Here is a 56093-nt window from a genome sequence, read left to right on the forward strand (position 1 = left end):
CAAAAAAAACACGAACCACCTCCCCCTCCCCCCCCCCCCCCCCCCCCCCCCCCCCCCCCCCCCCCCCCCCCACCCCCCCCCCCCCCCCCCCTGTGCCGGGAGTGTCAGGCGAGCTGCGCCGGAACGTACGGCGCGAGGTCGGCCGCGAGTTCCTCGTGCACCCGGACCTTGAGCAGGGTGCCCTCCGCGGTGTGCTCCTCGGAGATCACCTCGCCCTCGGTGTGGGCGCGGGCGACGAGCTTGCCGTGCGTGTACGGCACGACCGCCTCGATCTCGACCGACGGCCGCGGCAGGTCGCTGTCGATCAGCGCGAGCAGCTCCTCGAGGCCCTGGCCGGTGCGGGCCGAGACCGCGATGGAGCGCTTCTCGATCCGCATCAGCCGCTGGAGCACCAGCGGGTCGGCCGCGTCCGCCTTGTTGATCACGACGATCTCGGGTACGTCGGTGGCGCCGACGTCCCGGATCACCTCGCGCACGGCGGCGAGCTGCTCCTCCGGTGCCGGGTGCGAGCCGTCCACCACGTGCAGGATCAGGTCGGAGTCGCCGACCTCCTCCATGGTGGAGCGGAACGCCTCGACCAGGTGGTGCGGCAGGTGCCGGACGAAGCCGACGGTGTCGGCCAGGGTGTACAGGCGGCCGCTCGGGGTCTCCGCGCGGCGCACGGTCGGGTCCAGGGTCGCGAACAGGGCGTTCTCGACCAGGACGCCCGCGCCGGTGAGGCGGTTGAGCAGGGAGGACTTGCCGGCGTTGGTGTAGCCCGCGATGGCGACGGACGGCACCTTGTGACGCCGGCGCTCCTGGCGCTTGATCTCGCGGCCGGTCTTCATCTCCGCGATCTCCCGGCGCATCTTCGCCATCTTCTCGCGGATCCGTCGCCGGTCCGTCTCGATCTTGGTCTCACCGGGGCCGCGGGTGGCGAGGCCGCCGCGACCGCCACCCATCTGGCGGGACAGCGACTGACCCCAGCCTCGGAGCCTCGGCAGCATGTACTGCATCTGCGCGAGCGCGACCTGCGCCTTGCCCTCTCGGGACTTGGCGTGCTGGGCGAAGATGTCGAGGATCAGGGCCGTACGGTCGATGACCTTGACCTTGACGACGTCCTCGAGCTGGATCAGCTGGCCCGGGCTCAGCTCACCGTCGCAGATGACGGTGTCGGCGCCCGTCTCGAGGACGACGTCGCGCAGCTCCAGCGCCTTGCCGGAGCCGATGTAGGTGGCCGCGTCGGGCTTGTCGCGGCGCTGGATCACGCCGTCGAGCACGAGCGCGCCCGCGGTCTCGGCGAGAGCGGCCAGCTCCGCGAGGGAGTTGTCCGCGTCCTGCGCCGTGCCCGTGGTCCACACCCCGACGAGCACGACCCGCTCCAGGCGGAGCTGTCGGTACTCGACCTCGGTGACGTCCTCGAGCTCGGTGGAGAGGCCCGCCACACGGCGCAGCGCCGCGCGTTCGGAGCGGTCGAACTGGTCGCCGTCCCGCTCGCCGTCGATCTCGTGGCTCCAGGCGACGTCCTCTTCCATCAGGGCATCGGCCCGGAGACCTTCGGGATAGTCGTGCGCGAGGCGCTTGGTGTCCTGGGAAGGGGAAGAAGAGGAGGTCATTGGATCCTTACGTCGATGCGAATGCCGAATCGGGGGACATTGTCTCAACGCGTGGGCACCCCGGGAGATTCCCGTGTCCGTACCGCGCCGACCTGAAGATGGTCGCACGGTACGGGCCGTCTCGTCACCGCCTTATTTCCGGGCCGGGCCCATGGCACGCCTGGCGTCTTCGGTGTTCTTGGCGTCCCTGCCCGGCTTCATGGTCTTCCAGTCCGGGTGGCCGGGCATCGGCGGGGTCTTCTCGCCGTACAGCCAGTCCTCGAGGAACCCGCTCAGGTCGCGGCCGGCGACGGCGGAGGCGAGGCGGACGTAGTCGGCGGTGGTGGCGGTGGAGTCCCGGTGCTGCTTGACCCACAGCTTCTCCAGGCGCTCGAAGGCCCGTGTGCCGATCTCCTGGCGCAGGGCATAGAGGGCCAGCGCGGCGCCGTCGTAGATGTTGGGCCGGAAGATGCCGATCTTCTGGCCGGGCGCGGGCGGCTTGGGCCGGGCGGGCGGGCCGCCGGAGGCGCGCCAGCTGTCGGAGGCGGTGTACGCGGCCTTCATCCGGTCCTCCATGGGCTTGTGCGCCTTCTCCTCCGAGTAGAGGGACTCGTACCAGGTGGCGTGGCCCTCGTTCAGCCAGACGTCGGACCAGGTGCGGGGGCTGACGCTGTCGCCGAACCACTGGTGGGACAGTTCGTGCACCATGATCGACTCGAGGTACCACTTGGGGTAGTCGGGCTGCGTGAACAGGCGCTTCTCGAAGAGCGAGAGAGTCTGTGTCTCCAGTTCGAATCCGGTGGAGGCCTGTGCCATGAGCACGCCGTACGTCTCGAACGGGAACTTGCCGACCTTGCTCTCCATCCAGGCGATCTGGTCGGGCGTCTTCGCGAGCCAGGGTTCGAGTTCCTTGCGGTCGGCGCTGGGCACGACGTCCCGGACGGGCAGCCCGTGCGGCCCCTCGCGGTGCAGGACGGCGGAGCGGCCGATGGACACCTGGGCGAGTTCTGTGGCCATGGGGTGCTCGGTGCGGTAGGTCCAGGTGGTGCCGGTGCCGACCCGGTTCGCTCCGGCGGGTACGCCGTTGGCGACGACGGTGTAACCGTTCGGGGCGGTGACGTGGATGGTGAACATCGCCTTGTCGGACGGGTGGTCGTTGCACGGGAAGACCAGGTGGGCGGCGTCGGCCTGGTTGGCCATGGCGAGGCCGTCGGAGGTGCGCACCCAGCCGCCGTCCTCGTCCTTGCCGGCGACGGGATCGCTGGTGTGCTTCACGACGATCCGGGTCCAGTGGCCCTTGTGCAGGGATCGCACCGGCGTGACGACCAGGTCCTGGCCGGCACTCGTGAAGTCGGCGCGGCGGCCGTCGACCTCGACGGACTCGACCTTGCCGTGCGCGAAGTCGAGGTTGACGCGGTCCAGGTCGGCGGTCGTCCGGGCGTCGATCGTCGTGACGGCCCGGAGCGGCTTGTCGTTGGAGCCGGTGTAGGTGAAGGACAGGTCGTACGACGCCACGTCGTATCCGGGGTTGCCCAGGTACGGGTAGAGGCGGTCGCCGACGCCCAGCGGCTGGGCGGGGGCGGCGGCGGCGAGGAGGCAGACGGAGACGGCGGACGCGAGCAGGGCAGCCGTCCGGCGGCGCAGGGGCCGGTGGTTCGCGCGCGGGCGGGAGGTGAGCGGCATGCAACACCGCTACCAGCGCGCGCGTGCGCCACGGCGGCGACGCGCGCCCGGCCCACCCGAACGGGTTCGTCCGGAGCGCCTTTCTCAGGAAGCCCGACGGCTCTTCTCGCGGGACGCCCGGCGTCGTCTTCTCGGGGAACGCCCGGCGTCGTTTCAGGAAGCAGGCGCCTGGTGCTGGGCCCTGCTCACGTCGTACACCCCGGCCACGTCGCGCATCGCGCGCATGAGGGCCGGGAGGTGGGCCGCGTCGGGCAGCTCCAGGGTGTAGGTGTGGCGGACCCGCTGCTGGGTCGGGGGTTCCACGGTCGCGGAGACGATCTCGGCGCCCTGCAGGGCGATCGCCTCGGTGAGGTCGGCGAGCAGATGGGGGCGGCCGAACGATTCAGCGACCAGGGTGACCCGGCACGCGGTGGTGTCTCCCCAGCGCACACCGATCTCCGCGCGCCCCCGGCTCTTCATGTGCGCCACCCCCGCGCACCCCACGCGGTGCACGGTCACCACTCCCCCGCGCACGGCGAAGCCGGTGATCTCGTCGGGCGGTACGGGCGTACAGCACCCGGCGAGGCGTACGACGGCCCCGGGGCGGTCCGCCAGGACGTCGGCGCCGCGCGGGCGGCCCGCGGGGGCGCCGTCGGCTCCGGCGGAGCGGGCGGCCGTACCGCTCGCCGTGGCCGCGCCGCCTCCCGTGCCCACGGTGCTGCCGCCGGCTCTCGCGGACTCGCCCTCCGCACCGCTCGCCGCGGCCGCGACGGTCCCGCCGTCCGCCCCCTCGGTCCCGCCCCCCGCGTCCCCGGCCGGGTGCGTGGCCAGCCACCGCTGGATGGCGATGCGGGCGGCCGGGGTGTGTGCGTGCTCCAGCCACTCGCGGGAGGGCTCGGAGGCCGGATCCTGGCCCATCAGGAGCTGGACCGTGTCGCCGTCCCTCAGGACCGTGCTGAGGGTCGCCAGGCGGCCGTTGACCCGGGCGCCGATGCAGGCGTGGGCGTCCTCGCCGTACTGCGCGTAGGCAGCGTCCACGCAGGTCGCGCCCTCGGGCAGGCCCAGGGTGCCGCCGTCGGGGCGGAAGACGGTGATCTCGCGGTCCTGGGCGAGGTCTTCGCGCAGGGTGGACCAGAAGGTGTCCGGGTCGGGCGCGGCCTGCTGCCAGTCGAGGAGGCGGGAGAGCCAGCCGGGGCGGGTGGGGTCGGCGCGCTCGCCGTCGGCCGGGTCGTCGGAGCCGGGTGCGTACGGGTTGCCGAGGGCGACCACACCGGCTTCGGCCACCTTGTGCATCTGGTGGGTGCGGATGAGGACTTCGGCGACCTGGCCGTCCGCGCGGGCGACCGCCGTGTGCAGGGACTGGTAGAGGTTGAACTTCGGTACGGCGATGAAGTCCTTGAACTCCGAGACGACCGGCGTCATGCAGGTGTGCAGTTCACCGAGGACGCCGTAACAGTCCGCGTCCTCGTTCACGAGCACCAGGAGACGGCCGAAGTCGGCGCCGCGCAGTTCTCCGCGTTTTCGGGCCACGCGGTGGACGGATACGAAGTGGCGGGGGCGGATGAGGACTTCGGCCGGGATGTCGGCCTCGCGCAGCACTCCACGGGCCTCCTCCGCGATCTCCGAGAGGGGATCGTCGGAGCGGGCCGCGTTCGCGGCGATCAGCTCCCTGGTGTGTTCGTACTCCTCGGGATGGAGGATGGCGAAGACGAGGTCCTCCAGTTCGGTCTTCAGGGCCTGCACGCCGAGGCGTTCGGCGAGCGGGATGAGGACGTCGCGGGTGACCTTGGCGATCCGCTCCTGTTTCTCGGGGCGCATCACGCCGAGCGTGCGCATGTTGTGCAGGCGGTCGGCGAGCTTGATCGACATCACGCGCACGTCGCTGCCCGTGGCGACGAGCATCTTGCGGAAGGTCTCGGGCTCGGCGGCCGCTCCGTAGTCGACCTTCTCCAGCTTCGTGACGCCGTCGACCAGGTAACGCACCTCCTCGCCGAACTGCTCGCGCACCTGGTCCAGCGTCACATCGGTGTCCTCGACGGTGTCGTGGAGCAGAGAGGCCGTCAAAGTGGTGGTCTCGGCGCCGAGTTCGGCGAGGATCAGGGTCACGGCCAGCGGGTGCGTGATGTACGGCTCGCCGCTCTTGCGCATCTGGCCGCGGTGCGAGGACTCGGCCAGGACGTAGGCGCGGCGCAGGGGTTCGAGGTCCGCGTCGGGGTGGTGGGCGCGGTGCGCCTCCACGACGTGGCCGATCGCGTCGGGCAGCCTGCCGCGAACGGCGGGGCCGAGCAGCGCGGCCCGGCCGAGCCTGCGCAGGTCGATCCGGGCCCGGGACTTCCTGCGGGCCACCGTGGGCGCCGTGGGCGCTACCGGGCCAGGGGTCGCAGGGTTCGTGGCCTCCGCACTCATGGGCACCTCCGGCTCGTCGACCGGCGGACGGAGCCCAGGGCATGCGCGGCTCAGGGATGGCAACGTTCCCCCGTCCGTGCCGGTGCTTGATGCTACCGAGCCCACCACGTGCGACTGACCGCCTCTCGCCGAGCGTGAAACGGATCACCCAATCGAGCGACGACGAGGAGGTTTAGAGTTTGCGCCACCTGCCCTGCACTCGGCCGGGGTTTCGAACGGTCCCGGCCGCCGGAAATCACCGAAACCGGCGTCCGGAGTCGCTCGTTGCACGGTTTCCCCAGGTCAGCGGAGCGCGTTTTCCAGCCACTCGGAGTCGATCTCGCCCTCGGCGACGATCACGGCGGGTCCGGTCATCTCGATCTCGCCGTCCGGCCGTTCGGTGATGACCAGGCGCCCGCCGGGCACGTCCACGGTGTACGTCGCCGGCGCACCGGTGGCGGCGGGGTCGGCGCCGTCGCGCCGGGCGGTGGCCACGGCGACCGCGCACGCGCCGGTGCCGCAGGAGCGGGTCTCGCCGGAGCCGCGCTCGTGCACGCGCATCGCGACGTGCCGGGGGCCGCGGTCGACGACGAACTCGACGTTGACCCCGTCCGGGTAGGCGGCCGCCGGGCTGACGGGCGGCGCGGCGTACAGGTTGCCGGCGTGCGCGAGGTCCTCGACGAAGGCGACGGCGTGCGGATTGCCCATGTTCACGTTGCGCGCGGGCCAGCTGCGCTCGCCGACGCTCACGGAGACCTCGCCCTCGGGCAGGCGGGCCCTGCCCATGCCGATGGTGACGTCACCGTCCTTCGCGATGTGCACGCTCTTCACGCCCGCGCGCGTGGCGATCGCGAGGTCGCCCTCGCCCACGAGTCCGGCGTGCTGGAGGTAGCGGGCGAACACCCGGGTACCGTTGCCGCACATCTCCGCGATCGAGCCGTCGCCGTTGCGGTAGTCCATGAACCACTCCGCCTCGGCGGCCATCTCCCGGGCCTCCGGGTGCGCGGCGGACCGGACGACGTGCAGCACCCCGTCGCCGCCGATGCCGGCGCGGCGGTCGCACAGGGCGGCGACGGCCGCCGGCGTGAGGTCGAGGGTGTTCTCGGGGTCCGGGACGATCACGAAGTCGTTCTCGGTGCCGTGGCCCTTGAGGAAGGGGATCCGCGTGCGCGTGCTCATTCCTCGATCGTAAGGGAAGCGCGTCGTCACGCTGCGGGACCCGCACCCCTTGCGGGACGCCTCAGCGGAGCCTTGCCACGCGCCAGACGGCAAGAGTGACCACGACGGCAACCAACAGGACGTACCCGAGCACCACCCGCCAGTCCGGGCGGCGGCCCGAGCCGCGGGCCGGGAGACCCGGCCAGGTGTAGCCCACCCGGCGGGCGGCCATCATGCCCCACCCCGCCGCGCAGGAGCAGATCAGGAGGCCCAGCATGGCGATCACGGCGCCGCTGTCGCCGAAGTCGAAGGCGAGCGGGAAGGCGAACATCAGGGAGCCGCCCGCGGCCAGGGCCACGATGGGCGCGAGCTGCCAGATGCGCAGTCGCCGCTGCGGGCGCAGCTCGACCTCGACCTCCGGACCGCTCGCGTACATCTCCTCGGGCGCAGGCCCGTCGGCGGTGACAACGCCCGGGGTCTCGTCCGGACCGTCGTCGGTCAGGTCTGCCAGCTCGGTCAGAGAGTCCTCGCGCCGGTCCGGCTCGTCACCGTCCGTGGTGACGTGCTCGGTACTGTGTGCAGTGTCGCGAGGGCCGGCCTCCATCGCCACGCGCCCTCCCAACTAGGACTCCACTTGGTCGATCGAAGCACGATGATGGCACGGCGCCGCGCGCCCCGTTGACCGGCGGCGCATCCCGATGCCATGACGTGATCAGGCTGTGACCGGTCGTTCGACCAACGCCAGGGCCTGCCGCGGAAGTTCCCCGCGGTCCGCCGCGGCCCCACTCAGCCAGTGCACCCGCGGATCGCGCCTGAACCATGAATCCTGACGGCGCGCGAAGCGCTTGGTGGCGCGCACGGTCTCGGCCCGCGCTTCCGCTTCGGTGCAGTCCCCGGCCAGCGCGGCGAGTACCTGCTGGTAGCCCAGCGCGCGCGAGGCCGTGACGCCCTCGCGCAGCCCCTGCGCCTCCAGGGCGCGCACCTCGTCGACGAGACCCGCCTCCCACATCCGGTCGACACGGAGCGCGATGCGCTCGTCGAGTTCGGGGCGCGCGACGTCGACGCCGATCTGGACGGTGTCGTAGACGGAGTCGTGGCCGGGAAGATTGGCTGTGAAGGGCTGCCCGGTGATCTCGATCACTTCCAGGGCGCGGACGATGCGGCGGCCGTTGCTGGGCAGGATCGCGCGGGCCGCCTCGGGGTCGGCGGCGGCCAGGCGCGCGTGCAGGGCGCCGGGGCCGCGCAGCGCCAGCTCCTCCTCCAGGCGGGCTCTGACCACGGGGTCGGTGCCGGGGAACTCCAGGTTGTCGACGGCTCCGCGGACGTAGAGGCCGGAGCCGCCCACCAGGATCGGCCAGCGGCCCTCGGCGAGCAGGGCGTCGATCCGCTCGCGGGCCAGCTTCTGGTACTCGGCGACGGAGGCGGTGACCGTCACGTCCCAGATGTCCAGCAGGTGGTGCGGGATGCCGCCGCGCTCCTCGCGCGTCAGCTTGGCGGTGCCGATGTCCATCCCTCGGTAGAGCTGCATGGAGTCGGCGTTGACGACCTCGCCGTCGAGTCGTTGGGCCAGGAAAACGCCCAGATCGGACTTTCCGGCCGCTGTGGGTCCGACGACGGCGATGACGCGAGGGGCGGGAGATGTACTGCTCACCGCACCAGTCTCGCAAACCTCACGACCACGCCTCGAACGAGTTACGTGACGGTACGCATCGCACTTCGTTGCACCGAGGTGCCCACCGGTCGCCGGACATGGTGACCCGGGTGGTGCAAACGGACGCACCGTGTGACGCGGGATTTCGCCCGCACGAGTAACGTAAGGAGTGGATATGGGCGTTTTTGCACGGCTCCTCGGCAGGTCGAAGGCGACGCAGGAGGCGGCGCCCGACGAGGTGCAGACCGGCACCGAGTCGGGAGCGGCCGAGGTGGTGGCGGAAGCGGACCGGGCAGCGGAGGCGAAGGGGTCGACCGAGGACGGACGCGAAGGCGAGGCGGCGGAGGCGAAGGCCGCCGAGTCCGGCGCGGCCGAGAGCGCGGAGATCCCCAAGCAGCAGTCGGCGGACGAGGCCGCCGACAGCGAGGCCGGTGAGAGCGCCCGCACATGACTGTCCCCGTGAGGGAAGGTGGACCATGGGTCTGATGGACAACGTGAAGGCCAAGCTCGCTCCGGCCAGGGACAAGGTGTCGGACCTCGCCCAGAAGCACGGGGACAAGGTCCAGCACAGCATCGACAAGGCCGCCAAGGCCGTGGACGAGCGGACCAAGGGCAAGTACAGCGACAAGATCAATGTCGGTACGGACAAGGCGAAGGGGGCGATGGACCGCCTGGCGCACAAGGAGGGTCCGGAGACCGGCGACGCCGCGACCCCGACCCGGCCGGAGGGCCCGCCACCGGCTTCCTGAACGACACGCGGATCGGCGGACGGCCGTGGAGCGCCAGTGCTCCCGGCCGTCCGCCGTTTCGTCTCCGCGGCGGGGCGCCGCCCGGGGCTTGTCCACGGCGGGGCGCCGCCCGGGGCTTGTCCGCGGCAGGGCGCCGCCCGGGGCTTGTCCGCCGCCGGGGGCGCCTAGGACCAGGTGGCGACCAGGTACCCGACGCCGTACGGGGCGTCGTCGTAGAACAGTGCCCCGCTCAGGCCCGCGCCCTCGGCCGCTCCGGCGAGGACCTGCCAGGGCGCGCGGCCGGAGGCCTTCAGCTCGTACGCCAGCCCGGCGTCCAGCGCCTCGACGGCCGCCACGTCCGCCGCTCCCAGCGCACGCGCGACCTCGGCGTCGAAGGGCGCCGCCCGCTCGTCCAGGTAGCCCGGTGCCTTGAGCGTGCGGCACGCGCTGGCGTCGCCCATCACCAGCAGCGCCACCCGCCCGGCCCGGGCGGCGATGTCCCGTCCGGCCTCGACGCACCGCTCGGTCGCGAGCGGTTCCCCGACACCGAGCCCCTCGATCGGGGCGTCCGCCCAGCCGGTGCGCTCCAGCAGCCAGGCGCCGACCGCCAGCGACGTGGGCAGCTCACCCCCGGCGGCCGCGTCCGGGGCCGGACCGAGGCGCACGTCCACGTCGACACCGAACCCCCGGAAGGAGCCCGGGGTGCCCTGCGGGTGCCGGCCGCGCCCGCTCCGCTCGGCGGGCCCGACGACCACCAGCAGGTCGGGGCGGGCGGCGGCGAGCACGCCGAGCGCGTCGGTGCACGCCGCGCGCGCGGCGTCCAGTTCGGGCGCGGCACCCGCGGCGACCTCGGGCACGAGCAGCGGCGGGCAGGGGCAGACGGCTGCGGCGACAAGCATGATCGGGAGCCTACTGCCAGGGGGGTGGCACCGGGTCGGAGCTCCACACCAGCTCGGCAAGCCGGTAGATCACGCGGAACGTGGAGACCATCCCCTCGATGTTCGCGTAGTAGGCGTCCCCGTCCCCGATCCGGTAGACGTCACGGCGCTTCTGGCGCAGCCCGGGGCGGGGGCGATGGGTGCAGGCGAGCTCGTAGAGGCGGGCGCGGGCCTCCTCCAGGGTGCCTTCGAAGCGCGCCGCCTCCTCGCTGCGGTACTCGTCCCCGTGACCGAACTGCGCGAGAACCGTCCAGTGCGCCATGTTCCGCCCCCCCTGCCCCTGGCTTCCGGATGTGATCAGTCCAGCGCGCAGCCGCTCGTGGCGGCCGGCAGCGGCGCCGGCACCCCGATCGTCGGCAGCCCCAGCATGACGCCCGCCGGCTTGGCGGCCTGGGCGGCGTTGCGCTTCTCCCACGCGTCGCCCGCGCGCGTGCGGCGCACGGCGAGGACGGAACCCTCGGCGAGGAGGTGGTGCGGGGCGGCGTACGTGATCTCGACGGTGACCACGTCGCCCGGGCGGACGTCCTGCTCCGGCTTGGTGAAGTGGACCAGCCGGTTGTCGGGGGCGCGGCCGGACAGGCGGTGGGTGGCGCCGTCCTTGCGGCCCTCGCCCTCGGCGACCATCAGCTCCAGGGTGCGGCCGACCTGCTTCTTGTTCTCCTCCCAGGAGATCTCCTCCTGGAGGGCGACGAGCCGCTCGTAGCGCGCCTGGACGACCTCCTTGGGGATCTGGCCGTCCATGGTGGCGGCGGGGGTGCCGGGCCGCTTGGAGTACTGGAAGGTGAACGCCTGCGTGAAGCGCGCCTCGCGGACGGCGTGGAGGGTCTGCTCGAAGTCCTCCTCCGTCTCCCCCGGGAAGCCCACGATGATGTCGGTGGTGATCGCGGCGTGCGGGATGGCGGCCCGCACCTTCTCGATGATCCCGAGGTAGCGGTCCTGCCGGTAGGAGCGGCGCATCGCCTTGAGGACGGTGTCCGAGCCGGACTGGAGCGGCATGTGCAGCTGCGGCATGACGTTCGGCGTCTCGGCCATGGCGGCGATGACGTCGTCGGTGAAGTCGCGCGGGTGCGGGGAGGTGAAGCGGACCCGCTCCAGGCCCTCGATCCTGCCGCAGGCGCGCAGCAGCTTGCTGAAGGCCTCGCGGTCGCCGATGTCGGAGCCGTACGCGTTGACGTTCTGCCCGAGCAGCGTGATCTCGGAGACGCCCTCGGCGACCAGCGCCTCGACCTCGGCGAGGATGTCGCCGGGACGGCGGTCCTTCTCCTTGCCGCGCAGGGCCGGGACGATGCAGAAGGTGCAGGTGTTGTTGCAGCCGACGGAGATCGAGACCCAGGCCGCGTAGGCGCTCTCGCGCCGGGTCGGCAGTGTGGAGGGGAACGCCTCCAGGGACTCGGCGATCTCGACCTGCGCCTCTTCCTGGACGCGGGCGCGCTCCAGCAGGACGGGCAGCTTGCCGATGTTGTGCGTGCCGAAGACGACGTCCACCCAGGGCGCCTTCTGCACGATGGTGTCGCGGTCCTTCTGCGCGAGACAGCCGCCGACCGCGATCTGCATACCGGGGTGGCCCGCCTTCTTGGACGCGAGGCGGCCGAGGTTGCCGTAGAGCCGGTTGTCGGCGTTCTCGCGCACCGCGCACGTGTTGAAGACCACGACGTCCGCGTCGCCGTCCGAGCCCTCGGGGGCGCGCACGTACCCGGCGTCTTCGAGCAGCCCGGACAATCGCTCGGAATCGTGGACGTTCATCTGGCACCCGTAGGTACGGACTTCGTAGGTCTTGGGTGCTGCTACGTCCACTGCGGGGCTCCGGTCGCTGCTGATGGTCATGGGTCAAGGGTAGGCGGTCCCGGAGACCCGGTGCCTCGGTGCTCCCGTCCGCCGGGGTGCACGCGTTCGGAGCGCCTTGCGCGGGTCCGCGGCCTGGGTGTCTTGCGCCAGGCCACGCCTCGGTGCTCCAGCCGCATGGCCAGTGTCAGGCCGACCGGCCCCGCGCCCACCACCGGCACGGGCACGGTCTCCACCGTCCCGGCTCCGGTGCCGGGACGGGGGTGTCGGCTCGCTCAGCTCGTGGCCCTCTCCTCGTGCGACGACGTCACCCGGCAGGGCACGGCGAAGTCGGCCGCCCTGCGCTCCACTTCGGCCGTCGTGGCCGCCGTCGCCCGGACGCGCAGTGTCACGGTGACCTGCACCGTCCCGGAGTCGGCGGCGGCACGGATCTCCTCGACGTCGTCGATGCCGCGAAGGACGTCGGTCAGCACGCGGCGGGTGGCGTCGGCGCGCAGCGGGAGCTTGGACGGCTTGCCGACCGCGGTGACCGGGAGCGCGTCGAGAATGCGGACGGCCCTGGGCGCGGCGGCTGCCTCGCTCACGTGGGCCGCGGCCCAGGCGCGCAGGTCGTCCGCGGTGACCGTGGCGTCGGCGAGGGTCACGTACGCCACCGGGACCTCGCCCGCCCGCCGGTCCGGCTGTCCGACGGCCTGGGCGCCGGTCACCGCGGGGTGCGAGAGCAGCGCGTCCTCGACGACCCGGGGGTCGATGTTGTGGCCTCCGCGGATGATGAGGTCCTTCGCGCGTCCGGTGAGGTAGAGGAAGCCGTCCTCGTCGAGGTGGCCGAGGTCGCCGGTGTCGAGCCAGCCGTCGGCCACCCTGCCTTGGCAGCTGATCCGGTGGCCGTCGGCGTCGCGGCCCTCGACGTAGCCGGGGAAGACCGTGGGGCCGCTGATGAGCACGGAGCCGACCGTGCCCGGGGGCAGGTCCCGCTCACCGTCGGCGATCCTGATGTTCTGGTACGGCAGCCGCTGCCCGACCGAGCCGGGCCGGCGGACCTCCAGGAACCCGCGCGCGCTGGCGCAGGTCGCCTCGGTGAGTCCGTACCCTTCGAGCAGCGGAATCCCGGTCGCCTTCTCGAAGCCGGCGCGTACCCCCTCGGGGAGCGCGGACGCGCCGACCATGGCGCAGCGCATCGAGCTGATGTCCGCCCCGTCGACCGGGCAGGCGGCGAGCACCGCGTACACGGTCGGTACGGCGCTCATCGTGGCGATGCCGTAGTGCTCGACGATGCGCCAGAAGTCCCCGTAGAGCGCGGGGTCGCGATAGCCCAGCGGGCCGGCCCACACGACCTGCCGGCCGCGCAGCAGCGGCGCGAGCAGGGTCACGACCAGCGCGTTGACGTGGAAGAGGGGCAACGCGGCGAAGACGACCGAGTCCTGGTCCAGTACGGAGTTCGCGGCGATCATCCAGGCGTCGGTGATCTCGTTCGCGTGTGTGTGGGCCGCGAGTTTCGGGGCTCCGGTGGTGCCGCCGGTGTGGAAGAAGGAGGCCAGGTCGGTGCTGGTGGGCGGTTCGCCCAGGAAGCGGTCGTCCGGACAGTCGGCCACGGCTGCGCTCCGGCCCGCGGCACCGGTGGGCCGCAGCACCAGCACATGCTCCACCAGTCCCTGCTCGGCCAGCTCGGCTCCGGTTCCGTACGCCTCGGGGTCCAGTTCCTCGGAGGCGGTGATGATCACGCGGGCGCCGGCCCGGCGGACCAGCTCGGTGACATGGTCCCGGGCGAGCGCCGGGTTGACGGGTGTCACGATGCCGGCGAGCTGGGCGGCCAGGAGTGCGGTGATCAGCTCGTCGCAGTTCGGCGAGAGCAGGGCGACGGTGTCGTGGCGGCGGACGCCGAGCCGGTGGAGGGCGTTGGCGGTCCGGTGCACGTCGGCGAGCAGCTCCGCATAGGTGCGGGACCTGGGCGAGCGCCAGGACGCAGCGTCCGGCAGGACGGTGAGCGCGGTCCGCTCGGGCCACTGCTCGGCCGCGCGCCGCAGCAGCTCGTACGAGGTGGCGGGCAGCCCGCGCTCGGCCAGCAGGATGGCCTCGATGCCGGCCAGGTCGTCGGGGTGGTCGTAGCGCGGCCACCCCGCACGCGGGTCGGTGCTCACGCGTACCTCACCTTGTTCTGCTGTGTGCCGAGGTCGACGGCACCGTCGGGGGTGCGGATGGACAGCTCGAGGACGTCGCCGTCGTGGAGGTACTTCTCGTTCCTCTCCTGGGAGTTGAAGAACGCCTTCCACTTCACGGCCGGCGGCAGGAGCGCGGCGATCAGCGCCACGGCCCTGGGCGGGGCCTTGAGGGCCGTGCCGCCAGGGGTGCCGGTCAGGACGAGGTCGCCGGGGGCGAGGGCCTGGAAGCGGGAGAGCTCCCGAAGGGCCTGCAGCGGGGTGTAGATCATGTCGGTCAGGTCGCTGTTCTGGCGGATCTCGCCGTTGACCCTGAGGACCAGCCCGAGGTCGGCGAGGCGGTCCAGCTCGTCGGCGTCGAGGAGCACCAGGGCGGGGCCGACCGGGGTGAAGGTCGGATAGGACTTCGCCTCGTAGAACTGGGTCTTGGGGAGCTGTACGTCGCGTGCGGAGACGTCGTTGGTGATGACGAGCCCTGCGATGTGGTCCTTCCAGTTCGCCTCCGTCACGCGCGTGCCGACGGGCAGGGGACGGCCGACGACCAGGCCCAGCTCGATCTCGTAGTCGAGGAAGCGGACGTGGCCGGGTTTGACGATCTCGTCGTACGGCCCGGTGATCGAGCCGGACGTCTTGCGGAAGAAGGTCAGCGGGACGGTGGCCGGGTCCATCCCGGAGTCGCGCACGTGGGAGACGAAGTTGGTCATCTGCGCGACCACCCGGCACGGCGCGGTGACCGGGGAGACCAGCGGGAGTCCGGCGATGGCGCGGGGTTCGTCCGCCGCCGTGCGGGCCGCGTGGACCGCGGGTAGGTCGGCGAGCAGCTCGGCGGTCGTGGTCGCGGTGGTCTCGACCTTGACGGCGCGGTGCTCGTCGAGCGCGACCCACCACGCTCCCCGGGCCGTACGGAAAACGGAGATGCTCATGAGGTTGCCACTTTCAGCAGGCCGCGCAGGCGTTCGAGGTCGAACTCGTTGTCGTCGGATCGGAGGGCGGTGAGGACCGAGCGCAGCTCGGCCAGCGCATCGCGGCCGGGGGCCATGCCCAGGAAGTCCTTGGTGACCGGCGGGCCCCACTGCGCGAGGCCCGAGGCCGTCATGGGCGCCCAGCCGGGCTCCAGGGTGGCGTCGAACATGTCGCTGTCGGCGAAGTGCTCGACCAGGAAGCCGTCGGGGTCGCGCCAGTAGTCGAAGATCTGGCTGCCGAGGACGTGCCGGCCGATGCCCCAGGAGCGGCGGTAGCCCTCGTCGAGCAGGTGTTCGCCGCCGGCGGCCATCGCGTCGAGGTCGGTCACCTCGTACGCCGAGTGCACGTACCGGTCCGAGGGCCCGAGCGTCAGGGCCAGGGTGTGGTGGTCGGCCGGTGTCCGGCCGCGGTCGCAGCGGACGAAGCTCATGGTCGGGCCCCGCTCGCGCCGGCCCTCGTAGAAGAGGAAGTCGCTGACGATCAGGCCGAGGTGCTCCAGGTACCAGTCCAGGGTGCGCAGGTAGGTGGTGCTCTGGAGGACCACGTGTCCCAGGCGCCGTACGCCGGCCGGCTCCCGGGGCGGTCGCTGGGTGTCGTTGGCCCGGTCGAGGCCGCCGCCGACGTTGAGCCGCTGCGGCCGCTGTCCCGGCAGGGCGGGCAGTTCGTCCACGTCGGCGACGACGCGGACCCGCAGCCCGCCCGGGTCGGTCAGGTCGACGACGGACCCGCCGAGGGTCTGGGGCAGCGGGTGCACCCGGGTGCCGCCGGTGTCGGCCAGTCGCAGCAGGTCACGGGTGTCGGCGGCCCGGAAGGCCGGGCCGAGGAACCGTGACCTGCGGCCCCTGCGGATGATCACGCAGGGCGCTCCGGGCTGCGTTCCCCGCAGGTGCAGCTCGCGGATGTCGCGGTACGACGTGACGAAGCCGAACGCCCGGGCGAAGGCCTCGGCGCGAGCCAGGTCGGGCTTGAGGAACTCCAGCCACGCGATGTCGTGGACCTTGATCACCGGGTTCGCGGCCCGGCCCGGATGTTCTCCGGGGCGTGCGCCCTGCTCGGAGTGCAGGTCGTTGTGCGTCCCGTGCACAGCCACGGTCACCACCTCCTGAAGAAAGCTTCACTTTCGAAGCTGACGTCAGTCAATAGAACTGAAGAAATATTCAAGAAAGAGGGAACAGCGACTAGAGTGCGGGGGAAGCCAGTACGGGCGGGACGCGGAGGATGCGATGGCCGAGAAGACCGCACAGCGGCGCGTCGACCGGCGGAAGGCGCGGACGCGCACCGCGCTGGTGTGCGCGGCACAGCGGTTGCTGGCCGAGAGGCGGACCGACGTCCCCATCCTCGAGATCACCGAACTCGCCGACATCGGGGTCGGATCGTTCTACAACCACTTCGACAGCAAGGAGGACTTGTTCCGGGTCGCGGTCGAGGAGGCGCTGGAGTGGTGGGGCTCGGTGATGGACCGCCTCACCGCGGACGTCGACGACCCCGCGGTGGCGTTCGCCCAGAGTTTCCGCATGACCGGCCGGTTGCACCGCCGGCACCCGGAGCTGAGCCGGATCCTGCTGCACCACGGACTCGAACTGGCTCGGTCCGAGAGCGGATTGGCGCCCCGAGCCGTCCACGACATCCGTGCCGCGGTGGACGCGGGCCGCTTCGAGGTGGAGGACCTGGACCTCGCGCTGGCGATGACGGCGGGCGCCGCGCTGGCACTGGGAGCGCTGCTGCACTCGCAGCCCGACCGCGACGACGCGAGGTCCGCGGACCTGGTCGCCCGCGGCCTCCTGCGGCAGTTCGGCATGCACGCCGAGGAGGCCGAGCGGATCTGCTCGCTCGACCTGCCGGACATCGAGGTCGCCGACACCCTGGCGCGGTGAGCCCGCCCCAACTCCCCGCCGGGCCGCTCGGCGGCGGGGCGGCGGACGTGGCGAGAGCGATCCCGCGGCACCGCCGTGCCGCCACAGGCAGCCGAAGCGGGGTTCGTGCGCTCAGCCCCCAAGGCTGCAGAAGCACTCAGGGCGAGCGGGTTCCCCCCTCGCGCCCGCTCGCCCGACCCGCGCGCCCCTCATACGGAGCGGGGGTCTTCCCCCATTCCATCGGGGCCGCCGGGCGGCCGTCGGTCGTACGGTGGGCGGATCCCGGCGGGTATGCGCTCCACGAGCGCCGCCGCCTCGGGCGTCCGCACCAGGAAGTGGACGTCCCAGTCGGCCCCTCTGGCCAACTCCGCCTCGACGGCGGCCCATAAGGCGGCCAGGCTGACGTCGTACGCCAGCCCGCCCCGGCCCGAGCCGAGCAGCGGGAAGCACACCGAGCGCAGCGGCGGGTCGAAGCGGTCGCGTTCCTCCGCCAGGAGCGCGAGCGCCCGGGAGGCGGCCCGGGTGATGTCGGACGGCAGCACGTCGTAGTCGTTGGTCCCGGCCCGGGGAACGGCTACCGCGGCGTGGTAGATCCGTCGTACGCCCTGAGCGGCCAGGGACCCCGTACCGGTGGCGGCCACGGTGCCGGGCAGCACGGCACGCCCCGAAGTGCCGTTCCGGCACGCCCACTTGTTCAGCTCGGCGTGGACCGGATCGTCCAGGACGTCACCGGTCACGCCGCGCACCGAGGACACCCGGCGCAGCGAGGCGGCGACCGACGACTTGTACGGCTGGGGCAGCGCGAAGTGGACGTTGGACGGGGAGACGACCACGTCCACGTCGCGCAGCAGGTCCACCGGGTGCACATGGAGGGTGAGCGTCACCGGCCGCTCGCCGACCCGGGCCCGCACGGTCCGGTGCGTGCCGGTCCCCGCCTCCGCCACGGCGGTTCCGGGTGCCCCGGCCGGCTCCGCCGCCAGCCGCAGCACATGCTCGGCGACCTGCCCGAGGACCATCACCTCGTGGTCCTTGCGGAACCGCTCGACGCTCACCCCGTACACCGAGGCCGCCCGGGCCCGGCGGGAGGACGCGGGCCAGTCCCGGGTGCCCTGGGCCAGCCCCAGGGTGTACTCGGCGGCGGTGCGCAGGGTCCCGGCGTCCAGGCGCGACACGGCGAGCCGCAGCAGCGCCTCCACGGCCGCACCGGCAGGCCGGGCGCCGGTCGCGGGCACCGCCTGCGCCGCCGACTCCAGGCCGGGCAGCGCACGCCCGCGCAGCCTCACCAGTCCGGCGCGCCTGACCTCCTTGAGTTCATGGACAAGTGACGCATGGTCAGGGAGGGACGATGCCATGCGCCCACGATGGCATCACGTCTCGGCCATCGACAAGCGGGACGGGGGCGTCCCCACATCACTGCCACACGGGCTCCGAGATGACCGCCCGCAGCGGTTCGAGGATCTCGTTGGCCTTCTTCATGCCCTCCTGGGAGCCGAGGTCCGGGATCCCGCCGTCCCGCAGCACCTCCAGCGGCCCGCCGTCGCAGTGCCCGAAGCGGTCGTGGAAGAGCACCAGGGCGCGCTGGGCCCGGTTGCGCCGGGACTCCCAGATCAGCCCCATCGCATCGGGTGCCTGCGCCCGGATCTCGCTCGACCAGCGCCGTGCGACCGCGTAGTTGCTCTCGTCCTCCAGGAGCGTGGAGTCCTGGCAGACGGCGGCCAGATCCTGCCCGTCGACCAGGGAGACCAGGTTCAGCTCGCACCGGGTGCGCAGGCCGCTCAGCGACCGCCGCCAGACGGCGCTGTAGGGGATCCGCCGTGTACCGGCCGGCAGTTCGAAGGGCCGCGAGCGCAGCACGCTCTCCGCGAGGGCGGTGAGCCCGGTGTCCGCCAGGTACAGGCTGTGGTACGGATCCAGCACCGTGCCCTCGAAGCGGCCCCCGCCGAAATGGATGTCCGCGAGCTTCGGGCTGAACTGGTCCGGCGCGTACTTGGACCGGTGCACCCGCCACAGCTCCGTGCCGGCCGGGATCACCAGACGGTTGGGGCGCAACTCCAGCTCGATCATCGGGAAGAAGCCGCTCATCAGTCCCCCTCCACCAGTGCGGCGGCAGCGCCGACCAGCCGATGGTCCGGCAGCCGGCCGAGCAGCGACGCGGGTGTCCCGCCCAGCCAGGTGTTGCCGCTGAGCCACCAGGCCGCGGCGCCCCAGGGGTCGATGTCGGCGAGGAGCAGCCGGTTGACCCGGAGGACGACCTCGCGCGGGGTGCCGCCGCCCGCGCCGAACTGGAACTCCGGGTAGCGGTCGCCGTCCTGGGGATCCGTCAGTCTGATCAGCTCGGGGGGTGGCGCGCCGCCGCAGCGGACCCGCGCCTCCTCGGCCGAGAGGGACGGCGTCCCGAGCAGCATCCGGTCCTCTTCGGACGCGGTGCCGTACGCCGGTTCGGGGGCGCTCGGCAGCGCGGTCAGCAGAGCCATCAATTCGCGAGCCCCCACCACGGTCCTCGGCCCGGGCGGCGCCGCGACGAGTCGTACGGAGTCCAGCGCCCTGCGTACGGGATGGTCCAGCGGCAGGGGCAGCAGGGCCAGCCGAACCCTCTGGGACGCCCGGCGCACCGCCCTGTCGTCGGCCGCGTCCGTGGCCGCGAGGGCCTCCAGCCGGGCCAGCAGCAGCGCGTACTGCTCGTCGTCGAGCGCCTCGCGGACGGCCTCCCGGTGCTCGCCGATCAGGACGAGCAGCCGCTCCGTCGAACCGCCGGGGCCGTCGCCCGTACCGCCGTCGTTCATGCGTTCCCCCCTTCGGTACCTGCTTCTGCCCTCGACCTGAACGCCACTATGCCGATCCACCGGACCGGCGGCGACAAGATCCCGGGCCTCGGGTGCTCATCGCCCGAAATCCACCCAGGAGGCGCCCAGTTCGACCCTCATCGCCCGCCGTATCCGCCGCAGCCCGCCCCACAGTGCGTCGATGCCCTGCTGCACGCCGGCCGGCGAGTCCCCGGCGCGCGGGGCGCCCTCGTCCAGACGCCGGACCATGCCGTAGACCGTGCCCAGGTCACGGCTGAAATCACCCGCGAGGTCGAGCACGCGCTCCGGCACCCGCAACTGCGCCTCCGCGTACACGTCCCGGTACTGGTCACGGGCCTCGGTGAGCCGCTGTCGTACGACCCGCCCGTCCTCGGTGCGTCCCAGCGCGTGCAACTGGTCGGTGAGCGCGGCCAGATAATGCCGGGCGGAGGTGTTCAGCGCCACGTAGCACGACCGCAGCTCCTGGGCCTGCCTGCGCCGCTCCTGCAGTTCCTCGGCGTGCTCCTGTTCGCGCCGGCGGCTGCGGTCGGCCGCGCGCTGGGTCAGCAGCGCGGACAGCAGCGTCCCGACGACTCCGACGACCGCGACCACGAGCGCGGTCGCTCCCCCGATGTCCACGCCTCCTCCGTCCGCCGTTCCGGCCCGATCCCAGACAAGCAGTGGAACCCGGGTGCGGTGAACACCGGGCCCGGACGTCGCCCGGTGTTCGCCCGGTCGCCGACCGCGTGATCGATCCGGGCGTCCGGCGGGCACGCTCGGGCGCTCGGCGGCCGCCTTCGCGACGAGCCGGCCGAGGGACCTCGGCCGGACCACCCGGCGGCCCGGGCCGCCCTCATCCGCCAGGGCCACCCCGGGCCGGGACCGGGCTACTCGTCCACGACGCGCGCGACCGCGAGCGTGATGTTGTCGGGGCCGCCCGCCGCGATGGCGGCCTTCCACAGCTCGAAGGCGGCCCGGTTGTCGTCACGTTCCCGCATGACGTCGTCCAGGACCTCCGGCGGCACCGGATCGGTCAGGCCGTCGGTGCAGATGAGGTAGCGGTCGCCGGGCGTCGGGGGCACGGCCGCCACATGCGGGCGGATGGGGCGGTAGCCGGGACTGCCGCCGAGGCACTGGGTGACGATGGAGGTGGTGCGCTGCCCGGGTTCGAGGGGTGGGCTGTCGTCGACGCTCAGCTGGCGCAGCCCGTCCTCGGAGGCGGCGAGGACCCGGCTGTCGCCCACGTTGAACACCATGAGCGAGCCGGGCTGTACGACGATGCCGGCGACCGTCGTTCCCATGGCGGCCAGTTCGCTCGCGTCGTCGCCGCCGGCGGCCAGGTACACCGCGCGGTTGCAGGCGCTGAGGGCGTCGCGGACGGCGTCCTCGCTGCCCAGGGAAGAGCCGATGGACGCGATCCGGCGGACGACCAGCGCACTGGCCACATCACCGCCGGGATGCCCGCCGAGTCCGTCCGCCACGGCGACCACCAGAGGCGACGCGAGCGGGAAGAACAGGGTCTGCGGGCTCTCGGTCACGGTGGCGCACAGCGTCCACGGGCCCACCACGAGACTGTCCTCGTTCCGCTCGCGGAGCAGCCCGGGATGGCTCAGCGCGGTCACAGTCACGTACGGCATGGAACGCCACCGCCTTCCCCTCAAAGTCTAGTTTCGTCCCGGAAACCCGGTGGAGGCGTGCCGCACTCCGTGCCTAAGGTCGCGGGATGAGTACCCGAACCTTCCGTATCACCGTCCGCGGCGCCTTCGACGGGCTCGGCGAAGCCCAGCGGGCCGAACTGCTCGCCGACGCCGCCCGGCACGACGTGCTGCACGCCGCCTTCACGCCCGAGGGGCACCTCAGTTACGACATCGCCGCCCGGCCCGCCTTCGTCTTCCGCTTCTCGGACACCGGAGAGGAAGAGGAGGACATCCTGGAGGCGGCCGAGCGGGCCGAGGAGGCGGCGAAGACGTGGCTGACGGAGCGCGGCTACGGCTTCAAGAACCTCAGGTCCAGCGCGGAGGACCTCTCCCAGGCGCCCTTGGGGAAGCGGCAGCGGCGTGCCGCGCGTTCCAGTGGCGCATAAACTTGAGCAGTCAAGGAGATGGCAATCAACAGGAGAGCGGCGAACGGGATGCCGGTGAGTGATGAGTGACGCCCTGGACGCCTCGCTGCGGCTGGTGCGGGCGCAGACGGCGCTCGTGCGGCGCTTCGACGCCCGGCTCGGCGGGCTGCACGGAGTGAGCCTGGCCGACTTCACGATGCTGCTGCGCCTGGGGCGGGCTCCCGGCGGCCGGATGCGCCGGGTCGATCTGGCCGAGGCGCTGGGGCTGACCGCCTCCGGAGTGACCCGCGGGCTGGCTCCCCTGGAGCGGATCGGGCTGGTGACCCGCGAGCCGGACGCCCGTGACGCGCGCGTGGCCTACGCGTCGCTGACCGGAACCGGCCGGGAGCGCCTGACGGAGATGCTGGCCACGGCCGAGGAGACGGCCGCCGAGATCTTCGCCGGTCCTGCATGGAGCGAGGAGGACATCGCCCTGCTCTCCGGTCTGTTGACCCGGCTCGGCGGCACGGGGCTCACGGGCTGACCTCCGCCCTGCGGGAGGGGGCGGGTCGGCGGACCCGCCCCCCCTGACCGGGACCCGCCCCCCTGACCGGGTTCCGGCCATCACGCGGCCTGAACTCACCGTGTTCCAGGTCACGTTGGGTTGTGGCCGAATTGTGCGTGGTCTGTGCGCGCAGCCATGGCATGCTCATGGCTCACCACCGAGTTACCGGCCGGTTCTACCCATAGGTAGCCGGCCGTCGGTGCTGCCCTTTTTCACCACCCCCCACTTCACCCCAGGACCGACCTTGCGCAGACGCACGAGGCACCGCCGTGCCCTCCTGCCCGCCTTCGCCGTGACCGCCCTCCTCCTCGCCGCGGGCTGCTCCTCTTCCCCGCCGCACGCCGCGCCACCGGCGGCGGGCCAGAGCCAGGACGTCCGGGCCACCGACGGCCCCACCGGCGACACCGGCCACTCGCTCACCGTCGCGGCCGCCCCCGCCGCCACCGCGACCGCCACGGCCGGCACCTCCGGCACGGACCGGCGGGCGCACAAGACCGCACTCACCGTCAGCTCGTACGACAGCCGGACCCGACGCGCCGTCATCTCCAAGGCACCGGCGAGGAGCGGGACTTCGCAGACCCCCGCGACCCCCTCGCCCACCTCCTCGGCGGCGCCGCACCGGGCCGACGTGGGCGACGTCATCGCCAGCGCCCCTGCACCCGGGGCCCCGCACGGCCTGCTCGCCAAGGTGACCAAGGTGATCGGCGAGAGCGACCGGGGCACCGAGGTGCAGACCGAACCGGCGGCGCTCAACTCGCTGCTGGGCGCCGACACGGCCAAGGGCACCGTGCCGGTCGACCCGTCCTCCTTCGCCGTCGACAAGCTGCTGCCCGACGTCAAGGTCTCCTGGTCCAAGGCCGGTGACGTGCACGTCGGACCCAAGGGCGCGACCGTGCCGCTCGGCAGCCTCCGGCTCGACGTCGGCGCCAAGGTGCAGACGGCCGAGGGTGCCCCGGCCTCGGCCGGCGCCTCGGTGTCCGGGTTCGTCCAGGTGGCCCCGCAGGTCGACTTCAGCTACGGCGGCACCGGGACCGACGCTACGCCCGGCTCGGCCTACCTCGGTGTGTCCGGAGACTGGACCTCCGGATGGGCCGTGAAGGGCCGGGCCGCCGCGACCACCGGCACCCCGCTGCGGATCCCGTTCGCCAAGCTGCACGCCGACCCCGTCCTGCAGGTCGGCCCGGTCCCCGTCGTCGTCAACCTCGACCTGACCTGCTACTTCCAGATCAGCGCCGACGGACACGTGACCGTCGACGTCGAGCAGAGCCTCAAGGGCGACTTCAAGGCGGGCGGCACCTTCGGGGTGGGCAAGGGGTGGACGCCGGTCAGCTCCTCGGGCATGAAGAGCACGCCCGTCCGGGCCTCCCTGACCACCGCCGGGAGCGTGCAGACGGCCCTCGGCGCCGAGGCGACCGTCGGCCTCTACGGCACCGTCGGCGTCTCCGCCGACCTGGCGCCGTACCTGCGCGGCGAGGCCGCCGGGACCGTCACCGCGTCCTCCGACACACCCGATGTGAAGGCAGAGGGCACCTGGGCGGTGTACGGAGGCGTCGACCTGTCGGGCACCCTGCGGATCCAGCTCTCCATCTTCGGCACGCCGGTGCTGCAGCGGAGCGTTCCGCTGGGCTCCCTGCACCGCGAGTGGAAGCTGGCGGGCGGCTCCCTGTCGTCGTAGCCGTCAGGCTGCGCCGCCGGGTGTCCAGCCCTGGCGGCGCAGCACGGCCGACACGTCCGGCGCCCGGTAGTGCTCGCCCTTGAGGACCTTGCCGTCCGAGCGGCGGGCGATCTGGCCGTCCGGGCCCAGCTTGCTCATGTTGGCGCGGTGGATCTCGGCGATCACCTCGTCGAGATCGATCCCGTGGACCAGTGCGGTGCCGTAGGCCACGTACACCACGTCCGCCAGTTCGTGCGCGAGCCTGTCCAGCGGGCCCTCGACCGAGACCTCGGCGACCTCCGCGGCCTCTTCGGCGAGCAGTTCCCCGCGGTGCGCGGCCAGTTCGGGCCCCACCTCCGTCGGCGTGACTCGGGTGTCGAGGCCGAAGGCGCGGTGGAACTCACGGACGAGACGGGCGGGCGAAGAGCTCATACGGCGACTCTAACGGCCGCCACCGACACTCCCGCCGCGCTCCCCGGTGACCCCGGAGTGACCCCGGCCCTGGTCAGCCCGGCGCACGGCCTGGCAGGATCGCCCGCATGTCCAAGGTGTTCCCCCGTATCAGCAGGCGCCGGTCGCTCCAGGGCGCGACCGTCGGCGTCGTGGCCCTCGGGCTGCTGCTGTGGTGGCTGCTGCCGCTGGGCGAGACCCCGCCGAGCGGGACGATCGTCTTCAGTACCGGCACACCCCGCGGGGTCTACCAGGAGTACGGCGAGCGGCTGCGCACCGAACTGGCCAGAGACATGCCCGGGCTGCAGGTGAAGCTGCTGAACAGTGCCGGCTCGCAGGAGAACGTCGAGCGGGTGGCGACCGGGAAGGCCGACTTCACGATCGCGGCGGCCGACGCGGTGGAGACGTACGAGCTGCAGCACCGCAGCGGCGCGGACCGGCTGCGCGGAGTCGCCCGGCTCTACGACGACTACGTGCAGCTGATCGTGCCGCGCGACTCGAAGGTCGACAGCGTCGCGGACCTGCGGCACAAGCGGGTCGCCACCGGGCTGCCCGACTCCGGGGTGCGGCTGATCGCGAACCGGGTGCTCAGGGCCGCGGGCATCGACCCGCACAAGGACATCACGCCGATGTCGGAGGGCATAGACACCGGCCCGGACCGGTTGCGGCACGGCAAGATCGACGCCTTCTTCTGGTCGGGCGGGCTGCCCACCAAGGGGCTGGTCGAGCTGGCCGAGAAGTACGCCTTCAGGTTCGTACCGATCGACGGCGACCTCGTCACCAAGCTGCACGCCGGCGGGGACGCCGCCCGCTACTACCGGGCCACCAACATGCCCGAGACGGCGTACTCGTCCGTGCAGCACGGCACCGCGGTGCCGACGATCGCGGTGTCCAACCTGCTGATGACCCGCAAGGACATGGATCCCCGGCTGACCGAGTGGCTGACCCGCACGGTGATCAAGAGCCGCGACGGCATCGGCGCCCATGTCCACTCGGCTCAGCTCGTCGACGTTCGTACGGCGATCTACACCGACCCGCTGCCTCTGCAGGAGGGCGCCCGGCGGTACTACAGGTCGATGAAGCCCTAGTCGGCCAGTGCCTGCTCGGTCTGTGCCTGTTCGGTCTTCGCCTGCTCGGTCTGTGCCTGCTCGGTCTTCGCCTGCTCGGTCTGTGCCTGTTCGGTCTGCGCCCAGTCGGTGAGGACCTGTTCGGTGACGCCCTGTTCTCGGTGAGGCCTCAGAGGCCGTCCGGGTTCCTCGGCACCGCCACGGTCACCTGGAGGCCCCCCGGCTCGTGGTGCGCGTAGGTGATCGAGCCGCCGCCCGCGGCGAGCAGGGCGCGGGTGATGGACAGGCCCAGACCCGAGCCCTTGACGTTCTGATGGCGGCCGCTGCGCCAGAACCGGTCCCCCACGCGGTCGAGTTCCTCGTCGGTGAGGCCGGGGCCGGTGTCGGTGACCACGACCGTCGAGGTGTCGCCGTTGGAGGCGACGACGATCTCGACCGTGCCGCCCTCCGGGGTGAACTTCACGGCGTTGTCGATCACCGCGTCCAGCGCGCTGGAGAGGGTGATCGAGTCGGCCCAGGCGGTGATGGGCGGGCAGTCGCCGACCAGCCGGACGCCCTTGGCGGCGGCGGCCGGCGACCAGGCGGCCACCCGCTCCCCGGCCAGGGCTCCGACATCGGTCAGCCTGAGGTCGGCCGCGGCGTGCTCGGCCAGAGCCAGGTCGAGCAGGTCGTCCAGGACCTGCGCCAGGCGCTTTCCCTCAGTGCGGACCGAGGCGATCTCCTCGTTGCCCTGCGGGAGTTCCAGAGCGAGCAGCTCGATGCGCAGCAGCAGCGCGGAGAGCGGGTTGCGCAGCTGGTGCGAGGCGTCCGCGACGAAGGCGCGTTGCTGCTCAAGCACTTCCTCGACGTTGTCCGCCATCTCGTTGAACGACCGGGCCAGCCTTCTTAGTTCCGGCGGCCCGCCGGCCACCGCCACCCGGGACTTGAGGCGTCCGGTGGCGATGTCGTGGGTGGTGGCGTCCAGGATCCGTACCGGCCGGAGCACCCAGCCGGTCAGCCGCAGTGCGGCGCCCACGGCGAGCAGCATCGCGGCGAACTCGCCGGCCCCGATGAACAGCCAGCCGCGCAGGATCCGCGAACGCATCTGCCCGGTGGGCGAGTCGGTGACGACGACCGCCACGACGTCCCCGTCCCTGATCACCGGCGAGGCGACGATCAGCCGGCTGCGCTGCCAGGGCCACACCTGCCGGGGGTCGTGGCTGCGGCGGCTCAGCAGCGCCTCGCCGAACGCCTCCCGGACCTCCCCCGTCTGCGGGACGACCCAGTCGTCCGGGGCGTTGGCCATGACCGAGCCGTTGCCGTAGAAGACACCCACACGGATGCCGTAGACGCCGTAATAGCTGTCCAGTTCCCGGCGGAGCGTCTCCTGGCGCTCGTCCGGGGCAGTACGCCGGGATCCGCTCGGCGCGTCGGTGACGAACTGCGCGAGCGCGGCGAAGCGCGCGGTGTCGTCGATCCGGTCGACGACCACCTTCTGCTGCTGGGCCGCGGCCACGCTGACGGCGAGCGGAAGACCGAGGGCGAGGAGTACGGCCGCCATCAGGACGATGAGCAGCGGCAGGAGCCGTGTGCGCACCCGGCCCCGCTAGGCGGCCGGCGCGACGAGCCGGTAGCCGACGCCGCGTACGGTCTCGATCAGCGCGGGCATGCGCAGCTTGGCGCGCAGGGAGGCGACGTGCACCTCCAGGGTGCGGCCGGTGCCCTCCCAGCTGGTGCGCCAGACCTCACTGATGATCTGTTCCCGCCGGAAGACGACGCCCGGCCGCTGGGCGAGCAGCGCGAGCAGGTCGAATTCCTTGCGGGTCAGCTGGACCACCGAACCGCCCACGCTGACCTGGCGGTTGGGCAGTTCGATGAGCACGGAGCCGAGACGCAGCGAGGTCTCGGCGCCCGGTGCCGCGTCCTCGTGGGCGGTGCGCCGGCTGACCGCGTGGATCCGGGCGAGCAGCTCCCCGGTGTCGTACGGCTTCACCACGTAGTCGTCGGCGCCCAGGTTGAGCCCGTGGATGCGGGAGCGGACGTCGGAGCGCGCGGTGACCATGATCACTGGGGTGCTGGTGCGCTTGCGGATCTTGCCGCAGACCTCGTAGCCGTCCTGGTCGGGCAGGCCCAGGTCGAGCAGGACCACGCCGAATCCGGCGCCCTCGGGGACGAGTGCCTGGAGGGCCTCCTCGCCGCTGCGCGCGTGGGTGACGTCGAATCCGTGCCGCGCGAGGACCGCGGACAGCGCGGCCGCGACATGGTTGTCGTCCTCGACGAGCAGCAGTCTCATCCCGGCCCCCTCCGGTTCAGCGGTCATACGGTCACGGTTCTCGTTCAGCTTGTAGATCGTGCGCACGCGCGCGTGCACCATGGAAGTCACGCCGATGGAGAAGGACGGCGTCAAGAGGGTTCCGGTTGCCTGGCGCTTCCGTTATCCCCCCGATATGCGCACGGGTCTCAAGTGCTACGACACGTGTCCGATTGCTATCGGATCGTGATGCTCAGATTCCCCTCAGATGTGATGACGCTGGTCACCGGCCATCACTACTGTCCACCGAAACCGAGGAGGACGGAGCCTGAGAGCGATGACCAAAGTATCGGTGGCCAAGGAAGACGTGGCCGCGTCCGGCGAACTGGTCGTCCTGAAGAGCGTCAACAAGCACTTCGGCGCGTTGCACGTACTCCAGGACATCGACCTGACGATCGCCCGCGGTGAGGTCGTCGTGGTCATCGGGCCCTCCGGGTCCGGAAAGTCGACCCTGTGCCGCACCATCAACCGCCTGGAGACGATCGACTCGGGCGCCATCACGATCGACGGAAAGCCGCTGCCCCACGAGGGCAGGGAGCTGGCCCGGCTGCGCGCCGACGTCGGGATGGTCTTCCAGTCCTTCAACCTCTTCGCGCACAAGACCGTGCTCGAGAACGTCGTCCTCGGGCAGGTCAAGGTCCGCAAGGCGGACAAGAAGCAGGCCGAGGAGAAGGCCCGTACCCTGCTCGACCGGGTCGGTGTCGGTGCCCAGGCTGACAAGTACCCGGCCCAGCTGTCCGGCGGCCAGCAGCAGCGCGTCGCGATCGCCCGGGCGCTGGCGATGGACCCGAAGGTCATGCTCTTCGACGAGCCGACCTCGGCCCTCGACCCCGAGATGATCAACGAGGTCCTCGAGGTCATGCAACAGCTCGCCCGGGAGGGCATGACCATGATCGTCGTCACCCACGAGATGGGTTTCGCACGATCGGCTGCAAACCGGGTGGTCTTCATGGCGGACGGCCGCATCGTCGAAGAGGCTGCGCCCGACCAGTTCTTCAGCAATCCGCGCAGTGACCGGGCCAAGGACTTCCTCTCGAAGATCCTGCACCACTGACGCCACCGGGCCCGCTCGCCCCGGCCGCCCCCGGCGCCACCCGTCCCTCACGGACCGCGTTCCTCACCACTCAAAGGATGTTCACGATGAAGCTCCGCAAGGTCACCGCCGCCTCGGCCGTCGTACTCGCCCTCACCGTGTCCGCCACCGCGTGCGGTGGCGACAAGAAGGACGACAACGGCTCCGGCGGCGGCAAGAAGATCGCCATCGGCATCAAGTTCGACCAGCCCGGCATCGGCCAGAAGACCCCGCAGGGCTACGCGGGCTTCGACGTCGACGTGGCGACCTACGTGGCCGGCAAGCTCGGCTACAAGCCCGACCAGATCGAGTGGAAGGAGTCGAAGAGCGCCGACCGCGAGACCATGCTGCAGCGCGGTGACGTCGACTTCATCGCGGCCTCCTACTCGATCACCCCGGAGCGTCAGCAGAAGGTCGACTTCGCCGGCCCGTACCTGCTGGCCCACCAGGACGTGCTGATCCGCGCGGACGACAACACCATCAAGTCGCCGGCGGACCTGAACAAGAAGAAGCTGTGCTCGGTGACCGGCTCGACGTCGGCGCAGAACGTCAAGGACAAGCTGGCTCCCAAGGCGCAGCTCCAGCAGTACCCGACGTACTCGGCCTGTCTGACCGGTCTGCAGAGCAAGGCGATCGACGCCCTGACCACGGACGACTCGATCCTCGCCGGCTACGCCGCGCAGTCCCAGTTCAAGGGCAAGTTCAAGCTCGGCGGCTTCAAGATGACCAACGAGAACTACGGCATCGGCGTCAAGAAGGGCAGCGACCTCAAGGCCAAGATCAACAAGGCTCTGGAGGAGATGGTCTCCGACGGTTCCTGGCAGAAGGCCGTGGCCAAGAACTTCGGCCCGGCCGGCTACAAGAACGAGCCCGCTCCGAAGATCGGCGACATCAAGAGCTGAGGCAACGCCCGACGGGTGCGCCGCTCCTGACGGCGGCGCACCCGGGCATCCCTACACGCGGAAGCGCGGGAGATCGTGTTCGACTTTCTTGACAAGTACGACGTGCTGGGCGCGTTCTGGACGACGGTGCAGCTCACGCTGCTGTCGGCCGTGGGCTCCCTGATCTGGGGCACTCTGCTGGCCGGCATGCGGGTGGGCCCGGTGCCGCTGATGCGCGGTTTCGGCACCGCCTACGTGAACATCGTGCGGAACATCCCGCTCACGGTGATCATCCTGTTCGCCTCGCTCGGGCTGAAGGACACCCTGAACATCACCCTGGGGTCGGACCAGGTCGAAACGAGCAGCTTCCGGCTGGCGGTGCTCGGGCTGACCGTCTACACGTCGGCCTTCGTCTGCGAAGCGATCCGCGCCGGCATCAACACGGTTCCGGTCGGCCAGGCTGAAGCGGCCCGGGCCATCGGCCTGAGCTTCACTCAGGTGCTGGGCCTGATCGTGCTGCCGCAGGCCTTCCGCGCGGCCGTCGGCCCGCTGACCAACGTGCTGATCGCGTTGACGAAGAACACGACCGTGGCAGCCGCGATCGGCGTGGCGGAAGCGGCACTGCTGATGAAGGAGATGGTGGAGAACGAGGCGCAGCTGCTGCTGATCTCCGCGATCATCGCCTTCGGGTTCTGCTGTCTGACCCTGCCGACCGGTCTGATCCTCGGCTGGGTGGGCAAGAAGGTGGCGGTGAAGCGATGAGTTCGGTCCTGTACGACGCCCAGGGCCCCCAGGCCAAGCGGCGCAACATCCTCTACACGGCGGGCTTCCTCGTCGTCCTCGCGGCCGTCCTGTGGTGGGTGTACAAGGCCCTGGACGACAAGGGCCAGCTGGAGTGGGTGCTCTGGAAGCCCTTCTTCAACGGCACCGAGGCCTACTCGACGTACATATGGCCGGGTCTGCAGAACACCCTGAAGGCCGCGGCCCTGTCCATGGTCATCGCCCTCCCGCTGGGCGCCGTGCTCGGCATCGCCCGCCTCTCGGACCACGCGTGGATCCGTGTCCCGGTCGCGGTGGTCGTGGAGTTCTTCCGCGCGGTCCCGGTGCTGGTCCTGATGATCTTCGGACTCGCCCTGTTCGCCGAGTACACCGAAGTCACCTCGGACGACCGTCCCCTGTACGCAGTCGTCACCGGCCTGGTGCTGTACAACGCATCCGTGCTCGCGGAGATCGTCCGCGCGGGCATCCTCGCACTGCCGAAGGGGCAGTCCGAGGCGGCCATGGCGATCGGTCTGCGCAAGAACCAGGTCATGCGGCTCATCCTGCTGCCCCAGTCGGTCACCGCCATGCTCCCGGCGATCGTCAGCCAGCTGGTCGTGATCGTGAAGGACACGGCGCTCGGCGGCGCGGTCCTGACCTTCCCCGAACTGCTCGCGTCGGCCAACACGATGAGCGGCTACTACGGTGCGAACACCATCGCCTCGTTCACGATCGTCGCGGCGATCTTCGTGATCATCAACTTCTCGCTGACCTCGTTCGCGAGCTGGCTGGAGGGACGGCTGCGGCGGCGCAAGAAGTCGACCGGTACGGTGCTCGGCCCCCAGGACGTGGCAAACATCTCGGGTACGGCGGCGACCGGAGACGGCGTCGGCGCCTGAGCCGGCCCCGGCGGCATCGTCTGGCAAGCCACCGCTTCACCCGTACGGCCCCCGGAGGCAGTGGCATGATCGCCACTGCCTCTGGTCACTTGACGCAAACTCTGCCAATGGGTTGCATACGTTCTGTGATCGTGCACCCCGCTTCACCTTCCTGTTCCTCCATGTCCGTCAGGGCACCGCTGCGGACAGGGGGCGCCGCACCGTGGACCCGGTGATCATCGTCGGAGCGGGGCCCGTCGGGCTCACGCTCGCCCTGGCGCTGGCCCGTCAGGAGGTGCCCTCCGTCGTCCTGGACGAGGGCCCCGGCAAGGACGAACCACGCCCGGCACGCACCGTCGTGCTGCGCGAGGACACGGCCGCCCTGCTGGAGCGGCTGACCGGGGTCGCCGTCGCCGACCACGGCGTGAGATGGACCGGATGGCGGTCGGTCAGGCGACGGCAGGTGCTGACCGAGATCACCTTCGACGAGGGCGACCCCGCGGCCCCGCTGCACCTCGCCCAGCACGTCCTCACGGGTGCCCTGCGCGCGGCCGTGGCGCACGAGCCCCTGGTCGAGGTCGCCGCGGACAGCCGGCTCGACTCGATCGAGCAGGAGCGTTCCGGCATCTCCGCGCACACCCGTGGCCCCAAGGGAACCTGGTGGCGGGGAAGTTACCTGGTCGGCTGCGACGGGCCCCGCTCGACCGTGCGCAAGCTGCAGGACATCCGCTTCCCGGGCCGTACCGCGGTGGAGCGGCACGCGGTCGCGGCCCTGCGCGTGGAACTTCCCTGGGAGGGCCAGGCGTTGCTCCACCGGATGCCGCCGTGGCGGTCGTCCGGGCCCTCGGCCGGGGAGGTGACCGCCCGCCCCCTCCCGGACGGCGTGTGGCGTCTGGACTGGCTGCTGCCGCCGGGCAAGGACCTGGTCACGCCCGACATCCTGGTGGCCCGGATCCGCGAGACCCTCGCGGGCTGGACGGACGGCACCACACCGGCCTACGACCTCCTCGACACCGGTGTCCACACGGTGCACCACCGGCTCGCCCGTCGCTGGCGCGCCGGCCGGGTCTTCCTGGCCGGGGACGCGGCCCACCTCCTCGGCGCGCTCGGCACCCAGGGGCTCGACGAGGGTCTCCGGGACGCCGACAACCTGGCCTGGAAGCTGGCCCCGGCCTGGCACCACGGGCACCACGAGGCACTGCTCGACAGCTACCAGGCCGAGCGGCGCGCGGTGGCCGCCGCCCGGCTGCGCGCCGCCGACCAGCTGCTGCCGGTGCTCCGCGGCGGGGGCGGGCTGCGGCACTACGTCCCCGGCGCGGCCCGGGGCCACGACGCGCTGCTCACGGACGGTCATCTGGGGCGCGGCCCGGTGGGTGCGCCGGGGGCGTACGCCGACTCGCCGCTGACGCCCCGGCATCTGGAGGCGGAGATCCAGGTCGACACCCCGTTCGGCTCACCGGTCGCCGATGTACGGGTCACCGCGGAGGACGGTTCCTTCGTACAGCTGCGCGACCGGCTGGGTCGTGGCGCGCTGCTCGTCATGCTGATCGCACCGGGCACGGGCGTGTGGGACCGCAAGCACTGGGTGTCCGCCGGGGTCATGCCCCGGCTCGCCGCCGCGGTGGCAGCCCTTCCGCACCCGGCCGAGCTGCTGGTCGCCGAGGACTACCCGGGTGCGCCGGCGCACAGCGTGCTGCTCGTGCGCCCCGACGGCCACCTGGTCACCGCGCTGAACGGGGTGCGTCCGGCCGACCTGTACGCGGCGGCCGAGGCGACGCTCGGCGGCGCCGTGCAGGAGGAGAAGGAGGAGCGGGAGGAGACGAAGGAGGAGGCGGAGGCCGGCTCCGGCGTGCGCTGACCGTGCGCTCTGTCACCCTCTGTCCACATGGTGACGGTGAGTTGACCGGAGTGCAGCAGCATGCTGTACTCCGGATCGTGACCGACACCTGTGTGCGCCTGTGGCGGAGGGTCCATATGGACCTCGTCCGCTATGCGGGTTGCGTGTGTCGCCCGTCCTGCTGAATTCGCTCCCTCTTCCTTCTCCGGGCGCCGTTGTGCGCCCGTTCGGCGAACCCTCTTCAGGACGGTGCACGTGTCTCTATCCCCTTCCGTCTCCCCCGCTGCCACCGGCGCTGCCGTCGGCTCGGCGCCGACCCAGGCGGACCTCCTCGACTTCGCGCGGCGCACGGCCACCGACACCGAGCTGATCGCCTCGCTGCCGCTCGACCCGGAGGGGCGCACCTGGGTGCGCCTCGAAGGCCCCGGCGGCAGCGAGGCCTGGCTGATCGGCTGGCCGCCCGGCAGCGGCACCGGCTGGCACGACCACGCCGACTCGGTCGGCGCCTTCGTCACCGCGGCGGGTGAACTCAAGGAGTACTCGCTGGCCGCGCGGCTGCCCAGCGACGGCTGGAAGACCCTGGAACTCACCGAGGGCGTCGACCGCGAGCGCCGGCTGCCCGCGGGACAGGGCCGCTCCTTCGGCCACCACCATGTGCACGAGGTGCTGAACCAGTCCCCGGACCGGCACGCGGTCTCCGTCCACGCCTACTACCCGCCGCTGCCGCGGATCCGTCGCTACAGTCGCACGGGTCAGGTGCTGCGCCTGGAGCAGGTCGAGCGCCCGGAGGACTGGCAGTGAGCGACAGTACGGAGATACGACCGGTCGGTATCGACGACCTGCTGGAGCGGGTCCGCGCGGGCTACCGGCGCATCGAGGCACAGGAGGCGCACGCGGCGGCAGGCCGCGGTGAGGCCCTGCTGGTCGACATCCGGTACGCGGCCCTGCGCGAGCGGGACGGCGTGATCCCCGGCGCGCTCGTCATCGAGCGCAACGAACTGGAGTGGCGTCTCGACCCCCGGGGCAGCCACCGGGTCCCCGAGGCCACCGGCCACGACCTGCGCGTCGTGGTCATCTGCAACGAGGGCTACGCGTCCAGCCTGGCAGCCGCCTCGCTCCACCAGCTTGGCCTGCACCGGGCGACGGACCTGGTGGGCGGCTTCCAGGCGTGGCGGACAAAGGGGCTGCCGGTGGAGCCGGTGACCGGCTGACGCAGGCCCGACGGGACGGCGGCCGGGGCCTGCCCCTCCTCCTCACTCCTTCGCCGTGGCCACCGTCACCGCCGGGACACGCAGCGCCGCGCGGCCCGGAAGGGCGCTGGAGACGAGCGCTAGCAGGGCGGCGACCGCGACCACGCCGACGTAGAGCAGGGGTGTGACCGTGGGGGCCGCCCGGCCGGTCATGCCGACGCTGAACGCGGTGAGTACGGCGAGCGCGATGCCGCTGCCGAGCGCGGTGGCGAGGAGCAGCACGGACAGCACCTCAGTGCGCAGCACGCGAAGTACCTGACGGCGGGTCGCTCCGGCGAGGCGGAGCAGGGCGAACTCCCGGACACGCTCAGCGACCGACATGGCGAGGGTGTTGACGACCGCGATGGCGGTGAAGGCCAGCACAAGCCCCATGGCCAGGTAGTTCACCTCGGCGTTCGCCTGCTGTCGGTCGGCCTGGAGGGAATCCGCGGCGGCCGGCGAAAGAATCCGCAGACTCGGGAACTCACGCAGCGTAGTCGCGAGTTGTGTCTGTGTACGGGTCGTGCCGACGAGGACGGAGGAGGCGAGCGGATTGTCGATGTGCCGGGCCACGAGGTCGTGGGCGAAGGTGAGGTCGCCGAAGCCGAGACCCCGGTCGTAGACGGCGGCGACGGTGAGCGTGGCGGGCGTGCCGTCGCCGAGCGTGAGTTTCAGAGTGCTTCCGGGCTTCAAGTGGTGCTGGTCCGCGGCCAGTTCACTGACGGCAACGGTGCCGGGGGCGAGATCGCGGAGGGAGCCGGCGGTGACCTTCGGGTCCCAGGTGCGGGTGAGACCGGTCGGCGTGACGCCCTGGGCCGGGTATTTGTCGAGGCCGATGCGGACGGTCGTGCGGACCACCTCGGTGACGGTGTCGTGCTGCGCGCGCAGCAGCCGTGCGGCCTCGCCCGGGACACCGGGCCCCTGGGCGGCGACGACCCAGTCGGCGGTGACGCCCTCGCGCGCCTGGCTCCGGGCGGCGCCACCGAGGGTCGACTGGACGAACAGGACGGTGCAGGTCATGCCGATGAGCAGGGTGAGGGGGGTGACGACGGAGGCCATCCGGGTGGCGTTGCCGCGCAGGTTGGCGGTGGCGAGGCGGCCGCCGTGACCGGTGAGCCGCAGGGGGCCGGCCAGCAGCAGCGCGGCCGCCTTGACGAGCAGCGGGCCGAGCAGGGCCACGGAGGTGGACAGGACGACGACGGCGAGGAAGGTCACGGGAGTCGAGGCGGGCTCGGTGCGCAGGGAGCCGAGGACGGCGACGAGGACGACTCCGCCGGCGAGGAGCAGCAGACCGGCGGCGATACGCCCCCAGGCCGGGCGGGCGCGTTCGGTCCTGGCCTCCGCCAGGGCTTCCGCCGGGCGGATCCCGGCGATCCTGCGGGAGGCGATCCGGGCCGCGGCCCAGGCACCGAGCAGGGTGGCGGCAAGGGCGGCGAGGGGCGGGAAGACGCTGACGGTGTGCTGGAGGGTGACGGGTACGGCGCCCAGGGCGACGAACCTGGAGTGCAGCCAGCCGCCCAGCGGCAGCCCGAGCAGTGCGCCGGCGCTGCCCGCCGCCGCGCCGACGATCAGTGCCTCCCGGCCCAGCAGGGTGCGGATCTGTCCGGGCGTGGCGGCGATGGCGCGGAGCAGGGCGAGTTCGCGGTGGCGCTGCTGGACGGAGAGGGCGAAGGTGCCGACGACCACGAGTACCGCCACCAGCAGCGAGGTGCCGCCCATCGCGCCGCCCATGCTGACCAGCCGGGTGCGGGCGGCGGCCGCGTCCAGGAACTCGACGGGCCCGCGGGCGTCGCCGGCGCTGACCTGCGCGGTGGTGCCGTGCAGTGCCCGCGCCACGGCCTGCCGCACCGCCTCCGGGGCGGCGCCCCTGGCCGGGAGCACGCCGAACGCGGTGACCTGCCCGGGGTGCGCGGCCAGCCGCTCGGCCTCCGCCGTGGCGAAGAACAGCGACGTCTGGTGGCGGACGGCGGTGGCCGGTGTGGCGATACCGGTGATCCGGTAGCTGCGCGGGGACTGCGTCGACTGCACGGTGAGGCGGTCGCCGGGGCCGAGGTGGGCGCGCGCCGCGAGGTCGTCGTCGATGACGAGGTCGCCGGCGGCCTTGGGCGCACTGCCCGTGGTCAGCCGGTACGGCGTCAGCGCCGCGGAGTCCCAGGCATGCCCGTAGGCGGTACGGCCGTCGGTGCCGGCCTGGGTCAACGGCTGGGCCAGGAAGGTCAGTTCGGGGACGACACGGGCGACGCCGGGGGTGCGGGCGATGGTGTCGCGCAGGTCCGCCGAGAGCCAGGCGCGTTCGGCGACGGGTTTCGCCTTGTGCTTGACCTTGGTCTTGCCCTTCTTGTGCTTCACGGTGGTCTGGTGGACGTACTGGTCGGCGGAGACCACGACGGGAGCGGCGGCATAGCGCTCGGTGCGGATCGTGCCGCGCAGGCCGGTGTCGAGGAGGGTGCCACAGGCGGTGATCAGAGCGGCCGCGCACATCAGGGCGAGGAAGGCGCCGAGAAAGCCCGCCTTTCGGGCGCGGACGGTCTGGAGGGCGTAACGCAGCATCATCGGGGCGGCTCTCTTCTGCTGTGCGTCTCGGGGGTCCGTGCGCCGCTCCGGCCTCGGCTCGGGCCGTGGTCCGGGGCATGGATACACACTCGCGCGTGCACGGGTCCGGAAGCACTGCGGTGGCCCGGCGTCTTGGCCGGGGGTTAACCCCACCGCCAAACCGGGCGCCCGGCTGTCAGAACGATTCGCCCTCGAGGAACTCCGTGTCCTCGCCCTCTTCCTCCAGGGCCTGGCGGACCACGCGGAGGGCCATGCCCTCGGGATAGCCCTTGCGGGCGAGCATGCCGGCGAGACGCCGGAGCCGCTTGTCGCGGTCGAGGCCACGGGTGGCCCGCAGCTTGCGGGCGACCAGCTCGCGGGCGGTCGCCTCCTCCTGCTCGGAGTCGAGCCGGCCGACGGCCTCGTCGATCAGCGCGGAGTCGACGCCCTTGGTGCGCAGCTCCCGGGCGAGCGCGCGGCGGGCGAGCCCCCGGCCGTGGTGCCGGGACTCCACCCAGGCGTCCGCGAACGCGCTGTCGTCGATGAGCCCGACCTCTTCGAACCGGGACAGCACCTCCTCGGCCACGTCCTCGGGGATCTCCCGCTTGCGCAGGGCGTCCCCGAGCTGCTTGCGGGTGCGCGGGGTCCCGGTGAGCAGGCGCAGGCAGATCGCCCGCGCCCGCTCAGCCGGGTCCCCTGAAGACTCCCCCTGCTCGGCCCTCGACGAGGTAGGGGTGCCTTCGTCCTCACCGGGCGGCTCCCCGAAGCCGCCCCGCCTGCGGCCACGGCTGCGCCCCCGAGCGCCCCGTGGCCCGGCCCCGCCGTGCTCCCCGTCGCCGTACCCGTCGTCACCGGCCGTGGCGGAGCCCGAGTCGCCGCCGCTGCCTCTTCCCCCTGGGGCACCGGGGATGGCGTGCTCGTACTCGGCCCAGTCGGTTCGTCGTGTCACGGGTCAGCTCTTGGCAGTGGCGGCCTTGGGCTTGGTGGCCTTGGCGGGCGCCGCCTTGGCGTCGTCCTCGGCCGGGCCGGCCACCGCCGCGTCCGCGCCCGGCTCGGCGGAGGGCTCCTCCGGCCGGACACCCACGCCCAGCTTCTCCTTGATCTTCTTCTCGATCTCGTTGGCCAGGTCCGGGTTGTCCTTGAGGAAGTTGCGCGCGTTCTCCTTGCCCTGGCCGAGCTGGTCGCCCTCGTACGTGTACCAGGCGCCGGCCTTGCGGACGAAGCCGTGCTCCACGCCCATGTCGATCAGGCCGCCCTCGCGGCTGATGCCCTGGCCGTAGAGGATGTCGAACTCGGCCTGCTTGAACGGCGGGGCGACCTTGTTCTTGACGACCTTGCAGCGGGTCCGGTTGCCGACCGCCTCCGTGCCGTCCTTCAGGGTCTCGATGCGGCGGATGTCGATACGCACCGAGGCGTAGAACTTCAGCGCCCGGCCACCGGTCGTGGTCTCCGGGGAGCCGAACATCACGCCGATCTTCTCGCGCAGCTGGTTGATGAAGATCGCGGTGGTCTTGGACTGGTTGAGCGCGCTGGTGATCTTCCGCAGCGCCTGGCTCATCAGTCGGGCCTGCAGACCGACGTGGCTGTCACCCATCTCGCCCTCGATCTCCGCACGCGGGACGAGCGCGGCGACGGAGTCGATGACGATGAGGTCGAGGGCGCCGGAGCGGACGAGCATGTCCACGATCTCCAGGGCCTGCTCGCCGTTGTCGGGCTGGGAGAGGATCAGGTTGTCGATGTCGACACCGAGCTTGCGCGCGTACTCGGGGTCGAGGGCGTGCTCGGCGTCCACGAAGGCGACCTGGCCGCCCGCCTTCTGGGCGTTGGCCACGGCGTGCAGGGTCAGGGTCGTCTTACCGGAGGACTCCGGGCCGTAGATCTCGACCACACGGCCGCGCGGCAGCCCACCGACGCCGAGGGCGACGTCGAGTGCGGTCGACCCGGTCGGGATGACCTCGATGGGCTCCCGCGACCGCTCGCCCATGCGCATGACCGCGCCCTTGCCGAATTGTCGTTCAATCTGTGCGAGCGCGGCGTCGAGCGCCTTCTCGCGGTCGGTTCCTGCCATGGGTTCCACCCGGTTTGCTTGAGTCGATCGCTTCACGTCAAAGACGCTAACGCCTGCCACTGACAATGCGCCCCGACGTCGGCCCGGCCTGTGGATAACAAGGGGACATCTCAACATGAAACATGCCGGAATCCCCTTCCGGAGCCTTGCCCGAGCCTCCATGAGAATGGATGTTCGATTTTTGTGTCAAGCGCACCACGCACTGCCCGCAGCCCCCTCCCACGCCGCGGCGCCCGCCCTACTCCCGGCGTCGTAGAGGGGGTGTCTTCGGCCGGACGACGACCGCACGGCGCGCTCCCGGAAGCCTGGGCCCATGAAGAATCCGCGCCCCGCCGAGCGGCTGTGTCACGCGACCGGTCTGCTTCTCGTTCTCTCCGGTCTCGCCCACCTGGTGGTGTTCGCGGTCGACGGCGGCCCCTGGGACGGTCCCGTCTCCTGGCGCAAGCCCGTCACGTTCGGGCTCTCCTTCGGGGTGACGCTGATCGCGATCACCTGGGTCACGTCGTACCTGCGCATCGGGTCGCGGCTGCGCACCGTCCTGCTCGCGGTCTTCGCCGCGGACTGTGTGCTGGAGGTCGGCGGCATCACCCTTCAGGCCTGGCGCCGGGTGCCCTCGCACCTGAACATGGAGACCCCCTTCGACACCGCGGTGTCGATGACACTCGCGGTGGGCGGTGGTGTCCTGGTGGCGTTGCTCACCGTCTTCGCCGTCGCGTCCTTCCGGCACCGCCCGGCGGGCCCCGCCGGCATGCCGCTCGCGGTGCGCTCGGGGTTCGCGATCCTGCTCGTGGCGCTGGCCTCGGGCGCGGCGATGATCGCGCGCGGGGTCGTGCTCACCCGGACCGGCCACCAAGAGGCCGCCTATCATTCGACGGCCCCGCTCAAGCCGCTGCACGGAGTGAGCCTGCACGCCGTCCTGGTCCTGCCGCTGCTGGCCTGGCTGCTGTCCCGCACGACCTGGAGCGAGCGCGCTCGGTGGCGTGTCGTGGCCGCCGCGGTGGGTTGTTACGCGGCGGCCGTCGCAGCTGCCGGGGTGTGGGCGGTCCTGACGTACTGACCACGGCCCCGGGCCAGGGACCTTACTGACCACGGCCTCTAGCCAGGGACCTTACGAGGACTCCTCCGTGCCGGGCCGCCGTTCCCACAGCTGCCGTATCCGGGTGCGCCCCCCTGGACGGCCGGACCCCCGTGTGCGGTGTCCGTGCACCCGGGGATCGTCCGTGACGGCGTACCGCTTCACGTACGCGCCCAGGAAGGCCTGCAGCGTCGCGACCGCCGGGATGGCGATCAGCGCGCCGACCGCGCCCAGCAGCGCGGTGCCCGCGATCACCGAGCCGAAGGCGACGGCCGGGTGGATGTCGACGGTCTTGGCGGTCAGCTTGGGCTGCAGCATGTAGTTCTCGAACTGCTGGTAGACCACGACGAAGACCAGCACCCACACCGCGTACCAGGGGTCCACGGTGAACGCGATCAGCATCGGCAGCGCACCCGCCAGGTAGGTGCCGATGGTCGGGATGAACTGTGAGACGAGACCCACCCAGACACCGAGCACGGGCGCGTACGGCACGCCCAGGGCCTGGAACAGGATGTAGTGCGCTATCCCGGAGATGAGCGCCATCAGACCGCGCGAGTAGAGGTAGCCGCCCGTCTTGTCGACGGCGATCTCCCAGGCCCGCAGCACCTCCGCCTGGCGCGCGGGTGGCAGGACGGAGCACAGCGCGCGGCGCAGCCGGGGACCGTCGGCGGCGAAGTAGAACGAGAACAGCGTGACCGTCAGCAGCTGGAAGAGCCCGCCGAGCACCTGGGCGGACACGTCGAGCACTCCGGCCGCGCTGTTCTGCGCGTACTTGCGCAGCCAGTCGGAGTGCAGCAGGCCCTCCTGGACGTCCACACGCCTCAGGTCCGTGTGGAACGTCTCGTTGATCCAGTTGATGACCGAGTCCAGGTAGTCGGGGAAGCCCTCGACCATCTTGATGATCTGGCCGGCCAGCATCGAGCCGAGCAACGTGATGAAGCCGGCGGTGACGATCACCAGGCCCAGGAAGACCAGGAAGGTGGCGAGTCCCCTGCGCATGCCGCGGGCGGCCATCCAGCTCACCGCGGGCTCTATGGCGAGGGCCAGGAAGAACGCGATCAATATGTTGATCAACAGTCCGGTCAGCTGGTGGAAGGCCCAGCTGCCCAGCTGGAAAGCGGCTATGAGCGCGAGCGCGAGCACCATGGCGCGCGGCAGCCAGCGCGGCATGCGGCCGCCCGGCGCGGCGGCGTCGGCCGGGGGCCGGTCGGGCGTCGTCGAAGCGGTCGGGGATGCTGCGTGCCGGTCGACCGGCACGGTCTCGTCAGTGGGTGCCACGGGCCAAGTCTCGCCCACGCCGCCGACAACCCGATGGCCGCCCGGGAAGTTCGTGCCCGGTCAGTGCCGCTCCCCGGGCACGTTCATGACCGAACAGACCACGCGCCACACGTCCTTGGCCGCCCAGCCGGCGTCCAGCGCCTCGTGCACCGTGCGCTCGCCCAGCTCCGACATCACATGATCACGCGCGAAGGTGTCGGCGTACCCCGGACCGAAGTGTTCCGCCATCCGCTGCCAGAAGACCGTCAACCGCATGACTCCAGTATCCCGCCCCTGAGAGTGGGGCCCGCCCGGGACCGCTTGCCGAGACCGCTTTCCGCCCTACGGTCTGTCGCATGGCCGAATCAGGAGCTTCCTCCCTGCCCTCTACGCCCCCGGCGCGCTCCCCGCTCTTCCGCGCCGAACAGTTCGTCTGGCTCACCGCGCGCGTGCTGGAGCAGCGGCTTTTCGCGTACCACTTCCTGAACGGCGCCGCCGATCCGGTGGAGGCGGCGCTGGACGCCTACCGCAACGAGGACGGCGGGTACGGCCACGCGCTGGAGCCCGATCTGCGCGGCCCGGTGAGCCAGCCCCTGCACACCGGTCACGCGCTGCGCGTCCTGGACGCCGTCGGGCGCTGCGGCGGGCAGCGGGTGGAGCGGGTGTGCCGCTATCTGACCTCCGTCTCCACCGCGGACGGCGCCCTGCCGGCGATCCACCCCAGCCAGCGCGGCTACCCGGCGGCCCCGTTCGTCCCGGTGCTGGACAACCCCCCGAGCGAGCTGCTCGCCACCGGCCCCGTGGTCGGAATCCTGCACCGCAACGAGGTCTGGCACGCCTGGCTGTTCCGGGCCACCGACTTCTGCTGGCAGGCCGTGGAGTCCCTGGAGAAGTCCCACCCCTACGAGGTGGAGGCCGCCGTGGCCTTCCTGGACTCCGCCCCCGACCGCTCGCGCGCGGAGGCCGCCGCCGACCGTCTCGGCCGCCTCGTGCGCGAGCAACGGCTGGCGGCCCTGGACCCGGATCACCTCGACGCATTCCCGGTCGCTCCCGGCTACGCCCCGGGCGAGCACCACTTCCCGCACGACTTCGCGAAGAGCCCGCAATCGCTCGCGCGCGCGTGGTTCACGGACGCGGAGATGGCACGCTCCCTGGACCACCTCGCGGCCGAGCAGCAGGAGGACGGCGGCTGGCCCGTCCGCTGGCACCACTGGTCACCGGCGCCCACGCTGGAGGCGCGCCCCGTGGTGACCATCGAGGCGCTGCGCACCCTCAGGGCGTACAGCCGCTTCGTGGGCTGAGCCCAGCTGCACCGGGCTGAGCGCGGCCGCCCCCGGTCTGAGCCCGACCGACCTCGCTGAACCCGGGTGACCCGGGTGACCCGGCTGAGCCTGTCAGCCCGCCGAGCCCGGCCGCGCTCACCCACCGATCGCCCGCACCCCCGCCGTCACCACCACGGCCGCCGCGACGACCAGCAGGAACGGTGCCCGCAGCACCAGCGCCAGGGCGGCCGCGCCGAGTCCGGCGGCCCTCGCGTCCAGCACGAGCGTGTGCCCGTCGGCGAACGTCTGCTGGGCCGTGAGCGCGGCGAGGAGGGCGACGGGCAGCAGGGCGGCGATCCGCCGGACGAACGGCCGCTCCAGGACGTCTGCGGGGACGAGCAGTCCGGCGAGTTTGACGACGTAGCAGCCGAGAGCGGTCGCAGCGATCGCGATCCACGTGTTCATCGGACCTCCTCCGATCCGCTCGGCACATCCTGACCGTCGGGCACGCCCTGACCGTCCGGCTCGCCCTGACCGTCCGGCTCGCCCTGTACATCCCGCGCGTCCGGCCGGGTGCGACCGCTGCGCCGCCCCTCGGCGAACAGCACGGCCGGTGCCGCCAGCGCGGCCACCAGGACCGGTACGCCGGCCGGCAGGACGGGCAGCAGGCCGAGGCCCAGCAGGATCGCGAGGCCCGCGACCATGCGCTCGGTGGACGTCTTCAGCATCGGCGCGAGCAGGGCCAGGAAGACCGCCGGTCCGGCCGCGTCCAGGCCCCACGCGTCGCTGTCCCCGATGGCCTTCGCACCCACCGCGCCGAGCAGCGTGGTGAGGTTCCACAGCAGATAGAGACTGAGCCCGGTGACGGTGAACCCGATCCGCGCGGCCCGCCGGGTCGGCTGGGCCAGGGTCACCGCCGTGGTCTCGTCGATCACCCACTGCGCGGCGAACGGCCGCACCGCGCGCGGGAGGGCCAGCAGCTGCGACAGCCGCAACCCGTAGAAGGCGTTGCGCACGCCCAGGAAGAACGCGCCGGCGGCGGCCGTCAACGGATTGCCGCCGGCGGCGAGCGCGCCCACCAGGGCGAACTGGGAGGCGCCGGTGAACACCAGGAGGCTGAGCGCGCAGGTCTGCATGAGTCCGAGTCCGCTGCCGACCGAGGTCACCCCGAAGGCGACCCCGGACAGCCCGACGGCGACACCGACGCCCAAGGCGTCCCGTACGACGGCGGAGTCGGGCTTTTCCGTGCCGTCGGCGGCCATGTCCGCGAGTGCTGTCTGTTGTGCCACGCCTCTGACGTTACGGGCGGTCGTCAGCCCAGGTCTTGTACGTTCTTGCGCTCGCGCTGGTACGCGCCCGGGGGGACGCCGACGATCCGGGTGAAGTGGCGGTTGAGGTGCGGCTGGTCCGTGAAGCCGACGGCGGCGGCCGCCTCGGCGGGCGCCGTACCCGCGTCGAGCAACAGCCGCGCGCGCCGTACCCGGGCGTCGGTCAGCCAGGTGTGCGGCGGCATGCCGTAGGCGTCGCGGAACGCCCGCAGCAGGGCGAACGGGCTGGTTCCGAGGTCGGTGGCGAGGCGTTCCAGGGTCGGCGGCTCGGCCATCCGCTCCTCCAGCACGGCACGCGCGCGTGCCGCGGTCCGCGCTCCGGCGGTCCGCGTCCGCCGCTGCGGCAGCGGCCCGCCGTTGAGCTGCAGCAGTCTGGTGACGGCCACGCGCAGCAGGGTGTCCGCGGCCAGCGCGTTGCCCTCGTCGGCGGCGCGGAGCACCTGATGGACCAGGCGGACGGCGTACGGATCGTCGAGGACCGGACTGACGAAGCCGGGTGTGCCGCGGATCGTGGTGGTCTCGGCCGCGATCCCGGCCACCACCTCGGGCGAGGGGTAGACCGCACCGTACCGCCAGCCCTCGGGCACTCCGGCCCGGCCCGTGTGCGGGGTGTCCGGATTGACCAGTGCCAGGGCACCTGCGCCGGCGGACACGTCGGAGCCGCGGTGATGGAAGACCTCGACGCCGTCGGCGATGGCCGCGATCACGAAGTTCTCGTGGGTGTGCCGGACGAAGGTCTTGCGGATGTAGTGGGCGCGCAGCAGGTCGACGCCGGGAAGCTCCTCGTACCGCCAGTGCCGCGCCCGCTCCGCTGAACCCGTCATACGACCATTGTCCGTCCCGTCCGCCGGCCGTCCGCCTCGGCCCGCTCCCGCCTGTTCCTTGCAGGTCGCCTGTTCCTTGCAGGTCAGCACGATTGTCAGTGGCCGGGTGCAGGATGGGTGGCATGGTCAGCTCCGCACACCGAGCCCTCGACGGCTTCTCGCCCGCGACCCGCGGCTGGTTCACGGGGGCGTTCTCCGCGCCCACCGCGGCCCAGGCGGGCGCGTGGCAGGCCATCCGCGAGGGCTCGGACGTGCTGGTGGTCGCCCCCACCGGCTCGGGCAAGACGCTGGCCGCGTTCCTCGCCGCCCTTGACCAGCTGGCCTCGACCCCTTCCCCGGCCGACCCGAAGAAGCGCTGCCGGGTGCTGTACGTGTCACCGCTGAAGGCGCTCGCGGTCGACGTCGAGCGGAACCTGCGCAGCCCGCTGACCGGTATCCGCCAGGAGTCCGTGCGCCTGGGCCTGCCCGAGCCCGAGGTGAAGGTCGGCATCCGCTCCGGCGACACCCCGGCCGCCGAGCGGCGCGCGCTGTCCACGCGTCCGCCGGACATCCTGATCACCACCCCCGAGTCGCTGTTCCTGATGCTCACGTCTGCCACGCGGGACGCGCTGACGGGCGTGGAGACGGTGATCCTGGACGAGGTGCACGCGGTCGCGGGCACCAAGCGCGGCGCGCACCTCGCGCTGTCCCTGGAGCGGTTGGACGAGCTGCTGCCGAGGCCGGCCCGCCGGATCGGCCTGTCGGCGACCGTGCGGCCGGTGGACGAGGTGGCCCGGTATCTCTCGCCGCGCCGCAAGGCGGAGATCGTCCAGCCGGAGTCCGGCAAGGAGTTCGACCTCTCCGTCGTCGTCCCGGTCGAGGACATGGGCGAGCTGGGCGGCTCCCCGGCGGCCGACGGCAACGAGGGGACGGAGAAGCCGTCGATCTGGCCGCATGTGGAGGAGCGGATCGCCGACCTGGTCCAGGCCCACCGCTCCACGATCGTGTTCGCCAACTCCCGGCGCCTGGCCGAGCGGCTGTGCAACCGGCTCAACGAGATCGCCTACGAGCGGGCGACCGGCGAGACGCTGCAGGAGCACCATGCCCCGGCCGAGCTGATGGGCGGCTCGGGAGCGGCCCAGGGCGCGCCCCCGGTGATCGCCCGCGCGCACCACGGCTCGGTCTCCAAGGAGCAGCGGGCCCTCGTCGAGGAGGACCTGAAGGCGGGCCGGCTGCCCGCCGTGGTCGCCACGTCCAGCCTGGAGCTGGGCATCGACATGGGCGCCGTCGACCTCGTCGTGCAGGTCGAGTCCCCGCCCTCGGTGGCCTCCGGGCTCCAGCGCGTCGGCCGCGCGGGGCACCAGGTGGGCGCAGTCTCCACCGGTGTGGTCTTCCCCAAGTACCGGGGCGACCTGGTCCAGTCGGCCGTGGTCACCGAGCGGATGCGCACCGGTGCCATCGAGTCCCTGAGGGTCCCCGCGAACCCGCTGGACGTGCTGGCCCAGCAGCTCGTCGCCATGACGGCGCTGGACACCTGGCAGTTCGACGACCTGCTCGCCACGGTCCGCCGCGCCGCCCCCTTCGCCTCGCTGCCCGAGTCGGCGTTCACGGCGACCCTGGACATGCTGGCGGGCCGCTACCCGTCCGACGCGTTCGCCGAGCTGCGCCCGCGCGTGGTGTGGGACCGCGTCGCCGGCACGATCACCGGCCGGCCGGGCGCCCAGCGCCTCGCCGTCACCTCCGGCGGCACGATCCCCGACCGCGGCCTCTTCGGGGTCTTCCTCGCCGGTTCCGACCCCAAGAAGGGCGGCGGCCGGGTCGGCGAGCTCGACGAGGAGATGGTGTACGAGTCCCGGGTGGGGGACGTCTTCACGCTGGGCACGAGTTCCTGGCGCATCGAGGACATCACACGCGACCGGGTGCTGGTCTCCCCCGCGCCGGGCGTGCCGGGAAGGCTGCCGTTCTGGAAGGGCGACCAGCTGGGCCGTCCGCTCGAACTGGGTCGTGCGGTGGGCGCGTTCCTGCGCGAGGTCGGCTCGCTGCCCAAGGACGACGCCCGGCTGCGTCTGCTCGCGGCGGGCCTGGACACATGGGCGGCGGACAACGTCCTGTCCTACCTGGACGAGCAGCGCGAGGCCTGCGGCCATGTCCCGGACGACCGCACGATCGTGGTCGAGCGCTTCCGCGACGAGCTGGGCGACTGGCGGGTCGTCGTCCACTCCCCCTTCGGCGCCCAGGTGCACGCCCCCTGGGCTCTCGCGCTCGGCGCCCGCCTCGCGGAGCGGTACGGCATGGACGCGCAGGTCATGCACGCCGACGACGGCATCGTGCTGCGTCTGCCCGACGCCGACCTGATGGGCCTGGACCTGCTCGACCAGGAGCCCATGAAGGCGGGCACCGAATACGACAGCGAGCAGGCTCCGGTGGGCGCGGCGGACGTCGGCTTCGACAAGGGCGAGGTCGACCAGATCGTCACCGACCAGGTCGGCGGCTCCGCCCTGTTCGCCTCCCGGTTCCGGGAGTGCGCGGCCCGCGCGCTGCTGCTGCCGCGCCGCAACCCCGGCAAGCGCACGCCCCTGTGGCAGCAGCGCCAGCGGGCGGCCCAGCTTTTGCAGGTGGCCAGCGAGTTCGGCTCGTTCCCGATCGTCCTGGAAGCGGTCCGCGAGTGCCTCCAGGACGTCTTCGACGTCCCTGGCCTCGTGGAGCTGATGGGCGACATCGAGTCCCGCAAGGTCCGCCTGGTCGAGGTCACCACCCCGGAGCCGTCCCCGTTCGCCCGGTCCCTCCTTTTCGGGTACGTCGCCCAGTTCCTGTACGAGGGCGACTCCCCGCTCGCCGAGCGCCGCGCCGCCGCGCTGTCCCTGGACTCCCGGCTGCTGGCGGAGCTGCTGGGCCAGGCGGAGCTGCGCGAGCTGCTCGACGCGGAGGTACTGGCCGAGCTGGAGCGCGAGCTGCAGTGGCTGACGCAGGACCGGCGCGTCAAGGACGTGGAGGGCGTGGCCGACGTGCTGCGCCTGCTCGGCCCGCTGACCGACGCCGAGCTGGCCGAGCGGGGCGCCGAGCCGCAGTGGGCACGGGAGCTGGCCGCTGCCCGCCGGGTCATCCGGGTCCGTATCGCGGGCAGGGACCACTGGGCGGCCGTCGAGGACGCGGGCCGGCTGCGCGACGCGCTCGGCACGGCACTGCCGGTCGGTGTCCCCGAGGCGTTCACCGAGCCGGTGAAGGACCCGCTCGGCGACCTCCTCGCGCGCCACGCCCGCACCCACGGTCCCTTCACGTCGGCCACCGCGGCGGCCCGCTTCGGCCTGGGCGTGGCGGTCACCGAGGGCGCCCTGCAGCGGCTGGCCGCGAACGGCCGTGTCGTGCAGGGCGAGTTCCACCCGGCGGGCATCGGCCAGGAGTGGTGCGACGCCGCCGTACTGCGCCGGCTGCGCCGCCGCTCCCTGGCCGCGCTGCGCCACGAGCTGGAGCCGGTGCCGCCGGCCGCCCTGGCGCAGTTCCTGCCGCAGTGGCAGCACATCGGCAAGGGTCACGGTCTGCGCGGCATCGACGGACTGGTGCGCGCCGTCGAGCAGTTGCAGGGTGCCTCCGTGCCGGCCTCCGCGCTGGAGAAGCTGGTCCTGCCCTCCCGGGTGGCGGGTTACACGCCGTCGATGCTCGACGAACTGACCTCCGCCGGCGAGGTGGTGTGGGCCGGAGCGGGCGCCCTGCCCGGCAAGGACGGCTGGGTCTCGCTGTACATGGCGGACGCGGCGCCGGTGCTCCTGCCGCCGCCGCATCCCCTGGAGCCGACCGCGCTCCACCAGTCCGTCCTGGACGCGCTCTCCGGCGGCTACGGCCTGTTCTTCCGCCAGATCGCCGACCAGATCCGCGCCACCACCCACCCCGACGTCACCGATCCCCAACTGGCCGACGCCCTGTGGGACCTGGCGTGGTCGGGGCGGCTCACCAACGACACCCTCGCCCCGATGCGCTCCCTGCTGGGCTCGGGCCGTACGGCGGGCTCGACGGCGCACCGTGCCAAGCGCACCGTCCCGCGCGGCCGCTACGGCTCCCTGACGGCCGCGGCCCGCCCCGCCTCCCGCACCGGCCCGCCCACGGTGGCCGGCCGCTGGGCCCTGCTGCCCGCGGCCGAGCCGGACGCCACCGTGCGCGCCCACGCGCTGGCCCGCGCCCTCCTCGACCGGCACGGTGTGGTCACCCGGGGAGCGGTCGCCGCGGAGGGCGTCGAGGGCGGCTTCTCGGCGGTGTACCGCGTGCTGTCGGCGTTCGAGGAGAGCGGTCAGGCGCGGCGCGGCTACGTGGTCGAGGGCCTGGGGGCAGCCCAGTTCGCGATGGACGGCGCGGTCGACCGTCTCCGCGCGGTGTCCAACGCCCGCGATCGCGGCGAGGGCCTGCCCGCCCCGGGCCCGAACGTCTTCGGCAGCGGAAACCCGCTGTTCCTCGACGGCGGCCACACCACCCCGAACGTCTTCGACCAGGCCGACGCCGGACGCGCCCACCCGGGTCTCGACGGCGACTTCACCTGGCCGCCCGAGGACCACCCGGCCACGCGGGACGACTTCACCTGGCCACCGGAGAACCGTCGCGCCGACGAGTACGTCTCCCCCCGCGACCTTGCTCCCCCCGACCCCTTCGCGTCCCCCGGCTACGGCGGCCCCCGTGGCGGCGCGGCCACCCCGTACGGCTCACCGGCAAGCCGCGGCTTCGGCGACCGTCGTACGCGACCGTCGTCCCCCGACCCGCGCGCCGTGGTCCTCGCCGCGGCCGACCCCGCCAACGCCTACGGCGCGGCGCTCCCCTGGCCCGAGCCGCCGAACGGGGCCGGGCACAAGCCGGGCCGCAAGGCGGGCTCCCTGGTCGTGCTGGTGGAGGGCGAGTTGACGCTGTACATGGAGCGCGGCGGCAAGACGCTGCTGGCCTGGCCCTCGGACCCGGATGCCGCCGCCACCGACGATCCACGGCTGGGCACGGCCGCTGAGGCCCTGGCCGCAGCCGCCCGCGCGGGCTCGCTGGGCACGGTCACGGTGGAGCGGATCAACGGCGCCCAGGCCCTGACCTCTCCTCTGGGCACCCTGCTGGAGGCAGCGGGCTTCATCGCCACGCCGCGCGGTCTGCGGCTGAGAGCCTGAGCACGGCGGTCCCGGGGAGCATCGGCCCCCTGGGTACGCCGCCCCGCGTCACCCCACCGTGGCACCCTTGACGCATGCCCGAAGGTGACACGGTCTGGCAGGCCGCGAGGCGGCTGCACGAGGCCCTCGCGGGCAAGGTACTGACCCGCAGCGACTTCCGGGTGCCGAAATACGCGACGGTCGACCTCACGGGCCGTACGGTCCTGAGCACGACCCCGCGCGGCAAACACCTGCTCACCCGCTTCGAGGGCGACCTGACCCTGCACACGCACCTGCGCATGGAGGGCGCCTGGAAGGTGTACGGCACGGACGAGCGCTGGCGGGGCGGCCCGGCGCACCAGATCCGGGCGATCCTCGGCACCCTCGATCGCACCGCCGTCGGCTATCGCCTCCAGGTGCTGGAGTTGCTGCGCACCGGCGAGGAGGAGCGCGTCGTCGGCCACCTGGGACCCGACCTGCTCGGTCCGGACTGGGACCCCGAGCGTGCCCTCGCCAACCTCCTCGCGGACCCCGCCCGCCCCCTCGGCGAGGCCCTGCTCGACCAGCGCAATCTCGCCGGCATCGGCAACGTCTACAAGAGCGAGCTGTGCTTCCTGCTCGGCGTGACGCCCTGGCTGCCGGCAGGCGTCCTGCCCGCGGACCGCGCCGCCAAGCTGCCCGCCCTCGCCAAGAAGCTCCTGGAGGCCAACCGCGACCGCCCGGTCCGCCAGACCACGGGTCTGCCCCGGCAGGACCTGTTCGTGTACGGCCGTGCGTCCCGCCCCTGTCTGCGCTGCCGCACACCGGTGAGGGTGGCCGACCAGGGCGACGGATCCCAGGAGCGCCCCACCTACTGGTGCCCGACCTGCCAGACGGGCCCCGCACCGGCGCCGGGGACAGCACAGCAGTGGCGCAGCCGCTATCCCCGTCCGACTAATTGACGGGCCGTCAGAAACGCTCGTACCGTCCCTGTATGCCCCTCAAGGCGTACGACCTCACCGGACGCACCGCGTTCGTCACCGGAGCCGCCGGCGGCATCGGCCGGGCCTCCGCCGTCCTGCTCGCATCGGCGGGTGCCACGGTGCACTGCGCCGACCTGGACGCGGACGGCCTGCACGGCACGGCCAAGCTGATCGAGGACTGCGGCGGCACGGCCCGCACACACGCCGTCGACGTCACCGACCGAGCCGCCCTCGCGGCGGCCGTCCACTCCTGCGGGCACCTGGACGCCATGGCTGCGATCGCCGGGATCATGCACAGCAGCCCGGTCCTGGAGACCCGGGACGAGGATCTGGACCGCGTCCTGAACGTCAACTTCAAGGGTGTGCTGTACGCCTGCCAGGAGGCGGCCCGGCTGATGCTCGCCCACGGCACCCGGGGCAGCATCGTCACCATGGCCTCCGGCGCGGTCGACACCGGCGGCCCCGGACTGCTCTGCTACGGCGCGGCGAAAGCGGCCGTGGTCCAGCTGACGAAGACGCTGGCCACCGAGGTCGGCCGGTACGGCATCCGGGTCAACGCGGTCGCACCGGGCTGGATCCGGACGCCCATGACCGACCGTCACGACCAGGAAGCGCAGGCGCACACCGAGTCCCTGATGGCCCGGATGTCCCCGCTGGGCCGGGTCGGCGAGCCGGACGACGTCGCGCACACGGTGCTGTACCTGGCGTCGGACGCCTCGGCGTTCACGACGGGTCAGATCCTGCGTCCGAACGGGGGCGTGACGATGCCCTGGTAGCGCCCTCCGCCCGCCAGGCAGCCGCCCACCGCCCCGTTTCCACCGCTCCCACCGCACACCTCTTGGACACACAGTGCACCGGCAGCACGCTCAGTCCCCATCCGCTGACCGCGACGGCCCCTTCGAGCACCCCGGCGCCGGACCCCACGGCGATCCGCAGGACCGCCCACCACCAGACCGCCCCCAGCCCGAGCGCAGCCCCCCAGCGCAGTATCCGCCCCACCATGGCCGCCACCTCCAGCGGGAAGCTAGAACGCCTCGTGACCCGCACGGGAGGCGCACCGAGGGCTCACCGATGCAACACCGGGCACTCCGACACGCTCACGCGTTCTCCGCCTGGAACATCCAGTGATGCTTCTCCAGGTCCGCCGTGATGCCGATGAAGATGTCCTGGGACACCGGATCCGCCTCTCCGGTCCCCTGGACCCGCTCCCGCATCCGGGTGATCACCGCACCCAGGGCGTCCACCATCGTGCGGACAGCGTCCGTGTCCTTGATCCAGCCGGCCGGGGCGGTCCCGATGCCGCTGGCCGAGGCCACCGTGGCCGCACGCCCGTCGGGCGGGACACCGAGGGCGGACGCCCGCTCGGCCACCGTGTCGGAGTGTGTGCGGGCGGAGTCGACGACCTCGTCGAGCTGGAGGTGGATGGACCGGAAGCGGGGTCCGACGACGTTCCAGTGGATCTGCTTGGCGACCAGCGAGAGGTCCACCAGGTCGACCAGGGCGCCGTGCAGCGCCTCGGACACGGTCTTCAGATCGTCATCGGGCAACGGGCTCTTCACGACGTACATCCACTTTCCTCCGGTGTATTCGGCGCAGGCACGTCCCTCCACGATGACCGCCCCACCGAATACCGGCAAATGGAGGCAAAAGAGACACGAATCACACGCCCGGAGCACACAAAAGCCTCGGCCGGGCTTCCCCAGGGAGACCTGGGGAAGCCCGGCCGAGGCTTCACGCCTTCCGGGTGGCTAAGCCGCGCACACGGATGTCACGCGGCGACCACGTCCACCGCTCCGGCGGGCGCCTTGATGGTCACCCGTTCCGGTGGCACGCCGGCCACCGACACGGTGCCCAGCACCGGACGGACCGGCGTGGGTACGGGCTCGGTAGCCGCGGCGGACTGGGCCAGCTCGGCGAGCGCCAGTTCGTCGCTCACCTCTCGCATCAGTTCCGACATCCGTACGTCCAGCGCGTCGCAGATGGCGGAGAGCAGCTCGGAGGAAGCCTCCTTCTGCCCCCGCTCCACCTCGGAGAGATAGCCGAGTGAGACTCGGGCGGACGAGGAGACTTCGCGCAGAGTACGGCCCTGGCGTTGGCGCTGCCGACGCAGCACGTCACCAAGCAGGCGACGGAGCAGAATCATCGGTGGCTCCCTCCTCGGACCGCGTAGCCGCATCCTTCTCGCCCCACCGTACCGCCTCGCGCCGCGGCCGTGCGGGGAGCGATGTCGTGTTCACTCAGGGCTGTAAACATCAAAACCCCCCGTTCCGTTCCGTATCCTGTGCCCGCTCATTCCCGGTCTGTTCGCCCGCCAGCTCCCTCAGAAGCAGTGCGAGTACGCTCCGTACACTCTCCATACGAATTTCCGCACGGTCGCCGTTCAACCGCAGGGCCGCTACTTTTCCGCCACCGGCAGAACCGGAGTTGGCGGTGAGAGGCCCGTCGACGGCCACGAAGACCGTTCCGACGGGCCGGCCGTCCTGCGGTTCGGGTCCGGCGACTCCGGTCGTCGCGATACCCCAGTCGGCTCCCAGGGCTTTGCGGACCCCGGCCGCCATCTGGGCCGCGACCTGCGGATCCACCGCCCCCTGCGCCGCCAGCAGAGTGGCGTCGACGCCGAGCACCTCATGCTTCAGGTCGGTGGCGTAGGCGGTGACCGAACCCCGGAAGACCTTGGACGCCCCGGGGACGGCCGTGATCTCCGCCGCGACAAGACCACCGGTGAGCGACTCCGCCACGGCGAGGCTCTCGCCCCTCACGGTCAGTAGTCGCACCAGTTCGGTGGCCGGGGAACTCACGCTTCCTTCTCCTCCAACGCGGCCGCGCGCTCGGCGATTCCCTGCCGGCGCAGCACAATGGCTTGTCTCACGTAGTCGAGGCCGGTGACGACGGTGAGGACGACCGCCACGGCCATCACCCAGAACCTCAGGGTCGCCAGCCACCCCGTCAGTGCCAGGACGTACATCCCGACGGCCACGCCCTGGGTGAGCGTCTTGAGCTTGCCGCCCCGGCTCGCGGGGATCACGCCGTAGCGAATGACCAGAAAACGCATCAGCGTGATGCCGAGTTCCCGGCCGAGGATCACGGCCGTCACCCACCACGGGAGGTCGCCCAGGGCGGACAGACAGATGAGCGCCGCCCCCATGATCGCCTTGTCGGCGATGGGGTCGGCGATCTTCCCGAAGTCGGTGACCAGGTTGTAGGTGCGCGCCAGATGCCCGTCGAACAGATCGGTGATCATGGCGACGGCGAAGGCCGCCCAGGCCAGCGAGCGCCAGGCCGGGTCGTAGCCGCCGTCCGCCAGCATCAGCGCCACGAAACCGGGCACCAGCAGCAGCCGGAGCATCGTCAGCAGATTGGCGACGTTCCACAGGCTGGCCTGGTTGACGGCCGCGGCCGCGATCTTCGCGCCGCGCGGGGGCTTCGCACCTTCGGCGGCGGAGTCGGAAGCGGGACCGGAGACCTCGGAAACAGCGCCGTCGGCAGCTGCGGCGGAACCCCGCGCGCCCTGCGCGCCGGAGGAGCCGCCCGCGGCGGATGCCGGGACTCCGGTCATCTGCCCGCCTCCTCACTACACGCGAGCGAGCCGGTGAGCGGCTCGGCGACGAGGTCGACACCTTCCGTACCGACCACCTTCGCCTCGACCATACGTCCGACGCTCAGGCCCTCGCCGCTCGTGAGCAGCACCTGTCCGTCCGTCTCCGGCGCCTGGTGCTCGGCACGGCCGTACACGCCCTCTTCCTCGTCCACGGACTCCACGAGGACGCGCACGGTCTCGCCGAGGCGTTCCTCGGTGCGCTGCGAGACGAGATCCTCGGCGAGCCGGGAGATGTGGGCCAGGCGCTCGGCGACGACGTCCTCGTCGAGCTTGTTCTCGTACGTCGCCGCCTCCGTGCCCTCCTCGTCGGAGTAGCCGAAGACACCGATGGCGTCCAGGCGGGCGCTGTTCAGGAAGCGCTCCAGCTCGGCCAGGTCCGACTCGGTCTCGCCGGGGAAGCCGACGATGAAGTTGGAGCGCACACCGGCCTCGGGGGCCTTGCTGCGGATGGTGTCCAGCAGCTCCAGGAAGCGGTCGGTGTCGCCGAAGCGGCGCATGGCGCGCAGCACGTCGGGCGCGGAGTGCTGGAAGGACAGGTCGAAGTAGGGGACGACCTTCGGGGTGGACGTCAGGACGTCGATCAGGCCGGGGCGCATCTCGGCCGGCTGCAGGTAGCTCACCCGCACCCGCTCGATGCCGTCGACCTCGGCCAGCTCCGGCAGCAGGGACTCCAGCAGGCGGATGTCGCCCAGGTCCTTGCCGTAGGAGGTGTTGTTCTCGGAGACCAGCATGATCTCCTTGACGCCCTGCTCGGCCAGCCACCGCGTCTCGTTCAGCACGTCGCTCGGGCGGCGGGAGATGAAGGAGCCACGGAAGGACGGGATGGCGCAGAAGGAGCAGCGCCGGTCACAGCCGGAGGCGAGCTTGACGGAGGCGACCGGGGCGCCGTCCAGGCGGCGGCGCAGGGGCGCACGGGGGCCGGAGGCGGGCGCGACCCCTTCCGGGAGGTCGGACGGGCCGTGGCCGGGCAGCGCGACGGAGGCGGCCGACTCCTGCCGCTCGGCCGGGCTGATCGGCAGCAGCTTGCGCCGGTCACGCGGGGTGTGGGCGGCGTGGATGCCGCCGGACAGGATGGTCTGCAGGCGGTCGGAGATGTCGGCGTAGTCGTCGAAGCCGAGCACGCCGTCGGCCTCGGGCAGGGCCTCGGCGAGTTCCTTGCCGTACCGCTCGGCCATGCAGCCCACCGCCACGACGGCCTGGGTTCTTCCATGGTCCTTGAGGTCGTTGGCCTCCAGCAGGGCGTCCACGGAGTCCTTCTTGGCGGCTTCGACGAAGCCACAGGTGTTGACCACGGCGACGTCGGCGTCCGCGGCGTCCTCGACGAGCTGCCAGCCGTCCGCCTCCAAACGGCCTGCGAGCTCCTCCGAGTCCACCTCGTTACGGGCGCAGCCGAGAGTGACGAGAGCGACGGTACGGCGTTCAGGCATGGGCTCAAGACTACTTCGTCTGTCAGACACCCCATGTCGAAGGGGTTGGCCGATCTTGGCCAACCCCTTCGCGTCCGCTCCCCCAGGGGCCCGTCATCCGGCCTCGGGGTCGCCCTTCGTGTACGTGAGGCGTTCCACAGCGCCCGGCTGGAAGTTGTCCTCGATCTTCTTTCCGTTGACGTAGAGCTGGATCGCGCCGGCGTCACCGAGGATGAGGTTGATCTTGGAGCTGTCCTGGAAGGTCTTGGACTCGCCCTTCTTCAGCAGCCCGTCGAAGAGCATCCGGCCGTTGTGGTCCTTGGCGGAGATCCAGC

At 72.1% G+C, this 56093-nt stretch carries 54 protein-coding genes (1 of these 54 running past the window's edge); 20 read left to right on the plus strand and 34 right to left on the minus strand.

Annotation, left to right across the window (positions count from 1 at the left end; translation table 11 throughout):
- Positions 1 to 104 precede the first annotated feature (104 nt).
- The 6 genes from hflX to miaA form a co-directional block, all read right to left on the minus strand.
- Positions 105 to 1595, minus strand: coding sequence for a GTPase HflX (gene hflX, locus AC07DS_RS39910; protein WP_479153648.1), 1491 nt, complete (start codon positions 1593 to 1595; stop codon positions 105 to 107).
- A 132-nt stretch (positions 1596 to 1727) separates the two neighbouring features.
- A complete protein-coding gene (locus AC07DS_RS39915; protein WP_479153650.1) occupies positions 1728 to 3257 on the minus strand; it encodes a M1 family metallopeptidase in 1530 nt (509 codons plus the stop codon).
- Between the two features lie 153 nt (positions 3258 to 3410).
- Positions 3411 to 5642 carry a RelA/SpoT family protein gene (locus AC07DS_RS39920; RefSeq protein WP_479153652.1) on the minus strand — a complete coding sequence of 744 codons (2232 nt, stop codon included), beginning with the start codon at positions 5640 to 5642 and terminating at the stop codon, positions 3411 to 3413.
- A 282-nt stretch (positions 5643 to 5924) separates the two neighbouring features.
- Positions 5925 to 6800 carry a diaminopimelate epimerase gene (dapF, locus tag AC07DS_RS39925; RefSeq protein ID WP_479153654.1) on the minus strand — a complete coding sequence of 292 codons (876 nt, stop codon included), beginning with the start codon at positions 6798 to 6800 and terminating at the stop codon, positions 5925 to 5927.
- 61 nt (positions 6801 to 6861) lie between these two features.
- Positions 6862 to 7383: a hypothetical protein gene (locus tag AC07DS_RS39930; RefSeq protein WP_479153723.1), complete on the minus strand. Its 522-nt coding sequence runs from the start codon at positions 7381 to 7383 to the stop codon at positions 6862 to 6864.
- A gap of 108 nt (positions 7384 to 7491) precedes the next feature.
- Positions 7492 to 8430 carry a tRNA (adenosine(37)-N6)-dimethylallyltransferase MiaA gene (gene miaA / locus AC07DS_RS39935; RefSeq protein ID WP_479153656.1) on the minus strand — a complete coding sequence of 313 codons (939 nt, stop codon included), beginning with the start codon at positions 8428 to 8430 and terminating at the stop codon, positions 7492 to 7494.
- 175 nt (positions 8431 to 8605) lie between these two features.
- Between miaA and AC07DS_RS39940 the strand changes: the two genes are divergently transcribed.
- Positions 8606 to 8881 (plus strand): hypothetical protein, encoded by a 276-nt coding sequence (locus AC07DS_RS39940; RefSeq protein ID WP_479153658.1) that lies wholly within the window; start codon positions 8606 to 8608, stop codon positions 8879 to 8881.
- A 25-nt stretch (positions 8882 to 8906) separates the two neighbouring features.
- Complete coding sequence (locus AC07DS_RS39945) at positions 8907 to 9179, plus strand: antitoxin (RefSeq protein ID WP_479153660.1); 273 nt, start codon at positions 8907 to 8909, stop codon at positions 9177 to 9179.
- 164 nt (positions 9180 to 9343) lie between these two features.
- Here AC07DS_RS39945 and AC07DS_RS39950 read toward each other — a convergent pair whose 3' ends face one another.
- The 6 genes from AC07DS_RS39950 to AC07DS_RS39975 form a co-directional block, all read right to left on the minus strand.
- A complete protein-coding gene (locus AC07DS_RS39950; protein WP_479153662.1) occupies positions 9344 to 10057 on the minus strand; it encodes a class III extradiol dioxygenase subunit B-like domain-containing protein in 714 nt (237 codons plus the stop codon).
- A gap of 10 nt (positions 10058 to 10067) precedes the next feature.
- Complete coding sequence (locus AC07DS_RS39955; protein WP_479153663.1) at positions 10068 to 10358, minus strand: hypothetical protein; 291 nt, start codon at positions 10356 to 10358, stop codon at positions 10068 to 10070.
- Positions 10359 to 10393: 35 nt separating this feature from the next.
- Entirely contained in the window at positions 10394 to 11920 is a 1527-nt protein-coding gene (miaB, locus tag AC07DS_RS39960; protein WP_479153665.1) for a tRNA (N6-isopentenyl adenosine(37)-C2)-methylthiotransferase MiaB, read from the minus strand.
- Between the two features lie 233 nt (positions 11921 to 12153).
- Positions 12154 to 14016, minus strand: a complete 1863-nt coding sequence (locus AC07DS_RS39965; RefSeq protein WP_479153667.1) for an acyl-CoA synthetase — start codon at positions 14014 to 14016, stop codon at positions 12154 to 12156.
- Positions 14013 to 14957 carry a fumarylacetoacetate hydrolase family protein gene (locus AC07DS_RS39970; RefSeq protein ID WP_479153669.1) on the minus strand — a complete coding sequence of 315 codons (945 nt, stop codon included), beginning with the start codon at positions 14955 to 14957 and terminating at the stop codon, positions 14013 to 14015. Before AC07DS_RS39970 ends, AC07DS_RS39965 begins: the two co-directional genes overlap by 4 nt.
- A complete protein-coding gene (locus AC07DS_RS39975) occupies positions 14954 to 16081 on the minus strand; it encodes a VOC family protein (RefSeq protein WP_479153724.1) in 1128 nt (375 codons plus the stop codon). The genes AC07DS_RS39970 and AC07DS_RS39975 overlap by 4 nt, the downstream gene beginning before the upstream one ends.
- 139 nt (positions 16082 to 16220) lie before the next feature.
- Between AC07DS_RS39975 and AC07DS_RS39980 the strand changes: the two genes are divergently transcribed.
- A complete protein-coding gene (locus AC07DS_RS39980; protein WP_479153671.1) occupies positions 16221 to 16871 on the plus strand; it encodes a TetR/AcrR family transcriptional regulator in 651 nt (216 codons plus the stop codon).
- A 188-nt stretch (positions 16872 to 17059) separates the two neighbouring features.
- Here the strand turns inward: AC07DS_RS39980 and AC07DS_RS39985 are convergent, their stop codons facing one another.
- The 5 genes from AC07DS_RS39985 to AC07DS_RS40005 form a co-directional block, all read right to left on the minus strand.
- Positions 17060 to 18202, minus strand: coding sequence for a macro domain-containing protein (locus AC07DS_RS39985; protein WP_479153673.1), 1143 nt, complete (start codon positions 18200 to 18202; stop codon positions 17060 to 17062).
- Between the two features lie 58 nt (positions 18203 to 18260).
- Positions 18261 to 18932, minus strand: coding sequence for an RES family NAD+ phosphorylase (locus AC07DS_RS39990; protein ID WP_479153674.1), 672 nt, complete (start codon positions 18930 to 18932; stop codon positions 18261 to 18263).
- Positions 18932 to 19633 (minus strand): hypothetical protein, encoded by a 702-nt coding sequence (locus AC07DS_RS39995; RefSeq protein WP_479153676.1) that lies wholly within the window; start codon positions 19631 to 19633, stop codon positions 18932 to 18934. The genes AC07DS_RS39990 and AC07DS_RS39995 overlap by 1 nt, the downstream gene beginning before the upstream one ends.
- A 96-nt stretch (positions 19634 to 19729) precedes the next feature.
- Positions 19730 to 20272: a hypothetical protein gene (locus tag AC07DS_RS40000; protein WP_479153678.1), complete on the minus strand. Its 543-nt coding sequence runs from the start codon at positions 20270 to 20272 to the stop codon at positions 19730 to 19732.
- Positions 20273 to 20520: 248 nt separating this feature from the next.
- The gene (locus AC07DS_RS40005; RefSeq protein ID WP_479153680.1) at positions 20521 to 21270 is read right to left on the minus strand and encodes a PP2C family protein-serine/threonine phosphatase; all 750 of its coding nucleotides are present in this window, start codon (positions 21268 to 21270) and stop codon (positions 20521 to 20523) included.
- 86 nt (positions 21271 to 21356) lie between these two features.
- Here AC07DS_RS40005 and AC07DS_RS40010 point away from each other — a divergent pair, with 86 nt between their 5' ends.
- From AC07DS_RS40010 to AC07DS_RS40020, 3 genes are all read left to right on the plus strand, one after another.
- A complete protein-coding gene (locus tag AC07DS_RS40010; RefSeq protein WP_479153684.1) occupies positions 21357 to 21716 on the plus strand; it encodes a DUF6204 family protein in 360 nt (119 codons plus the stop codon).
- 61 nt (positions 21717 to 21777) lie between these two features.
- Positions 21778 to 22218 (plus strand): MarR family winged helix-turn-helix transcriptional regulator, encoded by a 441-nt coding sequence (locus tag AC07DS_RS40015; RefSeq protein WP_479153686.1) that lies wholly within the window; start codon positions 21778 to 21780, stop codon positions 22216 to 22218.
- Positions 22219 to 22483: 265 nt separating this feature from the next.
- Positions 22484 to 23914, plus strand: coding sequence for a hypothetical protein (locus AC07DS_RS40020; RefSeq protein ID WP_479153688.1), 1431 nt, complete (start codon positions 22484 to 22486; stop codon positions 23912 to 23914).
- Positions 23915 to 23917: 3 nt separating this feature from the next.
- On the opposite strand, the gene AC07DS_RS40025 is transcribed toward AC07DS_RS40020, so the two are convergent.
- A complete protein-coding gene (locus AC07DS_RS40025; RefSeq protein WP_479153690.1) occupies positions 23918 to 24325 on the minus strand; it encodes a pyrophosphohydrolase domain-containing protein in 408 nt (135 codons plus the stop codon).
- A 107-nt stretch (positions 24326 to 24432) separates the two neighbouring features.
- Here AC07DS_RS40025 and AC07DS_RS40030 point away from each other — a divergent pair, with 107 nt between their 5' ends.
- Positions 24433 to 25431: a TAXI family TRAP transporter solute-binding subunit gene (locus AC07DS_RS40030; RefSeq protein ID WP_479153692.1), complete on the plus strand. Its 999-nt coding sequence runs from the start codon at positions 24433 to 24435 to the stop codon at positions 25429 to 25431.
- A 148-nt stretch (positions 25432 to 25579) separates the two neighbouring features.
- Here the strand turns inward: AC07DS_RS40030 and AC07DS_RS40035 are convergent, their stop codons facing one another.
- Both AC07DS_RS40035 and AC07DS_RS40040 read right to left on the minus strand, forming a co-directional pair.
- Positions 25580 to 26986: a sensor histidine kinase gene (locus AC07DS_RS40035; RefSeq protein ID WP_479153693.1), complete on the minus strand. Its 1407-nt coding sequence runs from the start codon at positions 26984 to 26986 to the stop codon at positions 25580 to 25582.
- Between the two features lie 9 nt (positions 26987 to 26995).
- Positions 26996 to 27682, minus strand: a complete 687-nt coding sequence (locus tag AC07DS_RS40040) for a response regulator transcription factor (RefSeq protein ID WP_479153725.1) — start codon at positions 27680 to 27682, stop codon at positions 26996 to 26998.
- Between the two features lie 295 nt (positions 27683 to 27977).
- Between AC07DS_RS40040 and AC07DS_RS40045 the strand changes: the two genes are divergently transcribed.
- From AC07DS_RS40045 to AC07DS_RS40080, 8 genes are all read left to right on the plus strand, one after another.
- Positions 27978 to 28754, plus strand: coding sequence for an amino acid ABC transporter ATP-binding protein (locus AC07DS_RS40045; protein ID WP_479153694.1), 777 nt, complete (start codon positions 27978 to 27980; stop codon positions 28752 to 28754).
- A gap of 86 nt (positions 28755 to 28840) precedes the next feature.
- Positions 28841 to 29674 (plus strand): glutamate ABC transporter substrate-binding protein, encoded by an 834-nt coding sequence (locus tag AC07DS_RS40050; protein WP_479153695.1) that lies wholly within the window; start codon positions 28841 to 28843, stop codon positions 29672 to 29674.
- Positions 29675 to 29749: 75 nt separating this feature from the next.
- Complete coding sequence (locus AC07DS_RS40055) at positions 29750 to 30415, plus strand: amino acid ABC transporter permease (protein WP_479153696.1); 666 nt, start codon at positions 29750 to 29752, stop codon at positions 30413 to 30415.
- Positions 30412 to 31311, plus strand: coding sequence for an amino acid ABC transporter permease (locus tag AC07DS_RS40060; RefSeq protein WP_479153697.1), 900 nt, complete (start codon positions 30412 to 30414; stop codon positions 31309 to 31311). Before AC07DS_RS40055 ends, AC07DS_RS40060 begins: the two co-directional genes overlap by 4 nt.
- 202 nt (positions 31312 to 31513) lie before the next feature.
- The gene (locus tag AC07DS_RS40065) at positions 31514 to 33148 is read left to right on the plus strand and encodes an FAD-dependent monooxygenase (protein WP_479153698.1); all 1635 of its coding nucleotides are present in this window, start codon (positions 31514 to 31516) and stop codon (positions 33146 to 33148) included.
- 116 nt (positions 33149 to 33264) lie between these two features.
- Positions 33265 to 33312: a hypothetical protein gene (locus AC07DS_RS40070; protein ID WP_309506048.1), complete on the plus strand. Its 48-nt coding sequence runs from the start codon at positions 33265 to 33267 to the stop codon at positions 33310 to 33312.
- 70 nt (positions 33313 to 33382) lie between these two features.
- Positions 33383 to 33928, plus strand: coding sequence for a cupin domain-containing protein (locus AC07DS_RS40075; protein WP_479153699.1), 546 nt, complete (start codon positions 33383 to 33385; stop codon positions 33926 to 33928).
- The gene (locus AC07DS_RS40080) at positions 33925 to 34338 is read left to right on the plus strand and encodes a rhodanese-like domain-containing protein (RefSeq protein ID WP_479153700.1); all 414 of its coding nucleotides are present in this window, start codon (positions 33925 to 33927) and stop codon (positions 34336 to 34338) included. The genes AC07DS_RS40075 and AC07DS_RS40080 overlap by 4 nt, the downstream gene beginning before the upstream one ends.
- Before the next feature lie 42 nt (positions 34339 to 34380).
- Here AC07DS_RS40080 and AC07DS_RS40085 read toward each other — a convergent pair whose 3' ends face one another.
- The 3 genes from AC07DS_RS40085 to recA all read right to left on the minus strand — a co-directional run bounded on the left by AC07DS_RS40085 (position 34381) and on the right by recA (position 38956).
- Positions 34381 to 36909: an ABC transporter permease gene (locus AC07DS_RS40085; RefSeq protein ID WP_479153701.1), complete on the minus strand. Its 2529-nt coding sequence runs from the start codon at positions 36907 to 36909 to the stop codon at positions 34381 to 34383.
- A 175-nt stretch (positions 36910 to 37084) separates the two neighbouring features.
- Positions 37085 to 37837 carry a recombination regulator RecX gene (recX, locus tag AC07DS_RS40090; protein WP_479153702.1) on the minus strand — a complete coding sequence of 251 codons (753 nt, stop codon included), beginning with the start codon at positions 37835 to 37837 and terminating at the stop codon, positions 37085 to 37087.
- A gap of 3 nt (positions 37838 to 37840) precedes the next feature.
- Positions 37841 to 38956 carry a recombinase RecA gene (recA, locus tag AC07DS_RS40095; protein ID WP_479153703.1) on the minus strand — a complete coding sequence of 372 codons (1116 nt, stop codon included), beginning with the start codon at positions 38954 to 38956 and terminating at the stop codon, positions 37841 to 37843.
- A 313-nt stretch (positions 38957 to 39269) separates the two neighbouring features.
- On the opposite strand from recA, the gene AC07DS_RS40100 reads away from it, so the two are divergent.
- Positions 39270 to 40013: a hypothetical protein gene (locus tag AC07DS_RS40100; protein WP_479153704.1), complete on the plus strand. Its 744-nt coding sequence runs from the start codon at positions 39270 to 39272 to the stop codon at positions 40011 to 40013.
- A gap of 51 nt (positions 40014 to 40064) precedes the next feature.
- On the opposite strand, the gene AC07DS_RS40105 is transcribed toward AC07DS_RS40100, so the two are convergent.
- Together AC07DS_RS40105 and AC07DS_RS40110 are read right to left on the minus strand one after the other, a co-directional pair.
- Complete coding sequence (locus tag AC07DS_RS40105; protein ID WP_479153705.1) at positions 40065 to 41309, minus strand: AI-2E family transporter; 1245 nt, start codon at positions 41307 to 41309, stop codon at positions 40065 to 40067.
- 60 nt (positions 41310 to 41369) lie between these two features.
- Complete coding sequence (locus AC07DS_RS40110) at positions 41370 to 41564, minus strand: DUF3046 domain-containing protein (RefSeq protein WP_479153706.1); 195 nt, start codon at positions 41562 to 41564, stop codon at positions 41370 to 41372.
- Positions 41565 to 41644: 80 nt separating this feature from the next.
- Between AC07DS_RS40110 and AC07DS_RS40115 the strand changes: the two genes are divergently transcribed.
- The gene (locus tag AC07DS_RS40115; RefSeq protein WP_479153707.1) at positions 41645 to 42589 is read left to right on the plus strand and encodes a hypothetical protein; all 945 of its coding nucleotides are present in this window, start codon (positions 41645 to 41647) and stop codon (positions 42587 to 42589) included.
- A gap of 117 nt (positions 42590 to 42706) precedes the next feature.
- Here AC07DS_RS40115 and AC07DS_RS40120 read toward each other — a convergent pair whose 3' ends face one another.
- From AC07DS_RS40120 to AC07DS_RS40130, 3 genes are read right to left on the minus strand one after another with little or no spacing between them, the layout of a single operon-like run.
- Positions 42707 to 43015: an AzlD domain-containing protein gene (locus tag AC07DS_RS40120; protein ID WP_479153708.1), complete on the minus strand. Its 309-nt coding sequence runs from the start codon at positions 43013 to 43015 to the stop codon at positions 42707 to 42709.
- Positions 43012 to 43839 (minus strand): AzlC family ABC transporter permease, encoded by an 828-nt coding sequence (locus tag AC07DS_RS40125; RefSeq protein ID WP_479153709.1) that lies wholly within the window; start codon positions 43837 to 43839, stop codon positions 43012 to 43014. Before AC07DS_RS40125 ends, AC07DS_RS40120 begins: the two co-directional genes overlap by 4 nt.
- A 23-nt stretch (positions 43840 to 43862) precedes the next feature.
- The gene (locus AC07DS_RS40130; RefSeq protein WP_479153710.1) at positions 43863 to 44702 is read right to left on the minus strand and encodes an AraC family transcriptional regulator; all 840 of its coding nucleotides are present in this window, start codon (positions 44700 to 44702) and stop codon (positions 43863 to 43865) included.
- Positions 44703 to 44824: 122 nt separating this feature from the next.
- On the opposite strand from AC07DS_RS40130, the gene AC07DS_RS40135 reads away from it, so the two are divergent.
- The 3 genes from AC07DS_RS40135 (at position 44825) to AC07DS_RS40145 (ending at position 51530) form a co-directional block, all read left to right on the plus strand.
- A complete protein-coding gene (locus AC07DS_RS40135; RefSeq protein WP_479153711.1) occupies positions 44825 to 49813 on the plus strand; it encodes an ATP-dependent helicase in 4989 nt (1662 codons plus the stop codon).
- Positions 49814 to 49887: 74 nt separating this feature from the next.
- The gene (locus tag AC07DS_RS40140) at positions 49888 to 50733 is read left to right on the plus strand and encodes an Fpg/Nei family DNA glycosylase (RefSeq protein ID WP_479153712.1); all 846 of its coding nucleotides are present in this window, start codon (positions 49888 to 49890) and stop codon (positions 50731 to 50733) included.
- A gap of 32 nt (positions 50734 to 50765) precedes the next feature.
- The gene (locus tag AC07DS_RS40145) at positions 50766 to 51530 is read left to right on the plus strand and encodes an SDR family NAD(P)-dependent oxidoreductase (protein WP_479153713.1); all 765 of its coding nucleotides are present in this window, start codon (positions 50766 to 50768) and stop codon (positions 51528 to 51530) included.
- Positions 51531 to 51851: 321 nt separating this feature from the next.
- On the opposite strand, the gene AC07DS_RS40150 is transcribed toward AC07DS_RS40145, so the two are convergent.
- From AC07DS_RS40150 to AC07DS_RS40175, 6 genes are all read right to left on the minus strand, one after another.
- Positions 51852 to 52322: a Dps family protein gene (locus AC07DS_RS40150; RefSeq protein ID WP_479153714.1), complete on the minus strand. Its 471-nt coding sequence runs from the start codon at positions 52320 to 52322 to the stop codon at positions 51852 to 51854.
- 200 nt (positions 52323 to 52522) lie between these two features.
- A complete protein-coding gene (locus AC07DS_RS40155) occupies positions 52523 to 52897 on the minus strand; it encodes a helix-turn-helix domain-containing protein (protein WP_145883012.1) in 375 nt (124 codons plus the stop codon).
- A 109-nt stretch (positions 52898 to 53006) separates the two neighbouring features.
- Positions 53007 to 53552, minus strand: coding sequence for a CinA family protein (locus tag AC07DS_RS40160; protein WP_479153715.1), 546 nt, complete (start codon positions 53550 to 53552; stop codon positions 53007 to 53009).
- The gene (pgsA, locus tag AC07DS_RS40165; RefSeq protein ID WP_479153716.1) at positions 53549 to 54310 is read right to left on the minus strand and encodes a CDP-diacylglycerol--glycerol-3-phosphate 3-phosphatidyltransferase; all 762 of its coding nucleotides are present in this window, start codon (positions 54308 to 54310) and stop codon (positions 53549 to 53551) included. Before pgsA ends, AC07DS_RS40160 begins: the two co-directional genes overlap by 4 nt.
- Positions 54307 to 55779, minus strand: coding sequence for a 30S ribosomal protein S12 methylthiotransferase RimO (gene rimO / locus AC07DS_RS40170; protein ID WP_479153717.1), 1473 nt, complete (start codon positions 55777 to 55779; stop codon positions 54307 to 54309). The genes pgsA and rimO overlap by 4 nt, the downstream gene beginning before the upstream one ends.
- 93 nt (positions 55780 to 55872) lie before the next feature.
- On the minus strand, positions 55873 to 56093 hold the final stretch of the coding sequence (locus AC07DS_RS40175) for a helix-turn-helix domain-containing protein (RefSeq protein WP_479153718.1). The gene runs 625 nt beyond the window's last position; the window shows 221 of its 846 coding nt (coding positions 626-846); the start codon falls outside the window, past its right edge; its stop codon occupies positions 55873 to 55875.

Source organism: Streptomyces sp. NPDC044064 (assembly GCF_056434245.1).

Bases quoted from the DNA above. Each gene is read 5' to 3' on its own strand.
- AC07DS_RS39915 (WP_479153650.1), bottom strand. From the start codon at position 3,257: ATGCCGCTCACCTCCCGCCCGCGCGCGAACCACCGGCCCCTGCGCCGC.
- AC07DS_RS40120 (WP_479153708.1), bottom strand. From the start codon at position 43,015: ATGAACACGTGGATCGCGATCGCTGCGACCGCTCTCGGCTGCTACGTC.
- AC07DS_RS40110 (WP_479153706.1), bottom strand. From the start codon at position 41,564: ATGCGGTTGACGGTCTTCTGGCAGCGGATGGCGGAACACTTCGGTCCG.
- miaB (WP_479153665.1), bottom strand. From the start codon at position 11,920: ATGACCATCAGCAGCGACCGGAGCCCCGCAGTGGACGTAGCAGCACCC.
- AC07DS_RS40015 (WP_479153686.1), top strand. From the start codon at position 21,778: ATGAGTGACGCCCTGGACGCCTCGCTGCGGCTGGTGCGGGCGCAGACG.
- AC07DS_RS40030 (WP_479153692.1), top strand. From the start codon at position 24,433: ATGTCCAAGGTGTTCCCCCGTATCAGCAGGCGCCGGTCGCTCCAGGGC.
- AC07DS_RS40040 (WP_479153725.1), bottom strand. From the start codon at position 27,682: ATGAGACTGCTGCTCGTCGAGGACGACAACCATGTCGCGGCCGCGCTG.
- AC07DS_RS40140 (WP_479153712.1), top strand. From the start codon at position 49,888: ATGCCCGAAGGTGACACGGTCTGGCAGGCCGCGAGGCGGCTGCACGAG.
- AC07DS_RS40100 (WP_479153704.1), top strand. From the start codon at position 39,270: ATGAAGAATCCGCGCCCCGCCGAGCGGCTGTGTCACGCGACCGGTCTG.
- AC07DS_RS39990 (WP_479153674.1), bottom strand. From the start codon at position 18,932: ATGAGCGGCTTCTTCCCGATGATCGAGCTGGAGTTGCGCCCCAACCGT.
- AC07DS_RS40155 (WP_145883012.1), bottom strand. From the start codon at position 52,897: ATGATTCTGCTCCGTCGCCTGCTTGGTGACGTGCTGCGTCGGCAGCGC.
- AC07DS_RS40050 (WP_479153695.1), top strand. From the start codon at position 28,841: ATGAAGCTCCGCAAGGTCACCGCCGCCTCGGCCGTCGTACTCGCCCTC.
- AC07DS_RS40025 (WP_479153690.1), bottom strand. From the start codon at position 24,325: ATGAGCTCTTCGCCCGCCCGTCTCGTCCGTGAGTTCCACCGCGCCTTC.
- AC07DS_RS40010 (WP_479153684.1), top strand. From the start codon at position 21,357: ATGAGTACCCGAACCTTCCGTATCACCGTCCGCGGCGCCTTCGACGGG.
- AC07DS_RS40130 (WP_479153710.1), bottom strand. From the start codon at position 44,702: ATGACGGGTTCAGCGGAGCGGGCGCGGCACTGGCGGTACGAGGAGCTT.
- AC07DS_RS39920 (WP_479153652.1), bottom strand. From the start codon at position 5,642: ATGAGTGCGGAGGCCACGAACCCTGCGACCCCTGGCCCGGTAGCGCCC.
- AC07DS_RS39945 (WP_479153660.1), top strand. From the start codon at position 8,907: ATGGGTCTGATGGACAACGTGAAGGCCAAGCTCGCTCCGGCCAGGGAC.
- AC07DS_RS39985 (WP_479153673.1), bottom strand. From the start codon at position 18,202: ATGGCATCGTCCCTCCCTGACCATGCGTCACTTGTCCATGAACTCAAG.
- AC07DS_RS39930 (WP_479153723.1), bottom strand. From the start codon at position 7,383: ATGGAGGCCGGCCCTCGCGACACTGCACACAGTACCGAGCACGTCACC.
- AC07DS_RS40085 (WP_479153701.1), bottom strand. From the start codon at position 36,909: ATGATGCTGCGTTACGCCCTCCAGACCGTCCGCGCCCGAAAGGCGGGC.
- AC07DS_RS39950 (WP_479153662.1), bottom strand. From the start codon at position 10,057: ATGCTTGTCGCCGCAGCCGTCTGCCCCTGCCCGCCGCTGCTCGTGCCC.
- rimO (WP_479153717.1), bottom strand. From the start codon at position 55,779: ATGCCTGAACGCCGTACCGTCGCTCTCGTCACTCTCGGCTGCGCCCGT.
- recA (WP_479153703.1), bottom strand. From the start codon at position 38,956: ATGGCAGGAACCGACCGCGAGAAGGCGCTCGACGCCGCGCTCGCACAG.
- AC07DS_RS40135 (WP_479153711.1), top strand. From the start codon at position 44,825: ATGGTCAGCTCCGCACACCGAGCCCTCGACGGCTTCTCGCCCGCGACC.
- AC07DS_RS40150 (WP_479153714.1), bottom strand. From the start codon at position 52,322: ATGTACGTCGTGAAGAGCCCGTTGCCCGATGACGATCTGAAGACCGTG.
- hflX (WP_479153648.1), bottom strand. From the start codon at position 1,595: ATGACCTCCTCTTCTTCCCCTTCCCAGGACACCAAGCGCCTCGCGCAC.
- AC07DS_RS39970 (WP_479153669.1), bottom strand. From the start codon at position 14,957: ATGAGCATCTCCGTTTTCCGTACGGCCCGGGGAGCGTGGTGGGTCGCG.
- AC07DS_RS39955 (WP_479153663.1), bottom strand. From the start codon at position 10,358: ATGGCGCACTGGACGGTTCTCGCGCAGTTCGGTCACGGGGACGAGTAC.
- AC07DS_RS39980 (WP_479153671.1), top strand. From the start codon at position 16,221: ATGGCCGAGAAGACCGCACAGCGGCGCGTCGACCGGCGGAAGGCGCGG.
- AC07DS_RS40045 (WP_479153694.1), top strand. From the start codon at position 27,978: ATGACCAAAGTATCGGTGGCCAAGGAAGACGTGGCCGCGTCCGGCGAA.
- AC07DS_RS39995 (WP_479153676.1), bottom strand. From the start codon at position 19,633: ATGAACGACGGCGGTACGGGCGACGGCCCCGGCGGTTCGACGGAGCGG.
- AC07DS_RS39940 (WP_479153658.1), top strand. From the start codon at position 8,606: ATGGGCGTTTTTGCACGGCTCCTCGGCAGGTCGAAGGCGACGCAGGAG.
- AC07DS_RS40145 (WP_479153713.1), top strand. From the start codon at position 50,766: ATGCCCCTCAAGGCGTACGACCTCACCGGACGCACCGCGTTCGTCACC.
- AC07DS_RS40005 (WP_479153680.1), bottom strand. From the start codon at position 21,270: ATGCCGTACGTGACTGTGACCGCGCTGAGCCATCCCGGGCTGCTCCGC.
- AC07DS_RS40115 (WP_479153707.1), top strand. From the start codon at position 41,645: ATGGCCGAATCAGGAGCTTCCTCCCTGCCCTCTACGCCCCCGGCGCGC.
- pgsA (WP_479153716.1), bottom strand. From the start codon at position 54,310: ATGACCGGAGTCCCGGCATCCGCCGCGGGCGGCTCCTCCGGCGCGCAG.
- AC07DS_RS40060 (WP_479153697.1), top strand. From the start codon at position 30,412: ATGAGTTCGGTCCTGTACGACGCCCAGGGCCCCCAGGCCAAGCGGCGC.
- dapF (WP_479153654.1), bottom strand. From the start codon at position 6,800: ATGAGCACGCGCACGCGGATCCCCTTCCTCAAGGGCCACGGCACCGAG.